Origin of the sequence: Pseudoalteromonas sp. CuT4-3, from assembly GCF_035666335.1 — a bacterium.
Classification (GTDB): Bacteria; Pseudomonadota; Gammaproteobacteria; order Enterobacterales; family Alteromonadaceae; genus Pseudoalteromonas; species Pseudoalteromonas atlantica.
Window position 1 is genome coordinate 2,131,489 of sequence record NZ_CP142030.1, and the last position, 57,671, is coordinate 2,189,159.

45 protein-coding genes (2 of these 45 only partly in view) are annotated in these 57,671 nt (G+C 41.0%); 12 read left to right on the forward strand and 33 right to left on the reverse strand.

Annotated features, from left to right (window positions below; genetic code table 11):
* From VOI46_RS09745 to VOI46_RS09760, 4 genes are all read right to left on the reverse strand, one after another.
* A protein-coding gene (locus VOI46_RS09745) for a GGDEF domain-containing protein (RefSeq protein ID WP_324737989.1) crosses the window boundary here: on the reverse strand, positions 1–768 show its 5' portion. It extends 252 nt beyond the left edge of the window; only the first 768 of its 1,020 coding nucleotides appear in the window; its start codon is at positions 766–768; its stop codon lies off the left edge, out of view.
* Positions 769–987: 219 nt separating this feature from the next.
* Positions 988–2,403 carry an FAD-dependent oxidoreductase gene (locus VOI46_RS09750; protein WP_004588108.1) on the reverse strand — a complete coding sequence of 472 codons (1,416 nt, stop codon included), beginning with the start codon at positions 2,401–2,403 and terminating at the stop codon, positions 988–990.
* Positions 2,404–2,412: 9 nt separating this feature from the next.
* Entirely contained in the window at positions 2,413–6,870 is a 4,458-nt protein-coding gene (gltB, locus tag VOI46_RS09755; RefSeq protein ID WP_004588109.1) for a glutamate synthase large subunit, read from the reverse strand.
* A gap of 844 nt (positions 6,871–7,714) precedes the next feature.
* Positions 7,715–8,053, reverse strand: a complete 339-nt coding sequence (locus VOI46_RS09760) for a Grx4 family monothiol glutaredoxin (RefSeq protein ID WP_004588110.1) — start codon at positions 8,051–8,053, stop codon at positions 7,715–7,717.
* A gap of 267 nt (positions 8,054–8,320) precedes the next feature.
* On the opposite strand from VOI46_RS09760, the gene VOI46_RS09765 reads away from it, so the two are divergent.
* The 4 genes from VOI46_RS09765 to VOI46_RS09780 all read left to right on the forward strand — a co-directional run bounded on the left by VOI46_RS09765 (position 8,321) and on the right by VOI46_RS09780 (position 13,876).
* Positions 8,321–8,902 (forward strand): Fe-Mn family superoxide dismutase, encoded by a 582-nt coding sequence (locus VOI46_RS09765; RefSeq protein ID WP_004588111.1) that lies wholly within the window; start codon positions 8,321–8,323, stop codon positions 8,900–8,902.
* 209 nt (positions 8,903–9,111) lie between these two features.
* A complete protein-coding gene (locus VOI46_RS09770) occupies positions 9,112–11,034 on the forward strand; it encodes a PrkA family serine protein kinase (RefSeq protein ID WP_004588112.1) in 1,923 nt (640 codons plus the stop codon).
* Positions 11,035–11,060: 26 nt separating this feature from the next.
* Positions 11,061–12,344, forward strand: coding sequence for a YeaH/YhbH family protein (locus VOI46_RS09775; protein WP_004588113.1), 1,284 nt, complete (start codon positions 11,061–11,063; stop codon positions 12,342–12,344).
* Positions 12,345–12,361: 17 nt separating this feature from the next.
* Complete coding sequence (locus tag VOI46_RS09780; protein ID WP_004588114.1) at positions 12,362–13,876, forward strand: SpoVR family protein; 1,515 nt, start codon at positions 12,362–12,364, stop codon at positions 13,874–13,876.
* A 151-nt stretch (positions 13,877–14,027) separates the two neighbouring features.
* On the opposite strand, the gene VOI46_RS09785 is transcribed toward VOI46_RS09780, so the two are convergent.
* Positions 14,028–14,999, reverse strand: a complete 972-nt coding sequence (locus tag VOI46_RS09785) for a diguanylate cyclase (RefSeq protein WP_004588115.1) — start codon at positions 14,997–14,999, stop codon at positions 14,028–14,030.
* A gap of 3 nt (positions 15,000–15,002) precedes the next feature.
* The gene (locus VOI46_RS09790) at positions 15,003–16,007 is read right to left on the reverse strand and encodes a response regulator (protein WP_004588116.1); all 1,005 of its coding nucleotides are present in this window, start codon (positions 16,005–16,007) and stop codon (positions 15,003–15,005) included.
* Between the two features lie 216 nt (positions 16,008–16,223).
* On the opposite strand from VOI46_RS09790, the gene tpx reads away from it, so the two are divergent.
* Complete coding sequence (tpx, locus tag VOI46_RS09795; RefSeq protein WP_004588117.1) at positions 16,224–16,811, forward strand: thiol peroxidase; 588 nt, start codon at positions 16,224–16,226, stop codon at positions 16,809–16,811.
* 113 nt (positions 16,812–16,924) lie between these two features.
* Here tpx and adk read toward each other — a convergent pair whose 3' ends face one another.
* The 11 genes from adk to VOI46_RS09850 all read right to left on the reverse strand — a co-directional run bounded on the left by adk (position 16,925) and on the right by VOI46_RS09850 (position 28,553).
* Positions 16,925–17,569, reverse strand: coding sequence for an adenylate kinase (gene adk / locus VOI46_RS09800; RefSeq protein WP_004588118.1), 645 nt, complete (start codon positions 17,567–17,569; stop codon positions 16,925–16,927).
* A 182-nt stretch (positions 17,570–17,751) separates the two neighbouring features.
* Positions 17,752–19,665: a molecular chaperone HtpG gene (htpG, locus tag VOI46_RS09805; protein ID WP_004588119.1), complete on the reverse strand. Its 1,914-nt coding sequence runs from the start codon at positions 19,663–19,665 to the stop codon at positions 17,752–17,754.
* Between the two features lie 144 nt (positions 19,666–19,809).
* A complete protein-coding gene (locus VOI46_RS09810; RefSeq protein ID WP_004588120.1) occupies positions 19,810–21,714 on the reverse strand; it encodes an MFS transporter in 1,905 nt (634 codons plus the stop codon).
* Between the two features lie 263 nt (positions 21,715–21,977).
* Positions 21,978–22,586, reverse strand: a complete 609-nt coding sequence (recR, locus tag VOI46_RS09815; RefSeq protein ID WP_004588121.1) for a recombination mediator RecR — start codon at positions 22,584–22,586, stop codon at positions 21,978–21,980.
* A 6-nt stretch (positions 22,587–22,592) separates the two neighbouring features.
* Positions 22,593–22,919 (reverse strand): YbaB/EbfC family nucleoid-associated protein, encoded by a 327-nt coding sequence (locus tag VOI46_RS09820; protein WP_004588122.1) that lies wholly within the window; start codon positions 22,917–22,919, stop codon positions 22,593–22,595.
* A gap of 59 nt (positions 22,920–22,978) precedes the next feature.
* Positions 22,979–25,447: a DNA polymerase III subunit gamma/tau gene (gene dnaX, locus VOI46_RS09825; RefSeq protein ID WP_004588123.1), complete on the reverse strand. Its 2,469-nt coding sequence runs from the start codon at positions 25,445–25,447 to the stop codon at positions 22,979–22,981.
* Positions 25,448–25,450: 3 nt separating this feature from the next.
* Entirely contained in the window at positions 25,451–25,996 is a 546-nt protein-coding gene (gene apt / locus VOI46_RS09830) for an adenine phosphoribosyltransferase (protein WP_004588124.1), read from the reverse strand.
* A gap of 172 nt (positions 25,997–26,168) precedes the next feature.
* Positions 26,169–26,291, reverse strand: coding sequence for a hypothetical protein (locus VOI46_RS09835; protein ID WP_004588125.1), 123 nt, complete (start codon positions 26,289–26,291; stop codon positions 26,169–26,171).
* A 72-nt stretch (positions 26,292–26,363) separates the two neighbouring features.
* Positions 26,364–27,116: a putative DNA-binding domain-containing protein gene (locus tag VOI46_RS09840; RefSeq protein ID WP_004588126.1), complete on the reverse strand. Its 753-nt coding sequence runs from the start codon at positions 27,114–27,116 to the stop codon at positions 26,364–26,366.
* 10 nt (positions 27,117–27,126) lie between these two features.
* Positions 27,127–27,954: a DUF692 domain-containing protein gene (locus tag VOI46_RS09845; RefSeq protein ID WP_086004333.1), complete on the reverse strand. Its 828-nt coding sequence runs from the start codon at positions 27,952–27,954 to the stop codon at positions 27,127–27,129.
* Positions 27,955–28,067: 113 nt separating this feature from the next.
* Complete coding sequence (locus tag VOI46_RS09850; RefSeq protein ID WP_324737990.1) at positions 28,068–28,553, reverse strand: hypothetical protein; 486 nt, start codon at positions 28,551–28,553, stop codon at positions 28,068–28,070.
* A gap of 227 nt (positions 28,554–28,780) precedes the next feature.
* Between VOI46_RS09850 and VOI46_RS09855 the strand changes: the two genes are divergently transcribed.
* Both VOI46_RS09855 and VOI46_RS09860 read left to right on the forward strand, forming a co-directional pair.
* Positions 28,781–29,761 carry a tRNA-dihydrouridine synthase gene (locus VOI46_RS09855; protein ID WP_282337870.1) on the forward strand — a complete coding sequence of 327 codons (981 nt, stop codon included), beginning with the start codon at positions 28,781–28,783 and terminating at the stop codon, positions 29,759–29,761.
* Between the two features lie 57 nt (positions 29,762–29,818).
* Complete coding sequence (locus tag VOI46_RS09860; protein WP_004588130.1) at positions 29,819–30,151, forward strand: hypothetical protein; 333 nt, start codon at positions 29,819–29,821, stop codon at positions 30,149–30,151.
* 4 nt (positions 30,152–30,155) lie between these two features.
* Here VOI46_RS09860 and VOI46_RS09865 read toward each other — a convergent pair whose 3' ends face one another.
* The 9 genes from VOI46_RS09865 to pyrC form a co-directional block, all read right to left on the reverse strand.
* On the reverse strand, positions 30,156–31,199 hold the full coding sequence (locus VOI46_RS09865; RefSeq protein WP_004588131.1) for a hypothetical protein: 1,044 nt from the start codon (positions 31,197–31,199) through the stop codon (positions 30,156–30,158).
* Positions 31,200–31,262: 63 nt separating this feature from the next.
* A complete protein-coding gene (locus tag VOI46_RS09870; RefSeq protein WP_004588132.1) occupies positions 31,263–32,522 on the reverse strand; it encodes a hypothetical protein in 1,260 nt (419 codons plus the stop codon).
* 11 nt (positions 32,523–32,533) lie between these two features.
* The gene (locus VOI46_RS09875) at positions 32,534–33,148 is read right to left on the reverse strand and encodes an energy transducer TonB (protein WP_004588133.1); all 615 of its coding nucleotides are present in this window, start codon (positions 33,146–33,148) and stop codon (positions 32,534–32,536) included.
* Positions 33,148–33,552, reverse strand: a complete 405-nt coding sequence (locus tag VOI46_RS09880; protein WP_004588134.1) for a biopolymer transporter ExbD — start codon at positions 33,550–33,552, stop codon at positions 33,148–33,150. Before VOI46_RS09880 ends, VOI46_RS09875 begins: the two co-directional genes overlap by 1 nt.
* A gap of 14 nt (positions 33,553–33,566) precedes the next feature.
* On the reverse strand, positions 33,567–34,091 hold the full coding sequence (locus tag VOI46_RS09885) for a MotA/TolQ/ExbB proton channel family protein (RefSeq protein WP_004588135.1): 525 nt from the start codon (positions 34,089–34,091) through the stop codon (positions 33,567–33,569).
* Positions 34,091–35,455 (reverse strand): MotA/TolQ/ExbB proton channel family protein, encoded by a 1,365-nt coding sequence (locus VOI46_RS09890; protein ID WP_004588136.1) that lies wholly within the window; start codon positions 35,453–35,455, stop codon positions 34,091–34,093. Before VOI46_RS09890 ends, VOI46_RS09885 begins: the two co-directional genes overlap by 1 nt.
* 7 nt (positions 35,456–35,462) lie before the next feature.
* Positions 35,463–36,233, reverse strand: coding sequence for a DUF3450 domain-containing protein (locus VOI46_RS09895; protein WP_004588137.1), 771 nt, complete (start codon positions 36,231–36,233; stop codon positions 35,463–35,465).
* An 888-nt stretch (positions 36,234–37,121) separates the two neighbouring features.
* Positions 37,122–37,325 (reverse strand): cold-shock protein, encoded by a 204-nt coding sequence (locus VOI46_RS09900; RefSeq protein WP_004588138.1) that lies wholly within the window; start codon positions 37,323–37,325, stop codon positions 37,122–37,124.
* A gap of 465 nt (positions 37,326–37,790) precedes the next feature.
* A complete protein-coding gene (gene pyrC, locus VOI46_RS09905; RefSeq protein ID WP_004588139.1) occupies positions 37,791–38,840 on the reverse strand; it encodes a dihydroorotase in 1,050 nt (349 codons plus the stop codon).
* Positions 38,841–39,054: 214 nt separating this feature from the next.
* Between pyrC and VOI46_RS09910 the strand changes: the two genes are divergently transcribed.
* The 3 genes from VOI46_RS09910 (at position 39,055) to VOI46_RS09920 (ending at position 43,581) form a co-directional block, all read left to right on the forward strand.
* Entirely contained in the window at positions 39,055–41,424 is a 2,370-nt protein-coding gene (locus VOI46_RS09910) for a GGDEF domain-containing protein (RefSeq protein WP_282337869.1), read from the forward strand.
* Positions 41,425–41,877: 453 nt separating this feature from the next.
* Positions 41,878–42,765, forward strand: a complete 888-nt coding sequence (locus VOI46_RS09915) for a LysR substrate-binding domain-containing protein (RefSeq protein ID WP_004588141.1) — start codon at positions 41,878–41,880, stop codon at positions 42,763–42,765.
* A 51-nt stretch (positions 42,766–42,816) separates the two neighbouring features.
* On the forward strand, positions 42,817–43,581 hold the full coding sequence (locus VOI46_RS09920) for a YdcF family protein (protein ID WP_171046490.1): 765 nt from the start codon (positions 42,817–42,819) through the stop codon (positions 43,579–43,581).
* A 13-nt stretch (positions 43,582–43,594) separates the two neighbouring features.
* Here the strand turns inward: VOI46_RS09920 and VOI46_RS09925 are convergent, their stop codons facing one another.
* Positions 43,595–44,347 carry a Nif3-like dinuclear metal center hexameric protein gene (locus tag VOI46_RS09925; RefSeq protein ID WP_004588143.1) on the reverse strand — a complete coding sequence of 251 codons (753 nt, stop codon included), beginning with the start codon at positions 44,345–44,347 and terminating at the stop codon, positions 43,595–43,597.
* A gap of 150 nt (positions 44,348–44,497) precedes the next feature.
* Between VOI46_RS09925 and VOI46_RS09930 the strand changes: the two genes are divergently transcribed.
* Positions 44,498–44,866, forward strand: coding sequence for a hypothetical protein (locus VOI46_RS09930; protein ID WP_004588144.1), 369 nt, complete (start codon positions 44,498–44,500; stop codon positions 44,864–44,866).
* A 141-nt stretch (positions 44,867–45,007) separates the two neighbouring features.
* On the opposite strand, the gene VOI46_RS09935 is transcribed toward VOI46_RS09930, so the two are convergent.
* The 6 genes from VOI46_RS09935 to VOI46_RS09960 all read right to left on the reverse strand — a co-directional run bounded on the left by VOI46_RS09935 (position 45,008) and on the right by VOI46_RS09960 (position 56,219).
* Entirely contained in the window at positions 45,008–48,184 is a 3,177-nt protein-coding gene (locus VOI46_RS09935) for an amidohydrolase family protein (RefSeq protein ID WP_324737991.1), read from the reverse strand.
* A gap of 97 nt (positions 48,185–48,281) precedes the next feature.
* A complete protein-coding gene (locus tag VOI46_RS09940; protein ID WP_004588146.1) occupies positions 48,282–49,106 on the reverse strand; it encodes a M90 family metallopeptidase in 825 nt (274 codons plus the stop codon).
* Between the two features lie 58 nt (positions 49,107–49,164).
* Positions 49,165–52,053, reverse strand: a complete 2,889-nt coding sequence (locus VOI46_RS09945) for a diguanylate cyclase (protein ID WP_324737992.1) — start codon at positions 52,051–52,053, stop codon at positions 49,165–49,167.
* A 354-nt stretch (positions 52,054–52,407) separates the two neighbouring features.
* Positions 52,408–53,046: a CatA-like O-acetyltransferase gene (locus VOI46_RS09950; RefSeq protein ID WP_324738257.1), complete on the reverse strand. Its 639-nt coding sequence runs from the start codon at positions 53,044–53,046 to the stop codon at positions 52,408–52,410.
* 155 nt (positions 53,047–53,201) lie between these two features.
* Positions 53,202–54,242: a Glu/Leu/Phe/Val dehydrogenase gene (locus VOI46_RS09955; RefSeq protein WP_024033350.1), complete on the reverse strand. Its 1,041-nt coding sequence runs from the start codon at positions 54,240–54,242 to the stop codon at positions 53,202–53,204.
* 450 nt (positions 54,243–54,692) lie between these two features.
* Complete coding sequence (locus VOI46_RS09960) at positions 54,693–56,219, reverse strand: fumarate hydratase (protein WP_324737993.1); 1,527 nt, start codon at positions 56,217–56,219, stop codon at positions 54,693–54,695.
* A gap of 169 nt (positions 56,220–56,388) precedes the next feature.
* Here VOI46_RS09960 and pabB point away from each other — a divergent pair, with 169 nt between their 5' ends.
* A protein-coding gene (gene pabB / locus VOI46_RS09965) for an aminodeoxychorismate synthase component I (protein WP_282337919.1) crosses the window boundary here: on the forward strand, positions 56,389–57,671 show its 5' portion. It continues 64 nt past the right edge of the window; only the first 1,283 of its 1,347 coding nucleotides appear in the window; it begins with the start codon at positions 56,389–56,391; the stop codon falls past the right edge of the window.

Below are 57,671 nucleotides of genomic sequence, written 5' to 3' on the forward strand. Positions count from 1 at the left end.
AGAAGCAATACCTTGCTTTGGCATGCTCTTTTTTAAAATATTGGCAAGTTGGGTTAACGCTTCATCACCAAAGTCGTGGCCGTAGTTATCATTAATGTTTTTGAAATTATCAACATCAGCTAGCAAAATTACATACGGCTGCTTATTTTTTTTATGAAGATGTTTAAGCTCAGCAAGTTCTTTCATCATAAAACGTCTGTTAGGTAAATCAGTTAAGTGATCTATTGTGGCAAGGCGCTCATTTTTTTGACTCAGCGCGACTATTTTTTCATTGTATTTTTCGCGTGAGCGCTCATAAAAACCACTTAATAAAGCAACAATAATAAAAGAAATGACCACCCTTAGTGGAAGTGCTTCAGGCTGATAATCATAAATATTAAAGTTATCTGTAATAATAAAGCCGGCGATCACGGCAAATAAAAAAACAACAATATCAAATGTTTCTTTTTTTAGGCCTCTAATAGAGTAAGTCACCGGTGATACAATAAATATCCAAATTGGCCCAGTACCTTCAGCTCCGCCCGAGATCACTAAGTACAGCATTAAACAGTAAAGGTTATATAAAATGGTGGTCGCTGATTTTTCGACTGCGCGGTAAAGACTAAAAGCCCACGCATAAAAACCAGCTGAAACTAGCAGCATAATACCAAGCACTACATCAGCATTAGACAATGCATTACACGCCATAGCGAAGGTAGCTATAAATCCGATGGTCGAAAAAAAGCGAACAATTAGCTTTCTTTCTCTGTTGTCTGAGTATGCATTCATATTATTATTTTTTATTTGCAAGCGAGCTTTAAAAGCTCATTTTCCGAGGATTTAAAAAAAGAAGTTAGCAGCAAGTTTGTACTGAAATAGTACTTTAAGCAAGATTTACACGTTAATTATTGGTTAATGACAATTTTTTAATACTTTTTCATTTGAAAAAAAGCAAAAAAAGCAAGCCAGTTGGCTTGCCTTTATTATATTTAAAACTTAACGAGATAATTAAACCTCTAAATAATCCATAATACCTTCAGCAGCGTTACGCCCTTCAAAAATAGCCGTTACCACTAAATCAGAGCCTCGCACTATATCGCCACCTGCAAATATTTTCGGATTAGTTGTTTGATGAGTAAATTCACCTTGCTCTGGTGCGTTAATGCCGCCCCAGTGGTTAATTTCTACATCATACTTTTCTAACCAGTCCATTTTGTGTGGTTTAAAGCCAAACGCCATAATAACCTGGTCTGCCTCAAGTACGTGCTCAGAGCCTGGTACAACTTCTGCTCGGCTACGGCCGTTTTCATCAGGCTCACCCAGTTGCGTTTTAACCATTTTAACGCCTGCAACATGACCATTATCGTCAAGTACAATACCCGTTGGCTGTACATTAAAGGTAAAGTTTACACCTTCTTCTTTAGCGTTTTTAACTTCACGCTTAGAGCCAGGCATATTTTCTTCATCACGGCGATAAGCACAAGTTACTTTAGCTGCATTTTGGCGAATAGACGTTCGCACACAGTCCATCGCGGTATCACCACCGCCAAGTACCACAACCTTTTGATTGGCCATATCAATGCACGCTTGGTTTTTTTCATCGTAACCCATAACGCGATTTGTGTTACCAATTAAAAATGGCAGTGCGTCGTGTACGCCTGGCGCGTCTTCGTTTTCAAGACCAGCACGCATACTCTGATACGTACCTACACCTAAAAATACCGCGTCGTAGTCAGCTAAAATTTCGTCCATAGTGATATCTACACCCACTTCAACGTTTAGCTTAAATTCCACACCCATTTCGGTGAAAATTTCACGGCGCTTTTGCATTACTTCTTTTTCAAGTTTGAAAGAAGGGATACCAAAAGTAAGTAATCCGCCAATTTCTGGGTGACGGTCAAAAACCACTGGCTTTACACCGTTACGCACTAAAATATCTGCACACCCTAAACCAGCCGGACCCGCACCAATAATAGCTACTTTTTTATCCGTCCATGTCACGTATGACATGTCTGGTTTCCAGCCCATTTTAAATGCGGTATCGGTAATGTATTTTTCAATATTACCTATCGTTACTGCGCCAAACTCTTCATCAAGCGTACATGAACCTTCACACAGTCTGTCTTGTGGACAAACGCGTCCACACACTTCAGGTAAACTGTTTGTACGATGAGAAAGCTCAGCCGCTTCTAAAATACGGCCAGTTCTAATTAGTTTTAACCATTGTGGAATGTAGTTATGCACTGGGCATTTCCATTCACAGTAAGGGTTACCACAATCTAAACAACGGTCAGCTTGTGAATTTACCTGATTCTCAGAAAAGGGTTCGTAAATTTCCACGAAAGATTTTTTACGCGACGAGATTGGTTTTTTGCGCGGATCAACACGCTGCACGTCTATAAATTGATATACATTTTCGCTCATACTGCCCCCTTATTGCGCTTGAACACGAAGTTCTGCGCTACTGCGAGCGCGGTGCCCGAGTAAACTTTTTACATCACTTGATTTTGGTTTAACTAGTTTGAACATAGGTAAGTACAGTTCAAAATTAGCTAAAATGGTTTCTGCTCGACATGAACCCGTTAGCTCTAAATGCTCGGCAATTAGGCCACGCAGATGCTCTTGGTGCGAACTTAAATCATCAAGTGTTACTACTTCTACAAGCTCTGGATTAATGCGTTTTTCAAAGTCACTTCGCTCATCTAAAATATAAGCAAAACCACCTGTCATACCCGCACCAAAGTTAACGCCTACATTACCTAGCACACATACAACGCCGCCAGTCATGTATTCACAGCCGTTATCACCTACGCCTTCAACAACGGCTTGCACGCCAGAGTTACGCACTGCAAAACGCTCACCAGCACAGCCTGCGGCAAATAACTTACCACCCGTAGCACCGTACAAACATGTGTTACCAGCAATGGTTGCTTTATGACTTTCAAACGATGATCCCAGTGGTGGGCGTATAACAAGCTTACCACCAGCCATGCCTTTACCCACGTAGTCGTTTGCATCGCCAATAAGGGTCATTTCAAGGCCACCGGCATTCCAAACACCAAATGATTGCCCTGCTGTACCATGTAGTTCAATAGATACTGGATCTGCAGCCATACCTTGATTGCCGTGCTTAGAGGCTATGTAACCCGACAGCATTGCGCCCACTGAACGGTCTGTATTACATATGCGGCTCACGAGCGAAATACCCGATGAGGTATCAATCGCTTGTTGCGCTTTACCTAGTAACGTTTCGTTAAGTTCACCTAAATAATGCGAGCTATTTGGTGCGCTGCAAAATAAGGTTTCGCCCGTTGGGTTATTTGGCTGAGCAATTACAGACGATAAATCTATTTTCTTTTGCTTCGCTGTTTTACCTTCAATCGCTTCTAATAAGTCTAAACGACCAATTAAGTCAGTTAGATTAGCAACACCTAAGCTTGCCATAATTTCACGTGCTTCTTGGGCTATAAACTTAAAGTAGTTCATCGCCATTTCTGGTAAGCCGTGGTAATGCTTTTGACGAAGTGTTTCATCTTGCGTTGCAACACCGGTCGCACAGTTATTTAAATGACAAATACGTAAGTATTTACAACCTAGCGCCACCATTGGGCCTGTACCAAAGCCAAAGCTCTCTGCACCTAAAATAGCGGCTTTAATGATATCTAAACCTGTTTTTAAACCACCATCTGTTTGCAGGCGAATACGGTGACGAAGACCATTTTCAACAAGCGCTTGCTGGGTTTCTGCAAGGCCAAGCTCCCACGGGCTACCCGCGTATTTAACTGACGTTAATGGGCTTGCCCCGGTACCACCATCGTAACCTGAGATGGTAATTAAGTCGGCGTACGCTTTAGCTACACCTGTGGCAATTGTGCCTACACCCGGCTCAGATACTAACTTCACCGATATCATCGCTTCTGGGTTTACTTGTTTTAAATCGAATATTAGCTGGGCTAAATCTTCAATTGAGTAAATATCGTGATGCGGTGGTGGTGAAATTAATGTTACACCGGGTACCGAATAACGAAGCTTTGCAATATACGGCGTTACTTTTTCGCCTGGTAACTGCCCGCCTTCGCCAGGTTTAGCACCCTGCGCCACTTTAATTTGAATTACATCCGCATTACGAAGGTAGTGCGGCGTTACACCGAAACGACCCGAGGCAACTTGTTTAATACGTGAGTTTTTCTCGGTGTTGTAGCGCAGCTTATCTTCGCCACCTTCACCTGAATTTGAACACCCGCCTAAGCGGTTCATTGCAATGGCAAGCGCTTCATGCGCCTCTGGCGAAAGTGCACCAATACTCATAGCTGCAGAGTCAAAGCGCTGGTATAAAAATTCAGCCGGCTCAACATCATCAATGCTAATGCCTTTTTCGGGTAATTTAAGCGCTAACATATCGCGCAGCGTTGCAATAGGACGGTTATTAACTAAATCAGCATAGGCTGCGTAGTCTTTATAATCGCCTGAACGTACGGCTTTTTGTAGCGTTTGAATAACATCTGGGTTGTAAGCGTGGTATTCACCACCGTGAACGTATTTTAATAAACCGCCATGGCTCAGTAACTTACGCTTACTAAAAGCAAGTTTATGTAGCTTTTGCTGATCAATATCAAAATCGCTAAAACAGGCGCCTTTAATACGACTTGCCACACCTTTAAAGCACATGTCTACCATAGCATCAGATAGACCAACCGCTTCAAAAAGCATTGAACAACGGTACGATGCAATTGTGCTTATGCCCATCTTAGACATAATTTTGTACAAGCCTTTATTAATGGCTTTTCGGTACGAAAGCGTCACTTCGCAGTACGATTTATCAATCACTTTACTGTCGCTCATCGCAACCAGTGACTCGTATGCAAGGTATGGGTAAATTGCGGTTGCACCAAAACCAAGTAATACGGCAAATTGGTGTGCATCGCGTACGCTACCCGTTTCAATAATAATATTAGACTCACAACGTAAGTTATTATCTACTAAACGTTTTTGTACAGCACCTACCGCCATAGCAGCAGGAATTGGTAATTGGGTTTCGCTAAAGTTACGGTCAGATAAAATAAGCATTACACAGCCGGCTGCTGCTTTTTCTTGTGCAGCGTCGCAAATACGTGCAACCGCTTTTTCTAAACCTTCCTCTGCTGTGTATGTAATATCAATTTTACAGTAGCTGTAATGCTCGTCATCGGCATTTAGTAGCTGCTGCATGTCTGCATACATTAAAATTGGCGTATCAAACTGTAGGCGCTTAGCGTGGCCTGTGGTTTCATTAAATACGTTTTGCTCACTACCAATACACGTTGCCAGTGACATTACGTGGTTTTCACGCAGCGGGTCGATTGGCGGGTTAGTCACTTGTGCAAACTTTTGGCGGAAGTAATCGTACAATGAACGATGCCCTTCGCTTAGTACTGCAAATGGCGTGTCATCACCCATAGAGCCAGTTGCTTCTTGGCCGTTTTCACCCATTACGCGAATAACACTATCGAGCTCTTCGTTAGTGTAACCAAACATTTTTTGGTATTTAGCAAGTGTTTCGTCATCAAATGAGCGATTACCCGCATCTTGCTCGGTAAGCTCTTCAAACGGGGTTAAACGTTTAACGTTTTCTTCAAGCCATGACTTATAAGGATGACGCGATTTTAGATCTTGGTCGATTTCGTCTGAGTGCCAAATCTTGCCTAATTTAGTATCAATTACTAACAGCTCACCTGGTCCTACACGGCCTTTTTCGACCACTTCATCTGCAGTGTAATCCCAAATCCCTACCTCAGAGGCAAGTGTAATAAAGCCATCTTGAGTAATAACATAGCGCGCTGGACGCAGGCCATTTCTATCAAGGTTACAGGCTGCAAAACGCCCATCAGACATAACAATGCCCGCAGGGCCATCCCACGGTTCCATGTGCATAGAGTTAAAGTCGTAAAATGCACGTAAGTCATCATCCATAGCACGGTTTTTCTGCCATGCAGGTGGCACAAGCATACGCATAGCACGGAATAAATCCATGCCACCTGCTAAAAACAGCTCCAGCATGTTATCTAAGCTTGAAGAGTCAGAGCCGGTTTCGTTTACAAACGGCGCTGCACTTTGTAAATCAGGAATAAGTGGCGATGAAAACTTATACGAACGTGCACGAGCCCATTGGCGGTTACCTTCAATGGTATTAATTTCACCATTATGCGCTAAATACCTAAATGGTTGTGCTAAAGGCCAACGCGGCTGAGTATTAGTAGAAAAACGCTGATGGAATACACAAATAGCGCTGGTCATACGAATATCAGCTAAGTCTAAATAAAAGTTAGGCAAATCTGCAGGCATCATAAGGCCTTTATAGATAGTCACTAACCCCGATAAACTCGCAATATAAAACGACTCATCCTCTGCTAAACGCTTTTCTGCACGGCGACGTGCTACATATAAACGTCGCTCTAAATCTTTAGAACGCCAACCTTCAGGCGCACTAACAAAAATTTGCTCAAAACCAGGTAATTGCTGTGTAGCAATTGGCCCTAGCATTGAAGGGTCAGTAGGCACTTCACGCCAACCGAGTATTTTAAGTGTTTCTTGTTCTAATTCTTCACATAAAACCTGTTTTGCAGCTTGTGCTAAAACGGGATCTGAATTTAAGAAAACCATGCCTACGGCGTAATTTTTACCTAAGTGCCAATTATGCTCACTCGCAATAGCACGGAAAAAACTGTCAGGTTTTTGTAGTAATAAACCACAGCCGTCACCTGTTTTACCATCGGCAGAAATACCACCGCGGTGCTGCATGCGATCAAGTCCAGTAATAGCTGTACGAATAAGCCGATGACTAGCTTGACCATTTACTTGGGCTATTAAGCCAAAGCCACAATTATCTTTTTCTAATGTTGAGTCGTATAACATAGACCCCTCCCTTGCTGCACTGTTAACGTGAATGAACTGCTCGACGATTTGCTAACAGACGCACAAAACTAGCCTCTATAGTAAATAGAGTCAATATTATTTTGAATACATATTCACATTCTTGAATATTTCTCACTTCATGGCAAGATTTCTTTTTTACCCATAAGTTTTAACAATTAGCGCTTATTTGCGCGTTATTTTTTCATGACACTGGTGTCAATTTTAACATTTTGTAAAAACAAAGGCGCCAAAGCAATACCCTTTACGTAAACGTAAAGAACCAAGTCCATGAATAAATATTCACTAATTTCCCGCAGGTTCAGTTAACATTTAGATAGTTTAATGCGTTTTAAATAAATTAGAGGCTTAGGATCACGCTTTTTTAGCGTTCATTAGTATAGTTATTAATTGTTGTGACGTTTTTAGTGCAGATGTAGTGAATTTTTATTTATTACCAATTCGCTTGATTGAGCGAACTATTGTAAGGCTGGAAAAGCGTGTTGATCGCAGGGCAAAAAACTCGCTATTTGGTTGTTCGAAAAAGAATTCTTTAACGCAAATAGCGACACATTTAGCCCCGTAAATTGATTACGTCTTATTGCGCATTGATATAAAACTCATATTTTAATTAAAATTCGCGCTTATATAAGTAGCTTTGTTGCTTACTTATCCTGACTAGGTGCACCTAAACGAGGAGCAAGGGCTGAGTTTGCTAACTATTGAGCACAGATTAATGGTTATAATCACCCACTGATGGGCTGTTCAAGAGATTAAGACGTAAGAAAGTTAATAGGCACAAAAAAGCCACGTAAAACGTGGCTTTAATAATCTAGCAAAGTAGCAATTACTCTGCGTCAGCTTCTTTATACTTAGCTGCAGTTTCAGTGATCAGTGGCTGTAATTCACCACGTTGAAACATTTCAATGATAATGTCACAACCACCTACTAATTCGCCCTCAACCCAAAGCTGTGGGAAAGTAGGCCAATTTGCGTATGCTGGTAACTCAGCGCGAATATCTGGATTAAGTAAAATATCAACATAGGCAAATGGTTCGCCACATGACATTAGAGCTTGTGACGCTTGTGAAGAAAAACCACAATTTGGTAATTTAGGCGACCCTTTCATGTAAAGGATAATTGGGTTTTCTGAAATCTGCTGTTTAATTTTATCAATGGTTTCCATCTACAACCTCAAAATGACGATAGCTTGATATACCTAGGGCTTGAAAATAAATCATTGTGGCCACAGATATATAACTTAAAATGGGCAAATAAAGCCGCAATTGAAATAGTCTTTAGCAATAGCATTGCTGTTTGCTTAAACTTGAGTAAAATACTCAACAATTATAGTAACACTATATTTTCGTTTGGTATAGGTAAGTGGTCTGTTCTATCAGGCATTACGTACTATCAAGCGAGTTATCAACCAAAAGAAGATGGAGATAAAAAAATGGCATTTGAACTACCGTCACTACCATATGCAATTGATGCACTTGAGCCTCATATTTCACAAGAAACTCTTGAGTATCACCACGGTAAGCACCACAACACTTACGTTGTTAAATTAAACGGTTTAATTCCAGGTACTGAATTTGAAAATAAATCTTTAGAAGAGATTGTTTGTTCATCTGAAGGTGGCGTATTTAACAACGCTGCACAAATTTGGAACCACACTTTCTACTGGAACTGTCTATCTCCAAATGGCGGCGGCGAGCCAACAGGTGCTATCGCTGACGCTATTAACGCTAAATGGGGCTCTTTTGACGCGTTTAAAGATGCATTAAACGACAAAGCGGTTAATAACTTTGGTTCTAGCTGGACATGGTTAGTTAAACTAGCTGACGGTTCATTAGATATCGTAAACACGTCTAACGCAGCAACGCCGCTTACAGACGAAGGTGTTACACCAATCCTAACTGTGGATTTATGGGAACACGCTTACTACATAGATTACCGTAACGTTCGTCCTGATTACCTTAAAGGTTTTTGGGCGCTTGTTAACTGGGAATTCGCGAACGCTAACTTCGCTTAATTAGCTATTATACGCTGATTTAAAAAGACGCCTCGGCGTCTTTTTTTATGCCTTTATAAAATTAAAACCGCCTTTATACGCGCTAAATTGCTAATTTAGCCACATGATCTTTTTTCACTTAAATTTTTAATTTTATTGCACAAAAATATCAATCTCTGACTAAACTTTAAAAAGTAAGCACCTTTTTAAAGCGGGTTTCGGAGGTTATTATGACTATTTTTGAGCACTACCAAGCACGATACGAAGCAGCACAAGAAGAAGAATACAGCATTAGCGAATTTCTAGAAATTTGTAAAAATGACAAATCAGCTTATGCCAGCGCCCCTGAGCGTTTACTTATGGCAATAGGCGAGCCGCAAATGGTTGATACCGCAACCGATGCACGTTTAAGCCGGTTATTTTCTAATAGAGTGGTTGCACGCTACCCTGCCTTTGCAGACTTTTACGGCATGGAAGATGCCATAGAACAAATTGTCTCCTACCTAAAGCATGCGGCTCAAGGCCTAGAAGAATGCAAACAAGTCCTTTATTTACTCGGCCCTGTTGGGGGAGGAAAATCTTCAATTGCAGAAAAACTAAAATATTTAATGCAACAAGTGCCTATCTATTCAATTAAAGGCTCTCCGGTAAACGATCACCCTCTCAGTTTGTTTGACCCAGTAGAAGATGCCAACGTTCTCGAAAAAGAATACGGTATTAAACCACGTTATTTAAAAACGATTATGTCGCCATGGGCTGGTAAACGATTAAAAGAATTTAACGGCGATATTAGCCAATTTAGAGTCGTCAAACGCTACCCCTCTATTTTAAATCAAATAGGTATAGCCAAAACCGAACCCGGTGATGAAAATAATCAAGATATTTCTGCATTGGTAGGCAAAGTAGATATTCGCCAGCTTGAGCACTTTGCTCAAAACGACCCCGATGCCTACGCCTACTCAGGCTCTTTATGTTTAGCAAACCAAGGTTTAATGGAGTTTGTAGAAATGTTTAAAGCCCCTATCAAGGTGCTGCATCCACTCCTTACCGCAACGCAAGAGGGTAACTACAACGGTACTGAAGGTATTAGCGCTCTGCCCTTTAACGGCATGATTTTAGCCCACTCAAATGAGTCAGAATGGCAAACATTCAAAAATAATAAAAACAATGAAGCGTTTTTAGATCGTGTTTATATTGTAAAGGTCCCTTATTGTCTGCGCGTGACCGAAGAAATAAAAATCTACGACAAACTTATTCAACATAGTGAACTTGCCAGTGCACCGTGTGCACCAGGTACGCTTAAAGCGTTAGCGCAATTTACTACCCTATCTCGATTAAAAGAACCTGAAAACTCTAGTATTTACTCAAAAATGCGGGTCTATGATGGTGAAACCCTAAAAGATACCGACCCTAAAGCAAAGTCTTATCAGGAGTATCGTGATTACGCAGGGGTAGATGAAGGCATGACCGGCCTTTCCACTCGTTTTGCTTTTAAGATTTTGTCGCGCGTATTTAATTTTGATACTACCGAGGTTGCAGCTAATCCGGTGCATTTATTTTATGTTTTGGAGCAACAAATAGAGCGTGAACAATTTAGCGCCGAAGTGGAAGAGCGCTATTTAAGTTTTTTAAAAGGCTATTTAATTCCGCAATATGTTGAGTTTATTGGTAAAGAACTACAAACCGCATATTTAGAGTCATACTCTGAATATGGCCAAAATATTTTTGACCGCTATGTGATTTATGCTGATTTTTGGATACAAGATCAAGAATACAGAGACCCAGATACAGGACAGTTATTTGACCGCGCCTCGTTAAATGCAGAACTTGAAAAAATAGAAAAGCCCGCCGGCATTTCTAATCCCAAAGATTTTAGGAACGAAATAGTTAACTTTGTATTACGTGCACGCGCTCACAATAATGGTAAAAACCCGTTATGGACAAGCTACGAAAAACTACGCACTGTGATTGAGAAAAAAATGTTCTCAAATACCGAAGATCTACTGCCTGTTATTTCCTTTAATACAAAAACCTCCGCTGAGGATCAACAAAAACACGAGGACTTTGTTAACCGCATGGTTGAAAAAGGCTACACGCAAAAACAAGTGCGTTTACTTTCTGAGTGGTATTTACGGGTTAGAAAATCGCAGTAACCTTCATGTAGTTTAGGGGGAACAGTATGGCGCATTTTATAGATAGACGCTTAAATGGTAAAAACAAAAGCACGCTTAATCGTCAGCGCTTTATTAGGCGCTATAAAAAGCAAATAAAAGAAGCAGTGTCTGATGCGGTTAATAAACGCAGCGTTACCGACTCAAGTTCAGGGGAGAGTATATCTATCCCGCAACGAGATATTAGCGAGCCCATTTTTCACCAAGGCAAAGGGGGCGACAGAGAACAAGTTCACCCTGGCAACGATCAATTTTCAACAGGTGACAAAATTGAGCGCCCTAAAGGCGGCCAAGGTGGTGGCGCAGGCGATGGCGATGCAAGTGATTCAGGCGAAGGCCAAGATGACTTTGTGTTTTCTATTTCTAAAGATGAATACCTTGATTTACTCTTTGAAGACCTAGAGCTGCCCAACTTACAAGAAAACCAGCTAGATAAGCTTGTACAAATGAAAACTCATCGGGCTGGTTTTTGTAGCGATGGTATGCCCAGTAATATTGATATAGTACGCTCATTACAGGGCTCACTCGCCAGAAGAGTCGCCATGAGCGCGGGTAAAAAAAGGCGCCTAGCAGAGCTTGAAGGCCAACTTGCGATGGAGCGTGAGCAAGCCGACAGCGACCAAGCCATCATTGCGTTATTACAAGAGGAAATTGAACAACTTAAACAGCAAATAAAAGCCGTACCATTTATTGATAATTACGACTTACGTTTTCGTAATTATGAAAAACGCCCCCACCCCACCAGCAAAGCCGTTATGTTTTGTATTATGGATGTATCAGGCTCAATGGATCAGGCCACAAAAGACATGGCAAAGCGTTTTTATATTTTGCTGTATCAATTTTTGACCCGAAGTTATAAAGACATTGAGGTGGTGTATATACGCCACCACACACAAGCTAAAGAGGTCGACGAACAAGAGTTTTTTTATTCTCAAGAAACTGGCGGCACTATTGTCTCCAGTGCCCTTAAATTAATGAACGAAATAATAAAAGAGCGCTATGATTCAGAGCAATGGAATATATACGCAGCGCAAGCATCTGATGGCGATAACTGGGCAGACGACACCCCACACTGCGGTGAAATATTACGCAATAAGCTACTTAATGCGGTACGCTACTTTGCCTATATAGAAATTACCACGCGTGCGCACCAAAGCTTATGGCGCGAATATCAAAACATCACCCAAACCCATAGCAACTTTGCAATACAACATATTCAAAGTGTTGAAGACATTTACCCTATGTTTAGGGAGCTATTTAAAAAAAATCGTCAACAACAAGGGGCTGCTTAGCCTAAGCGAGGTTTACTATGAGCACTGAACGAATTAGCGATGGCCCAGATTGGACCTTTGAGCTGCTTGAGCAATATCAAACTGAAATAGCCCGTGTTGCAGCGCATTACCGCTTAGACACTTACCCTAACCAAATTGAAGTAATAACAGCTGAGCAAATGATGGATGCTTATTCAAGCGTAGGCATGCCTATAGGCTACAGCCATTGGTCATATGGTAAAAAATTTATACAAACCGAACAAAATTATAAGCGTGGGCAAATGGGGCTGGCTTACGAAATTGTGATTAATTCAAACCCCTGTATTGCTTATTTAATGGAAGAAAACACACTCCCTATGCAGGCACTGGTTATGGCGCATGCCTGTTATGGCCATAACTCATTTTTTAAAGGAAACTACTTATTTAAAACATGGACTGACGCAGACTCCATCATAGATTACTTAGTGTTTGCTAAAAATTACATTAGCCGCTGCGAAGAAAAATACGGTATTACACAAGTAGAAAGCTTAATTGATTCATGTCACGCATTGATGAATTACGGCGTAGATAGATATAAACGCCCGCAGCAAATTTCCCTTTTTGAAGAACAAAAACGCCAAAAAGAGCGTGAAGACTACATGCAATCTCAAGTAAACGAGCTATGGCGCACTATCCCCGCTCAACAGCAAGAAGCTAAAAAGCAAGAGAGGCATTTTCCGCAAGAGCCGCAAGAAAACATTTTATACTTTATTGAGAAAAACGCGCCTTTATTAGAGTCTTGGCAGCGAGAAATAATACGTATTGTGCGAAAGATATCGCAATATTTTTATCCGCAAAAACAAACCCAAGTGATGAACGAAGGCTGGGCTACCTTTTGGCACTACACCATTTTGAACCATTTATATGATGAAGGTAAATTAACCGACTCCTTTATGATGGAGTTTTTGCAAAGCCATACCAACGTGGTTTATCAGCCACCTTATAACAGCAATTACTATTCAGGTATAAACCCGTATGCATTGGGTTTTAATATGATGGTGGATATTCGCCGTATTTGCGAAAACCCAACAGATGAGGATAGACGCTGGTTTCCTGAATATGCAGGCACTAATTGGCTAGACACACTGCATTTTGCGATGGAAAACTTTAAAGATGAAAGCTTCATAAGCCAATTTTTATCACCTAAGTTAATTCGTGATTTTAAGCTATTTACTATTGTCGATCACAGCCGTAACCCACATCTAGAGGTAGGCGCAATACATGATGATAGCGGTTATCAGGCTGTACGCGAAGCGCTTTCAGCACAATATAACTTGAGTAATCACGAACCTAACATTCAAGTATATAATGTTGATGTTAGAGGCGATCGTTCTTTAACGTTGCGTTATGTTCCTCACAATAACATCCCCCTTGCTGACTCGCATAAAGAAGTGCTAAAACACCTGTATAGGTTATGGGGGTTCAAGGTTCAATTAGAGCAAGAGACCAGTACAGGCGATGTGTCTACTCTTGGCCAATGCCCAGCAGATGATACTCGCCATACTACAGAGTAAATAAAACGGCTGATAAAAACGGCACTTTAACCAAGCCCTTGTTAAGTATTTACTGCCAAAGCTTGCAGCGTAATTAGATGCATCCTTGGTTACTTTAATTTAGCAGTAATATTACCGCTGCCTTAATTTTAGCAGCGCATAAAAATGACGCTTATGCGTCATTTTTTATATCCTCAAAATCGGTTACTCTGTTACGGCCATGCTCTTTTGAGTGATACAGGGCTTTGTCAGCGGCTTCAATCCACCGCTCATGTTTTGCAAAGTCAGGGCTATTTCCTGCAAAACCAACACTCACAGTCATCTCTATTTTTGTGTTTTTATAAACAAAAGGGTTGGCTTCTATTAACGCTCTTATGCGCTCGGCAAATGTTGCTGCGCCTTGCTTGTCGGTATCGAGTAAAGTAACAACAAACTCCTCCCCACCATAACGCCCTGCTATATCGGTTTCGCGAAGCGTCGTTCGTAGCAGTTCTGAAAGGTGGCGTAGCGCTTCATCGCCACAACTATGGCCATGCTCATCATTAATTTTTTTAAAATGATCGATATCAAACATCAATAATGTGCTGCTGCCACCGCTGCGCTTAACACGCAAAAACTCTTGGTGCAGTGTGCTTTCCCAATGCCCACGGTTAAACAGCTGCGTTAAGCTGTCGGTTTGGCTTACTTGCTCTAAACGCTTATTTAAATCTTCTAATTCTTTTTTATTGACTGCCACATCGGTAACATCATAAATAATGATACAAATATGACTGACCTCACCCAGAGTGTTGGTAAGTGGAATAAAGGTCGCATTTTGGTACATGTAATCCGCTTTACCGGTAATGGGGCGGTAGTTTTTAAAACGAAAGATGTAAGGTTGCTGCTCCCAGATAGTAAAAGAGCGGTTTTTAAGTACAAATACAGACTCTGACTTGCTTCTAAACCATTTCTCATCAATCGAAGGAAATAAATCAAATAGGTCTTTGTCTTTTACAGCACTTGGTAATAGCCCAGAATGGTTTTCCATAAAGCCATTCCACACACACACTTTATAATTTCTATCCAGTACAACCAGGCCCACATCAACCGTGTTAAACATATCCATTAACCAATGGATCTCATTCATTTCTAAATCAGCGGCCATAACTTAGTCTTCTAATAGGTAAGCAACTTTGTATTTCAAAGTTTTAAGTGAATCTTCGGTAAATAACAGCATAAGATCGCAGTTAATATCGTGGTTTTCGATGCCGTAGCTTATTTCTATCGCTAAGGTTCTTTGCCAACGAGATTTATTTGATTTAACCAATTCAGATACATCGCGATGTTGGCCAAGTACAATGGGATGACCTTGGCTAAAAGACATATCTAGCTGTTTAGAAAGCCCCGTTAAAATTGAGCCTATTAAAATATTACTAATATCCATAAGTAGCTCAAGCTCAACTTTGTCGTTCAGCTCACCGTCGTAATTCATCAGTGACGCAATTTCTTTAAAGCTTGAGTCGTTTAATAAAAGTAATGCCTCGCCCGATACGCCACCGCCAATAAAGCCTTGGCACACCCCTGATGTGGCAGCATTATTGTCAATTGACTGCAGCGCCATATCCAGTTCATTAACTTCAAGCACATTCACATTCGGAATTGGCAGCTCTACAAACACATTCAAAAGCCGTGCAAGCAAATCGCCTGCTTGGCCCATAGCGACATTTGTAAGCTCTTGGTATATATCGCGCACATCTGGGTCTACTTGTTCACCTAAAGAATGAGCAAGACGCTCGCGCATGGCTTTATCTTTAATGCCATGATGCTCGATAATATCGGCAAGTTTTTCAGGTGAGCAAGGTTTTTGGATAAAATCAATGGCGCCTAATTCAAGTACGCGTTGGTGCGCATTTGGCTGAATATCGCCAGATACAACCACGGTTAGAATATTAAGGCCTTGCTCTTTCATGGCCATAAGGACTTCGTAACCGTCCATTTCAGGCATGTTTAAATCAAGAAAAAGGATTTCAGGCTCGATTATTTTTAGTTTTTTGATGCAATCAACACCATCTTGAGCAAACTCTACTTTAATATCCCAGTCATCTGGTAAAGAGCGGGCTAGCTGGCGCCTCGCTAATTTTGAGTCGTCACATATTAATACGGATGTTGACATACTATCTCTCTATTATTTAACCCAATGTTGTCAATAGGCCTTATGACTTTATTAAAGATACATTTTGTAACTACATGTTAATAAAAGTTCATGCAGTTTACAATTTATATATCACAGAACTTATTATTACTTTTACAGTGATATTTAATCGCTTGGTCAGTGATATTGAGTATAATACACTCAAACCTATTGCGTTAATTTAAAAGGAAATAACCTATGGTACGCTCTCTTATTTTTGCACTAAGCACACTGGCTTTAAGCTCAGTTGGGCACGCATCACAGTACCCAGAAAACACGCTTGATGCAGGTAAGGTCTCTGCTCAGGGTAAGCCTGTCACTTTGTTAGGTAAAGGTGTAAGTGTAGGTGATAATGCGCCAAATTTTAAAGTGGTTGATGGTGGTTTTGCCCCTGTAAATCTTAATGATTATAAAGGGCAAGCTGTATTAATCAGCGTAGTGCCAAGTTTAGATACTGGCATTTGTAGCTTACAAACCAAACATTTTAATGAAAAAGTAGCGACGCAATTTCCTGCTATCGCAATACTGACCATCAGTGCCGATTTACCTTTTGCTCAAAAACGCTTTTGTAATGCTGAAAACATCGACAAAGTAACAGCTCTTTCTGACTCTGTATGGCGAGACTTTGGCCAAAAATATGGCTTAATTATAAAAGATATGGGGCTACTAACTCGCGCTGTGCTTATTTTAGATAAAAGCCATACAGTGATATACAAACAGCTCGTGTCTAATTTATCTACCGAGCCAAACTACGACCCAGTAATAGAAAAGCTAAAAACGTTATAGGTAACAGGGCGTGTTGACCTTTGGTGGTTTAATTTTAAATTGTTAAAAGCTACTAAATACAAAAAAACCGCCCAAGGGCGGTTTTTTAATACCTAAGCTGTGTTTAGATTATATTAACCTAAAAGCTCTGCTAGTTGCTGGCTTACTGTTTCAACAGCTTGCGTACCATCAATTTTATGGTACTGCGTGTTACCTGCTTGCGCTTCAGCTTGGTAGTAATCAACCAATGGCATAGTTTGCTCATGGTAAATAGCTAAACGTTTACGAACTGTTTCTTCCGTGTCATCTGCACGAATAATAAGCTCTTCGCCTGTTTCATCGTCTTTACCTTCCACTTTTGGTGGGTTGTAAACAACGTGATAAACACGGCCAGAGCCAGGATGTACGCGACGTCCACCCATACGCTCAACAATTACTTCATCAGCAACGTCAAACTCAATAACGTGATCAACCACAACGCCATTTTCTTTCATAGCATCTGCTTGTGGAATAGTACGTGGGAAGCCATCAAGTAAAAAGCCTTGTTCGCAGTCTGGTTTAGCAATACGCTCTTTCACTAAACCAATGATGATATCGTCAGAAATTAACTGACCTGCATCCATTACTTTTTTCGCTTCTAAGCCAAGTGGTGTACCTTCTTTAATGGCTGCACGAAGCATATCACCGGTAGAAATTTGTGGAATACCGTATTTGTCCATTAAAAACTGAGCTTGAGTACCTTTACCAGCACCTGGCGCGCCCAAAAGAATAATGCGCATATCATTGTCCCCTAGTATGGATATTTATTTTAAAGCCTGAATTCTTCCACAAGCGCTGCAGATACTCAAGCAACTTATACTAATTGCCTACTTTAGAGCGCATAAAAAAAGGAAGCATACGCTTCCTTTATAATTATGGTTATATTTTAGGCTCTTTTAGCAATTAAAAGAGCCTGTTAGCCTTACTTATTTAAATCAAGCATTAACTTGTTTAAACGTGTTACGAACCCGGTAGGATCTTTTAATGTACCGCGTTCAGCAAGTAAAGCTTGGTCTAGTAATACATGAGACCACTGTGCAAACTTATCTTCGTCTTGCTCATCGTTTAAGTGCTTAACTAACTGATGCTCAGGGTTAAGCTCAAACACTGGCTTAGCCTCTGGTACAGGTTGCCCTACTGACTCCATAAGCTTTTGCATTTGCGAGCTCATGTCGTTCTCATCGCTAACCACACAGGCAGGAGAGTCTGTTAAGCGATGCGTAAAGCGTACTTCTTTAACTTCTTCGCCTAGCGCTGTTTTAATGCGCTCAATTAAGCCTTCTACTTCTTTTTCAGACTCTTCTTGTGCTTTTTTCGTTTCTTCGTCGTCAAGCTTACCTAAATCAAGGTCGCCACGGGTAATTGACTGGAATGATTTTTCGTTAAACTCAGTTAAGTGGCTCATCATCCACTCATCAACACGGTCACTTAGTAATAATACTTCGATGCCTTTTTTGCGGAAGATTTCTAAGTGCGGCGAGTTTTTAGCCGCTGTAAACGAATCAGCAACCACGTAGTAAATTTTATCTTGCTCATCGTTCATACGCTCAATGTATTGCTCAAGCGATACATCTTGTGTTTCTGAGTCGGTATGCGTAGATGAGAAGCGTAACAATTTAGCAATGGCTTCTTTATTCGCTGTATCTTCTGCTGGGCCTTCTTTGATTACTTGGCCAAACTCGTTCCAAAATGTTTGGTAGTCTTCGGCTTTGTTTTTAGCCATACGCTCTAGCATTTTTAAGATACGAGACGTACACCCTTTACGAATCGCTTGCGTTACTTTGTTATCTTGTAAAATTTCGCGCGATACATTTAGTGGTAAATCGTTTGAATCAAGCAAGCCTTTTACAAAGCGCAGGTAGCTTGGCATAAACTGCTCAGCGTCATCCATAATAAAGACACGTTGAACATACAGTTTTAAGCCACTTTGGCGCTCACGGTTCCATAAATCGAACGGCGCTTTTTTAGGGATATACAATAAGCTTGTGTACTCAGTTTTACCTTCTACTTTATTGTGCGCCCAGTTTAGCGGCTCTTCCCAATCATGGCTTACATGCTTGTAAAACTCTTTGTATTCTTCATCAGAAACCTCTGACTTATCACGTGTCCATAAAGCGGTTGCACGGTTAATGCTTTCCCATTCACCTGGAACTGCTGGGATTTTTTCGCCGTCTTCGCCTTCAGACTCAGGCACTTCTGCTTTATACATTTGTACAGGCGTAGAAATATGATCTGAGTATTTAGTAACGATGCTACGTAAACGGTATTCATCCGCGTATTCTTTTTCTTCTTCACGCAGGTGTAAAATGATATCCGTACCACGGCCTTCTTTTTCAATTTCTTGTAACGTGTACTCACCTTCACCTTGTGATTGCCACTCGTACGCTTGTGTTTCACCCGCTTTACGCGTGCGCACTGTCACTTCATCAGCCACAATAAATGCCGAGTAAAAACCAACACCAAATTGACCAATTAATTGCGAGTCTTTACTTTGGTCACCGGTTAAGTTTTTGAAAAACTCAGCAGTACCCGACTTAGCAATAGTTCCTAAAGAGCTAATCACTTCTTCACGCGTCATACCAATACCATTGTCAGAAATGGTAATTGTGTTCGCTTCTTTATCTGCGCTAATACGTACACGTAAATCGGCATCACCTTGGTAAAGGTCGCCATCAGAAAGCGCTAAAAAGCGTAGCTTATCGGCGGCATCTGATGCATTTGATACAAGTTCACGTAAAAATATTTCTTTATTCGAATATAACGAATGAATCATTAAGTTTAATAGTTGTTTTACTTCTGTTTGAAAGCCTAATGTTTCTTTTTGTGCTGCAGTCATTTATGTATCTCCAATTAGCAAAGTGTCTGCGTTATGCACTTAATATGGGGTGAGGTGGAGTAACTTCAAGGGAAAAATTTAAAAAAGCAGCTTTTGCGCTGACATAAATAAAAAGCCACATAAAAATGTGGCTTTTAGAGTTAATTACGGTGTATTTTTAGCGTGCTGGGCTTTTAAAGCGCTGACTTGTTCGTGCAAATAATTAGCACTTACCTGCTCAGCTTCAATCGGCTCTCCCACACTCACCGAGACTAAAGACCATTTAAGGCGTGGTAGTTGCCACTTGGCTTTACGGCTAAACATACTGCCCCACAAGCCATCTAAGTGAACGGGCACAACAGGCACAGGTGTGCGCGCTATAATCCGCTCAATGCCCCGCCTAAACATGTCCATTTCACCATTGCTTGTTAGTTTTCCTTCAGGAAAAATACCAACTAACTCACCGCGTTCAAGCGCTGCGGCAACCTCATCAAATGCTTTTGCAAACGCCTTTGGGTTGGCTTTTTCGCTATCAATTGGAATAGCTTTTGCCATTTTAAATAGCCAATGCAGCGCTTTTGAGTAATAAATGGGAGCAAACACCATAAAGCGTATAGGCCTAGGCGAAGTGGCTAAAATAAACATCCAATCTACAAAGCTTACATGATTAGCTACAATAACGGCTGCACCTTCGCTTGGAATATTTTCATGCCTTTTTGTGCGCACGCGATACATGCATATGGCTAAAATATAGATAACAAAGCGCAAGAAAAATTCCGGCACCTTAGTGTAAATATAAATAGAGATAAGCAAATTAAGCCCCGCCAAAAGCAATAGTAACGACGAAATATGCCACTCTAAAACAAAGAGCGTTACAATACTTAATATGGCACTGCCAACCATAAAGAGCGCATTAAGCACATTATTAGCAGCAATCACCCGTGAACGACTTGCCTCCTCGGTACGCTGTTGAATAAGCGCATACAGCGGCACAGTATAAAAACCGGATGCAATACCAATACCTGCCATCCAAACAAAATGCCATACCATGTCGCCTGTATTGAGCACTTGCTTTAGGGTTAATAAGTTTTCAGAGGGCGCGATATATTCACTAATAGCCGGCTCTTGGCTTAGTAAATACAAAAATAGCGTAATTAAAATAGCGCCAAAAGGTACAATGCCCAGCTCAATACGTGAGCGCGAAAGCTTTTCGCACAACAAAGACCCCACGGCAATGCTTAGCGAAAACACCACCAGCGCACTGGTTACCACGAGTTCATCGCCACCCATTACATGCTTAACGTAATTAGGTAATGCCGTTAAAATAACCGCGCCTATTAGCCAAAACCAGCTTATACCCAACACCGATTTACCAACCGATTCTGTTTGAGCATTAAGCGCTTTAAATACATTTTTAGTGGATGAAAAAATATTATAGGTAAAGTGCAAATTAGGATTATTGGCTTGGCTTATAGGAATAAAGCGGCTGCTGAAAAAGCCAAGTACCGCAAGTATCAACACGGCAATACTAATAATTGTTGGACCTGTTGTTTGAGTAATGTAATAGGTGCCAAAAATAGTACCAATTAAAATAGCGACAAAAGTGGCAGACTCAACCAAGCCATTGGCTTTTGTTAATTCGTTAGGTGCCACATGTTGCGGTAATATTGAATACTTAAGCGGGCCAAAAAAAGTACTTTGCAAGCCCATAAAAAACACGGTGGTCAGCATTAGCCACACATATTGCGTAAAAATAGAGGCTGCGCCAATAACCATAACCGGTATTTCGCAAAATTTAACAAGCCGGATCAGCTTTGATTTTTCTGTTTTTTCGGCTAATTGACCCGCCATTCCTGAGAATAAAAAAAACGGTAATATAAATAAGCCCGCTGCAAGGTTTGAATACAGCGCACCATCGCCAAGGGTTGCAGCTTGAAACACTAACAATATAAGCACGGATTGCTTATACACATTATCATTCATAGCCGACAAAAACTGCGTTAGAAATAGCGGTAAAAAGCGCTTACTGCTGAGTAAGCCGCCTTTATTGTCGTGTTTATTATTTTGCATAGTACTCCTTACTAATCAGATAAATTCCTGATGTTTTTATAGCAACTTGAGCGATATTTTTAAGGCGCGTGAGCCGTGCAACTATCACGTTATCTTGTTGTTAGTCAATAATTTATAACACAACGTTGCCAAGTTTAACTCATTTATTAATTTAATATGATTACCGGCAAACTCACACACGTTATACGGTAATTAAATAGCAAACACAAAAAAGCCCACATATTTTACTATGTAGGCTTTTAAAACGATTTCAGATAGTTGTGTTAGTCCTGCATAACCGCTCGGCGGCCACTAAATGCATGCATTAACGTTGTGCCATCTACTAAATCAAGCTCGCCACCAACAGGTATACCATGCGCTATACGCGAGGCCCCTACTTTATATTTATGGCAAAGCTGGGCAATATAATGTGCAGTGGTTTCGCCCTCAACCGTAGGGTTGGTAGCTAAAATCACTTCGTTAATACCGCCGTGCGAGAGCTTTTGTTCAAGTATATCAAGGCCTATTTCTTTAGGGCCAATACCGTCAATTGGCGATAAATGCCCCATAAGTACAAAATATAAACCAAGGTATTGGCCTGTTTGCTCTATTGCCAACACATCGGTAGGCGATTCAACAACACACAGCACACCACTGTCTTGGCGTTTTGTACTTAAGCAAATATCACACTGCGCTTGCTCAGTAAAAGTGCGGCACGACTGACAATGCCCAACCGCGCCCATGGCTTTGGTCAATGCGTTACCAAGTTGAGTACCGCCTTTACGATCGCGCTCTAATAAATGAAACGCAATGCGCTGAGCCGACTTAGGACCAATACCCGGTTGGCAACGTAGCGCTTCTATAAGCTGCGTTAAACTATCTGAAAGTTGCATATTTGCTTAAAACGGCATTTTCATACCTGGTGGTAATTGCATACCGCCAGTTACTTTGCCCATACGCTCTTGCGTTTCGTCAGCAACGCGGCGAACAGCATCGTTACATGCTGCAGCAAGTAAATCTTCAATCATGTCTTTGTCGTCTTCCATAAGGCTTTCATCAAGCTCAACACGACGCACGTTATGATTACCAAGCATGGTTACTTTTACAAGGCCTGCGCCGGCTTCGCCAACAACTTCCATTGTCGCGATTTCGTCTTGGGCTTTTTGCATGCGCTCTTGCATTTGCTGCGCTTGCTTCATCATGTTACCCATTCCACCTTTAAACATAATTTTCTCTCTTTCTTTTAAACTCTAGTTGTCATGAAGATAAGGGCGATTGTATTTAATTACAATGCCTGAATACTGTTTTCGTCAATTTCGGCGCTAAATAGCTGCTGAAATTGTACTATGTTTTCATCAGATGTGATCACATCAATTGCTTGCTGGTGTCGCCCTGCATCTATTTTTTGCTGAATTAAATAAGGCGAGTCAATCACCCCTTTTGCAAAGTTAATACTCAGCGATACGTTATGCCCGTAAATGCTTGATAACGCCGCATCGAGCTTTTGCCTAAGCATGGGCGTATCTAAGTGTTTTTGCGATTCATCCACGTCAATATGTAAACTGTCGCCTTGCTTGGTAAAAATCGAGTGTAATGCAAATTGGCGCATTCGCCCACCAAGCCCCATACGCTTAATTAAATAAGCCCACTCATCTTGCTGATGCGCAAATTTAATCTCGCTAATTGGGCTTTGAAAATCATCTGGGACCGGTATAGCGGGCTCTTGCTCTATTACCTCAGGCTTTTTTTGCGGATTAATTTGCTCCAGCAGCTCAGGCGCTAAGTTTTCAGTAATTGTTTGATGCTTTTCTTTAAAATCAACCTTACGCGCTGGCTGGCTTTGCGTTACTGGCTCAGCTGGCGTTTGGCTCCCTGTTACAGGGAGCGTTGGCTTTTTTTCGCTATCGCCTTGCGCATGGTCATGCCATGGCGGTGAATCGTTTTGTGACTCACTCGCTTGCGGGCTTGTATTGTGTGGCTTTGCTTCGCTGTTAGGCGTAGCTTGGGCAGGTGTTTTTGGTGTTTGCGCTTGCTCAGGGGTATTTACACTCCCCCCAGAAAGCCTGCCTGCCCCCGATATATTTCTATCCCGTAAAATTCGCGCAATTGCTGATTGTGCTTGAGCTTCTTGTTCACGCACACTGCTATCTTTAGCATCGGCGTTTTCAGGCGCGGGTTGTGTGTGTTGCGCTACAGGTGCTGGGTTATAACCTTGATCCACCGCACTGCTCATAACATCATCAAATTGTGCGGCTAAGCTTTGCTCCATATTACTGTGTTGCAGATAAGCATCGTCTTCACTTTGGCGCTCAGCAGCATCGTCACTCTTAGCAATGTGCTCACTTTGCCGCACAGGGCTCGGTATATCGTTTTGCGGGCTTTGAGCCGCAGATGATACGCTGTTGCTGTGTTGCTCACTTGGCGAGCGTGTTAGCTGCTCTGTGGGCGGTTGCTCTCCTGGTTCATCAATTGTTTGGCTTTGCGCATTACTTTGGTTTTGGCTTTTCTCAACCATTGCTTGCGAAGCAGGGGTTTCGTCTTGCGATGGTGTTTTATTTTTATTTAATATATCACGCAGCGCATCGGCACGGCCTTTACTACTGGTAGGCGCAGACGTGGCTGCACTTGGTGTGACACTAGGCTCATGAAGCGATTGAGCAAGCGTTGTACCTGCAGATTCAAATGCTAATAAGCGCAGCATTATCATTTCAAAGCCTAAACGAGGCTCTGGCGCCCATTGTAAGTCTTTTTTACCGTTTAATAGTAACTGGTAATAAACCTGTATTTGTTGAGCCTGGGTGTGCTGTGCAACATGGCTAATATAATCGGCATTTTTATCATCAAGTTGCGCTGCTTGCGGGACAAGCTGAGTTAATTGAATAAGATGAGTTAATGCAATTAAATCATCAAGTAGTGCAATATAGTTAGGATTACGGCTCGCAACTTGGGCTATTTCGTCCATCAGTGCGCCACCATCTTGTGCTAACAAAGCAGCAAGCAAACTTTGGCTGTAATGGGTGTCCATTAAACCAAGCATAGCTTGTACGGCTTGATTGTTTATGTCGCCGTTGGTTTGCGCAATAGCTTGATCTGTTAAGCTCAACGCGTCACGCATACTGCCATCGGCGGCTTTTGCTATAATACTTAGCGCATCTTTATCAAAGTTTAACTCCTCTTGAGTAAGTACATGCTCAAGCTGAGTTTTAATTTCGCTTTGCGAAAGTGCATTTAAGTTAAACTGTAAACAGCGTGATAAAATGGTAACAGGTAACTTTTGCGGATCAGTGGTTGCTAGTAAAAACTTCACATGCTCTGGCGGCTCTTCCAACGTTTTTAATAACGCGTTAAAGCTATGCTTAGAGAGCATGTGTACTTCATCTATTAGGTATACTTTGTAACGTCCACGCGTGGGTGCATATTGAACGTTATCAAGAATTTCACGAGTATCTTCTACTTTGGTGCGAGAAGCGGCATCGATTTCAAGTAAGTCAATGTATCGCCCTGCTTCTATGTCAGTACAACTGCTACATTGCCCACAAGGAGATGCCGATATACCCTCATCACAATTTAAGCTTTTAGCAAAAATACGCGCAATGGTCGTTTTACCCACACCACGGGTTCCAGTGAATAAATAAGCGTGATGCAGTCTATTTTGCGTTAGCGCATTAACAAGCGCTTGCTTTACATGAGACTGGCCAACCAATTCATGAAAGGTTTGCGGACGCCATTTTCTCGCTAGAACCTGATAACTCATCAATTACTCGCCTTCAAACTCAACCAGTTTTAAGATTTTAATACCCATTTTTTCTATACGCTGCTCACCACCAAGCTCTGGTAATGAAACAACAAACGCTGCATCAGTGGCTGTGCCGCCTAATTTTGCAACTAGCTTTGCTGTGGCTTCAATTGTGCCACCGGTAGCTAATAAATCGTCAACTAATAATACTTTGTCGCCTGGGACAATAGCATCAACATGAAGCTCTAATGTGTCTTCACCGTATTCAAGTAGGTAATCTTGGCGAATCACTTCGCGTGGTAGCTTGCCTGGCTTACGAACAGGAATAAAAGGGATCCCTAACGCGTAAGATAGCGGTGCACCAAAAATAAAGCCGCGAGATTCTGTACCAATAATTTTTGTAAAGCCTTGGTTTTTATATTCGTTTATAAAAGCATCGATTGTTGCTTTAAAGGCTTCTGGATTTGCCATTAGTGTTGTTACATCACGAAACATAATGCCTGGTTTAGGATAGTCGGCAATGGTTGCGATACTGTTTTTAATAATAGCGGGTGTTACTTGAGTCATAAGTTTAATTGCTCAATAGTTTATATTTCAAAGCAGCTGATTATAACCTTAACTGACGTTAAAATGCGAGTTTGCTGTTATTAATACCGAGGTGGTATGAAAATTATAAGGGTGGAGGAAGAAAAGAAGCTTAAGGCTGATAAAAACAACAGCCTTAATAGAGCAAGGAGCTTTAAGTTAGGCTTGTGATCCAGCCTAAAATCGCATTTAAACAGCCAATACCCACAAAAACTGCTAAAAAAGCAATAAAGTAAGTAGCGTTAAACGGATCTTTAAAGTCTTTATCATCTGACATTGGTATAACCTTTTTTTAAGCACGACAAATAAGGCTGCCATGATAGACGAAGTAAAAACATCTATAAAGACCTTAATGTTGATTTTTTGTCACGATAATACCGCGCTCGCACATTGCATTAAGCGTACTTAACGCACCATGCGCAATTTGTTGTTCGCTAAAATTAGGCGCATGCACTAAAACCTGCTGGCATACACTCTCAAAGTCAATGCCCGCATTAGATTCTATTATTGAAAGTAGCAAGGCGGTCATTGCATTTGTAGCTAAAAACTGTACGTCGTCGTTATCATCTCTGTATACAACAAAGTAATTAGGCTCCTCAGATGGCGTGCTGGGTTTATACTCTGTGCTGATATTTTGCACCGCATATTGGTAGCTTAAATTACGCGCTACACTCGATAAGTAAAGTGCAGAACTGGTTAGTTCAGTGCTTTTTAAGCGTTGCTCATTGGTATCTTCATTAGCCACGGAAACATCAAGCTCTATCCACTCATAATGTGCCAGCTCCAGCATAAATGCATAATCGTACTCTTGCAGGGTATAGCTGCTCGATAAGTAATTAATAAACTCCCCTGCTATGTCTAAAAAGTAAGGCGACTTACAGTCATGCTCACTAAAAAAAGCCCGTATTAATTTTTGCCATTGCTGCTGTGTATATAAAGTTTTAAGCACCGGAAAACCAGATGAGATAAACCCTGCAATATTACTAAAAAATAAGTCACGGTAAATCGCCATGCGTCTATCTTCAATATCGTTAGGCTTTGGATTATGCTCAGGCTCACGTATGTGCGCCATAAACTCATTTTGGCTGTCAATAAAGCTCATATTTCTTCCTTTATGCTAATTGCTGAGAAGGCGATGCGCATAACTGCTTATTTTGTAAATCGTGAATAATATCAAGCTCTTTTGTTAGTGTATTTATACTTGGAATATTAAAGTCACGCTCCAATAAGGTAGGAAACACCCCATGCGCTTGGTACGCTTTATCAAGCAAGTCCCATACGGGGCCAATAACATCAGCGCCGTGGGTATCAACAATTAAATCATCGGCTTCATTGTAGTGCCCAGCTACGTGCCCATATGCAATGCGTTTTGAAGGTAACCCTAATATAAACGCTTCGGCGTTGTAACCATGATTAATTGAATTTACATAAATATTATTTACATCAAGCAGTAGTTTACAATCGGCTTGCTCTAAAATCGTGTTTGTAAATTCAAGCTCAGATAACTGCTGGCCAGGCGCCGCATAATAAGAGACATTTTCGATGGCTATTTGGCGCTCTAAAATATCTTGCACTTGTTTGATGCGAGGTACAACGTGTGCAATGGCATCTTCAGTAAAAGGGATTGGCATTAAATCGTACATATGCCCTTTTCCAGAGCAGTAACTTAGGTGCTCACTGAATAGTTTAATGTTGTGCTGATCAAAAAACGTTTTTAGCGATTTAACAAATTCAATATCAAGAGGTTCAGGCGAGCCGATAGAAAGCGATAAACCATGGCAAACAAAATTATTGGCGTCAGTTAAGGTTTTAAATTGTTTTTTAAAGCGCCCTCCGAGCTTAAGCCAGTTTTCAGGCGCTACTTCCATAAAATCAATTTGCTTTGGTGTATGCGCTAGTAGTTCATCAAGCATCTCTCGACGAAGACCTAAGCCCACCATCCCAAATGCTGAGTTTTGTGTTGCTCTCATCATTATCTCCTAAAACAAAAAGGGCCTTTTGGCCCTTTTAGCATAACGTATATCTGAGTAAATCAGGTACTTAAATCAGCCTGTTATTGGCCGCCACATTTGCCTTCGCCGCATTTACCTTCTTTTTTACCTTTTGCGTCGCCGCCACATTTACCTTCGCCGCACTTACCTTCTTTTTTGCCTTTTGCGTCGCCACCACATTTGCCTTCGCCGCATTTACCTTCTATTTTACCTTTTGCGTCGCCGCCACATTTGCCTTCGCCGCACTTACCTTCTTTTTTACCTTTTGCGTCGCCGCCACATTTGCCTTCGCCGCACTTACCTTCTTTTTTACCTTTTGCCTCACCGCCACATTTGCCTTCGCCGCACTTACCTTCTTTTTTACCTTTTGCGTCGCCGCCACATTTGCCTTCACCGCACTTACCTTCTGCCGCATCAAGCTGGTATCCGGTTACTAGCTGTTGAAATTCAAATGGGTTTGCTTGTGCATCTGCAGAGGCAAAACTTGCAGAGCCAACAACTACTGCACCTAAGGTTAACGCGATTGAGTTTTTCTTTACTGTATTCATTGTATGACTCTCTTATATAAGTGTGTATTAAGATAACGCAAACTAATTATTGTCAATTATGCGTTGCTTGTATAATTAAATAGACCCGCTATCAAATAAAAACTTTCATTTATTTTCATTTTTTTTACTTTTAAATTTATACAAACAAATATGGACAGTAATTTAAGTTTTATCAAACCATACTTTGCAGGTACACTACGCACCCGTTTTTTCAATAAAAATACTCTATGAAACTTGTTTTAGCGCCTATGGAAGGTGTTGTTGATTTTAAAATGCGCCAACTTCTTACCAATATTGGTGGCTTTGACCTATGCGTAACAGAATTTGTTAGAGTAATTGATAAATGTTTACCGGCTAAAGTGTTTCATCGCTATTGCCCTGAGCTCGATAATAACGGTTTAACCAAAGCCGGTACTCCTGTGCGCGTACAGTTATTAGGGCAAGTGGCCGACGTATTAGCAGAAAATGCGGTTAGAGCTATCGAATTAGGCTCTCACGGTATAGATCTTAATTTTGGCTGCCCTGCAAAAACGGTAAATAAAAGCCGCGGGGGTGCTGTTCTGCTAAAAGACCCTGATCATATGTATGACATAATCAAAGCGGTAAGGGATGCGGTAGATAGTAAACATCAAGTAAGTGCAAAAATACGATTAGGCTTTGACGATGATAGTAAAAGCCAGGAAATTGTAGATGCCGTTGTGAGTGCTGGAGCAGATAGTATTGCTATACATGCACGTACCAAGCGCGATGGTTATAACCCACCTGCATACTGGGGAAAAATCCCCCCGCTAATAAAAGATAAAAACATCGCCGTGGTTGCCAACGGTGAAATTTGGCAAGTGGAAGATGCCCTACTTTGTCAAACACGAAGCCAGTGTAGCGATTTAATGCTAGGGCGCGGTGCGCTTTCTCACCCTGATTTAGCGAAAAAAATTAAAGCTCATGTTAATAATGAACAATATACAGGCCTAGAGTGGGAACATATAATTTATCATTTGATTCACTCTGCTATTCATCAAGACCCCACACAAGATGAAAAATATTTTGCCTCTCGTACTAAGCAATGGCTGGGTTATCTAAAACGCCAATACCCACAAGCCAATGCACTATTTGATGAAATAAGACGTCTTAAAGTAAAAGGTGATGTAGCACAGGTTTTAAAAAAATACGCTAAGTCTCCGCAACTTGATTCAAATCATAGCGTATAAGCAGCGCAGCTCAGATAATACCGGTATAACGAAACGCTAAATGAAGGTTATACCAATATGCTTTATCAGCAACAACTGCACAGTGAAATAGCACACGTTAAATCAGTAATATTAGCGATGCTGAGCCAATCTGCACACCCTGCCCATCTTAAGCTACGTGACGTTATATTAACTAGCCAGCATAACGAATGGCTTGACACTGCCACCTACCACTTAGGCCCTGAATATCAAACTTTAGTTAATAGGCTGACAGAATTAGAAGCGGCAATAAGCCAAATTGATATTGGTCAATACGGCTATTGCTGCGATTGTGAAGAAGCAATTTCTGAGCGGTTACTTAAAAAAGACCCTGCAACACAGCGCTGTGAAATGTGCGCTAAGCGCACATAAGCGTTTAAAGTGTTAATAGTTGCTCGGCAAAACTAAAAGCGTGGCCTGGGTACAGCACACTATCTTCAACTAAATACTGCGCATCGCGCTGTGAAATAGCTAATCGTTTTACTAAATTCACTTTTGCCTGAGATAAAGTCCATGCATGGTAGTGTATGCCCACATCGGTTTCCATTAGCGCAAGCATTAGCCTTTTATCTTCTGGGCTTAGCTGGCTGTTTTTAGCCATAGCGGGCAACAGCATGTAATCTGTTTGCCAATCAATCCCTTTTACTTTTGGCGCCTTGCTTAAATATTGGCTAATAAACGAAGTACTATGATGCTCGTTATAGCTCAAATTAGGTGCAGTATGCGAGTCAATTTGAAGATGCTGATTGATAGTATCAACCCATTGCAAAGGCGACTTAACTGCCCCACTAAAGTAATTTAGTTTACTTTGATACCATTCACTGCCATTAGCAAGTCCACGTAAGCCAATGCTTCCCCTTGGTTTGTACTGGGCCAAGTAATCATTAAACTCTGCAATCTGGGCTTTTAAATCGTTTGCGCTAGATTGTTTTAATAGTGGCGTTTGTAAGTAACCCTGCAGGAGGTTTAATTCAACCTTGTTTAATCTCAAATTGCTTTGCAGCGCACTGTCTAATTGATCTTGAGTGAACTTAAGCCACTCAATTACCTCGTTAGCCTTAGTACTTTGAATTTGCGCTGATAATAAGTTGTCTAACACATTGACCTGTGAAGGCCAGCTGAAAAAGCGCTCAGGAAAACGCTCAGCAATAATTAAGTAATTTAGCTGCTGTGTTTGCGCGTTTGAAAGTGTCATTGTTTGTAGCCGCTGATACATCTGATGACGAAGCGATAAATACGCTGAGGAAAAAGGCAATACTTGTTCAGTGGATACACTTGCAGTGCCCGCAGGCTTTAGCGCTGTGTTTAAATTTTTAATACTCTGCTGCGCAGCATCATAAGATTCAAAAGGCGGTGGTTGTTTTGAACAAGCAACCAAAAACAGACTAAATAGGACAGACAAAAGATGCGTTTTATTCATTATAAATTCCAATAAAAAAAGCCCCAAAGGGGCTTTTTATATAATTGCTAAAACAAATTAAAGTTAAATTTTAACACCGTTGCGAGCGGCTTTATCTTTAATAAATGTAGACCAACCTTTAGCAAACTTACGTGTGCGTGGGTCGTCCATTGCTTTAGTAATAGCAGCATAAGCTTGCTTGTATTTAGCTTGGTAGTAATACGCTTCAGCTAAATCTGAATAAATGGTGCCTTTTTTGTCAGAGCCAAGCTCTAACGCTTTGTTCAAACGAACAACAGCAGCACTAAAGTTCTCAGATTGTAAAAGTAACGATCCTGCTTTGCGGTAAAGCTCTGCATCGTCGTCAAATTTAGCAGCTTCTTCGTAGTACTTAGCAGCTTTTTCGATGTCTTTAGAACGGTGGTAGTTACTAGCAATTGCGTTAACATTTTGCTTAGTACGCTTAACTTTATCTTCTTTAATCGCATTTTCAAGGGTTTTAGCCGCTTTAAATGGAATTTCGTTTAAAGAATAAAAGTTAGAAAGTACTTTGTAATCTACTTCCGCTTCAAAATAGCCATTTTTGAATGCTACTTCCATGGTCGCTAGACCTTTAGAGTAGTCTTCGGTTTGTAGGTAGTATTTACCTAAACTAACCCAGGCTTTTTTGTCATCTGGCCAAACTCGTACAATCTCTTCACCAATTTTCACCATGTTGGCGTAGTCTTTAAGTTCAAAGTAAGAACCTAATTTTAATTGGTAAGGGGCCTTGTTAGGCTCCTTTTGTAAAGAGATTGCCTTGTCGGCAGGTTTAAAAACATCACGAAACTGACCTAACTGATAGTTAGCTTGCGCAATACGAGTATAAACTTTAGGGTCTTCTTCGCCGGTGAAGTCCATCCAAGCTGTATAAGCTTTTTTGGCTTCTTGGAACTTTTCTGTACCAGCGTATAAATCACCTAATAGCTTTAAAGTTTGCTCGTGATCTGCGAAGTTTAAAATATCAGGGGCAACAGCTTGTCTAGAGTATTTAATCGCTTCATCGTACTTCTCTTTTTGCGCGTACATGCTACCTAAGTAACGATTTACAGTCGCTTTATCGAAGTCGTTAGATGCGTCAATCTCTTTTAACAAGGCAATTGCTTCATCAATTTTGTCTTCATTGTACAAGTCAAACGCTTTAATTACCTTTTTACCAGTACGCTCGCCCATGATTTTAGTCTTGGCTTTTTTACGCTCTTCAATTTTAGCGTAATCCGGCGCTGCTAATACAGGTGCAGTTATAGCTGCACCTGACACAGACATAAGAATTGCAAGAGCAGTTACTTTAGATAAATTTCTCATTACTCGCCTCCTTAGCCTTGGTTAAGTTTAAAGTCTAGTTGAACTTGTAAACCAACTTGTTTCTGTGGTTTACCGTCAATAATTTTAGGACGGTATTTCCACTTGCGTAATGCACGTTTAGCTTCACGGTCAAAGATACGTTTTGGTTCTGCGTCAATAACTTGAACGTCAGTCACGCCACCTAACTCATCAATTGTGAACGAAAGTTGTACCCAACCTTCTTTACCATCACGCGCTGCTTGCGTTGGATATTTTGGTTCAATACGAACGATAGGTGTCGCATCACCATCTCGTCCAAATGCACCTGGACCACTTAGTCCACCAGCCGAACTTCCTACATCAATGCTACCCATGTTAAATGACATAGCACCAGGGTTAGGATTGTTATTCTCCGGCTGTGGCGGCTGCGGTTTAGGCGGCTGCTTTGGCGGTGGCGGAGGCGGAGGCGGAACACGCTTCCTCTCCTGCACCTTAGATTCAGGCGGATTCGTCATTATTTCGACTATGATCTGCTCTTTTTGTTCAGTATTACGGTCAGCCCCACCAGAGATGAGGTAAGCCATGAAGTAGAACAAGCCGAAAGTAACTGCCCCACCTGCAATCAGTGAAAACAGAAAACGAATCATTACTGATCTCCAGCTATTGAAATTCTCAGGTTGTCACCTGTCGCTTTGATCTGGTCCATAACTTTAACCACTACGCCGTGCTTTGCTTCTTTATCAGCTTGCAAAATCACAACATCAGTAGGTTGTTCTGCTAATAAACTTTCGATTTTTGCTGAAACACGTTCAACATCAACTTGCTGTTTATCAATCCAGATAGCACCATCACTGCGAATAGCAACAAAAATGTTAGCATTTTTTTGCTTCGTAGCTTGGGCCGCTTTAGGTTTATTGACCTCGATACCAGCCTCTTTAACGAACGATGTAGTTACGATAAAGAAAATAAGCATGATAAATACGATGTCAAGCATTGGCGTCATATCTACCGCTGCTTCTTCTTCTTCACGAAAACGTTGTTTACGTGCCATATTTAATTCTCTCTCTAGTGATGAGGCATGCTATCTACAAGTTTGGCTTTCACCATTCTCGCTCTTGCCTCAAGGCGTGAGCTAAAGAAAACTCCAGATAGTGCCGCAACCATTCCAGCCATTGTTGGGATTGTTGCCATTGAAATACCTGATGCCATTAAACGTGCATTACCAGTACCCTGGGTTGCCATGGTTTCGAAAACCGCGATCATACCCGTTACAGTTCCAAGTAAGCCTATTAAAGGACAAACAGCTACTAATGTTTTAATCAACAACATACGCTGATCTAATTTTTCAGACGCTTCAGAAATCCATGCTTCACGGATTCTGTGTGCGTACCAAGACGTAGTGTCTTGGCGGGCATCCCACTTTGCTACAATATCCTTCGTTAAACGAGGAAATTCAGCAAGTAGGAACCAATAGCGCTCAATCATTAAAACCCACATAAGAAAGAGTGCTATCGCGACCACGTATAATACCTGGCCGCCTGTGCCAACAAAATCCCTGATAGATTCCCATATCTCCATCAGGACTAGCATTAGGCTTTCTCCTTCTCCGCGTGAGTAGCAACGATACCCGCGCTTTGCTCATCAAGGATATGTAATACTGACTTACTACGACCTGCAACAATTGAATGAAGTAGGATAAGTGGTAGTGCAGCAATTAGACCTAGCGCTGTAGTTACAAGAGCTAGAGAGATGTTACCAGCCATGATCTTCGGATCGCCCGTACCGAACAATGTGATTGTTTGGAACGTTAAGATCATACCGATTACTGTACCTAGTAGACCAAGTAACGGTGCGATTGCAGCAAGAATCTTGATGATGTTAATACCAGCTTCAACACGTGGCGTTTCACGTAAGATAGCTTCATCAAGTTTAAGCTCAAGGTTTTCAACGTCTTGGCTCTTGTTGTCATGGTACACTTTAAGAATACGACCCAGTGGGTTGTTTGTATTCGGTGTAGACAAGTTTTTAAGCTGAGACTTGATCTTAGAAGTAGTAAGAGCTAAGTCAACGAAACGTACTAAGAAGATTAGTAGACCAACAGCTAATAAAACTGTGATGATGTAACCAACTTCAGCACCTTGCTCGTAGTATTCCATAAGCGTTTTCTTCTGCGTGTTGATACGTAAGATTGCACCACGAGTCGGGTCAATGTATACGCCAGCGTAATTGTCAGAAGAAGTACCTTCAAGAGCTGAGATACCATCTAAAATGTAGCTATCAGGTTGTTTACCTAAAGGCTGAATAGATTTTGTCTCTGGCGAGTAGATTAAGTAACCTTCGTCAGTAACTAAGTTAAAGTTACCAATACGTGTTACTTGCTTAACTGTAGAGTTGCCGTCAAGACCTGACACTTCAGTTTCAAAAGTAGAAACTTTTGCTGACTCAGTCATTTCTGTTTGAAGTGCAATCCAAAGTTCTTCAAGTTCACGAACTGTTGGAAGCTCTTTAGCAGCTGCTAATGAACGAAGTACTTCTGCACGGCCTGGCTTTTCAGCACTTACTAGTGAAGCTTCGATAGAACCGATAGCGTCTTGCGCTGCACGACGTACAACACCAAACATTTCACCAAGAGTACCTTGTGCGTTTTGAAGCGCTTGCTCTTTTTCAGCTAATGTATTTTCGTTTTGTGCATATTGCTTAGCTAAGCTGTCACCGCGTGCTTTTTCAGACGCTAATTGGCTTTTTGCTTTGTTAAGTAATGCTTGCTTGTCAGCACGTTCTGATAAGAACTCTTGCTCACGTTGCTTATTGATTTTACCTTCAGAGATACGTTCTTGCTTTACTTGCTCAAGAATTTTATCTAAAGCATCAGTATTTGCATGTGCATTAAGCGCGGTACCTGCAGAAACAGATAGTACTGCTGCAACAGCAAAACCTTTAAATAGTTTCTTCATTATTCGATTACTCCGCGCCAAAGATTGGTAGTTTAACAAGTTCTAGTGTCGCTTGCTTACGCGCCATACGAATCACTTCTTTAACTGGTTTTAGGTATTCTTCACCTAATTCTTTCCACTCTTTAGTGTTGTTGTCCCACACCCAAGCGTGTTTTAAGTCAAAAGATTGTGCTACGTAAGTGATACGACCTAAACGACCGATATCAACGTTAATGTTTTTACCATCAACTTCTAAAGTACCTTGAGAAGCAGTTACAGCCGAGCTGTAAGCAGTTTCAACTGTGTACGCTTCAAGAACTTGGCGGAATTTCTCAGACGTCGTTACAGACGCAGAAGCCATGATTTCACGAAGTCTTTCTACACGAGCTAGACGAGAATCAAGATTGAACGGAACGTCCGCTTTGATGAATTGCTCAAGCGTATCGATCATGCGATACATCAAAGGCACAACGTTTTGTTTAGTGTTGTCGATAGTAGCGATTTGACGGTCAAACGATTCGATTGACGCATTTTGGTCAGCGACCAAACGTGCTACGTGATCGTTGTACACTTTCATAAGTTCAGTCTCATCAACAATACTACGGTACTCAGCGATTAGCTCTTGAGTTTGACCGTATACGTTGTCAATTTTAGTTTGAGACTTAACAGCAGCCTTTTGAATTTGCTGACCTGCTTTTTGCACGTCATTCAAAGGATCTGCAATCACATTGCTGCTTGCAAATGCAAAAGCGCCAACCAACGCAGATGCTACAAGACTCTTTCTGATTTTAACAGACATAGTTCCCAACCAATTAAGTAATGTTACTTTTATAATTTAATTATCAACCTTATTAAGGATGACAACCCTGATATCTTTTAATAGATATCAACCCTCCAATAATGCTAAATGCAGTACGCCCTGTCAACTTGATGTTAGCTATTCTAAGTAAATAAATACCTTGAAAAAGCTAAAACTAAAGTATTACAAAAAATACTGTTAACATAAATGCAACCAGCATTAAGCCGTTTTAGCATTATATAGCCCCTTTAAAATTAAACACTAGTTAAAAATTAGACACTTACATGAAACAAAAATGCAACATCTAAACAAAACTGAATTGCACCTTAAAAAAAAACAAAAATAATAAAAATGTGACAATTTGATGAACTAGATTTGGTTAATTTAGGCTAATAACACATCTTAACTTGCAAATCCTGCGCTTCATCGTATAAAAATACAACAATCCGAAAGTGGTTTTGAGATGATGTATAAATATTACTGCATTTAAGTTAATGGCTTTAACTTTGCTAAACCCAAGTTAAGCCTTATTAAAGTTAGTAAAAGACTCAGTTAATTACACGGTTTTTTGATACACACTATGCGTGTGGTAAATGTATTGTTTAAGCTTGGTGAAAGTATGCAGATTATGAGCTGTTAATGTATTAAAGCGGCGTTGCTATTAAATAGGGCTAATTAACTATTTAAATGGGAAATATGTTAAACGTGTTTGAAGCTATAGCAAGAAGTTAAATTTAAACGTTTGACTGTATTAAGGAGTGTAGAAACAATATTAAGGAGTGTAGAGACAATATTAGGGAATGTATAAACAATGGGGAAGATTTTGAGGAATTATGGTGAAACAGAAAACTGCTTCACCAAGATGAACTAAGGTTCACATAATTAAAATTATGCTACTTCTACGTTCTCAGCTTCAGGGCCTTTTTGACCTTGTTTGATGCTGAAAGTCACTGCTTGACCTTCGCTAAGAGTGCGAAAACCAGAACCAGTGATTGCGCTGAAATGTACAAACACGTCAGGACCATTTTCTTGTTCAATGAAACCAAAGCCTTTAGCTTCGTTGAAAAATTTTACTTTACCAGTAACCGACATACTAAATTTTCCTGTAAGTCAATAATTAAAATTCAGCCATATTATTATGGCTATATCCTCCCTGAGTCAGTGCCCAAAATTCTGGAGGTATAGTACAGGAACAAGTTTTAACCTAACCGGTAACCTTAAACGCAGCACAATATCCGTAAATTCAATACGCAAAAACTCAAAGCAAGTTAAGGTTAACACATTAATTTTTTTTTGGCTCTATTAATTAAGATTTATTTACTCAGAACAAAAATAAATAAAGCATTATGTGTAAGTGGTTATTTTTAAAGCTAAAATTGAACAAAAAACGGCAGCTTTGTTGCTCCTAATTGTAACAAATCATGTATAACAGCTTAGCTTTACAAATAAAGCCCCTCGTAAAGAGCGTTAAAAACTCGCGTAAAGATTGAATTTCAAGCAAATAAAAAGCCGTACAGCAAGCTATACGGCTTTAATACAATGCTAATTTAATGCACTTTACTTAACCTGCCAGTCAATCGTAGCTTCTGCTTTAATAGGCACAACTTGTGAGTCACCAAGTGTGTAACTTGCGGGAACTTGCCAAGGGCTTTTCTCTAGGGTAATTGTATCGGTGTTACGGGCAAGTCCGTAAAAGTCAGGCCCAAAATGGCTTGCAAAGCCCTCTAGTTTGTCCAGCTCGCCCGCCTCTTCAAAGGCTTCGGCGTAGAGTTCAATCGCGGCATGTGCTGTATAGGCGCCGGCACAACCACATACTGCTTCCTTTTTATCTTTATAATGTGGTGCTGAGTCAGTCCCTAAAAAGAACTTTTTATTTCCACTTATAGCTGCCGCCATTAATGCTTGTTGGTGAATATTGCGCTTTAAAATAGGTAAACAGTAATAATGCGGACGTATGCCACCAGCTAACATGTGGTTACGGTTGTACAATAAGTGATGCGCGGTAATCGTTGCCGCCACATTTTGCGGCGCGGCTGTTACAAAATCAACGGCGTCTTTTGTGGTAATGTGTTCTAGCACTATTTTCAGCTTTGGAAAATCAGCTACCACTTCGCCTAAAATCGTCTCTAAAAATACTTTTTCACGGTCAAAAATATCTATTGATGAATCAGTCACCTCACCATGCACTAATAACAGCATGCCCACGTCTTGCATCGCTTCTAATACAGGGTAAATATTCTTTACTGATGTAACCCCAGAGTCTGAGTTAGTGGTTGCCCCAGCTGGGTACAACTTGGCAGCAACAATTTTGCCCGTTGCTTTGGCTTTTTTAATTTCTTCAGGTGTGGTTTTATCTGTTAGGTAAAGCACCATTAAGGGTTCAAAGTTGCCCTGCGGCCCCGCTGCCATAATTCGCTCTCGATAAGCTAGCGCTAAATCAGTGCTCGTTGCTGGCGGTACAAGGTTTGGCATTATGATGGCGCGGCCCATGTAGCGGCTAATATCGCGTACTGTATCTTTAAGTTGCTCACCATCACGTAAATGGACATGCCAATCATCAGGACGAGTTATGGTTAATGTGTTTTTTGAATCGGTATTAATGCTCATTACTTTTTTCCACGGCTGAATTTATCCGATCATAGGCATATGGAAAGACCTAGTAAAGTGTTATCTAAACTATTCCCCTTTACGGGTGCTGCAAAATACTATTGGGTTTAAGTTTAACGACGATTACACTCGTTTAAGCGTTTTATTTTGAACATGCTTTAAATTTGGGTTAACTTATCAGTGCTAATACAAATAAAAAGAATAAAATTACCCTATGTCAAATCATATCGATACCTATAAAGCGCTCGAAGTTAAAACTGAACAGCTGAGCATAATAAATCAGTTTTCCTCAAGCTTATTACAGCTCGATACCCTAGAAGAGTTATTTGAGTACGTAACCACTCAAGTAGTAAACCGCCTAGGGTTTGTTGATTGTGTTATTTACCTGGCTGATGAAACACGTTTACAGCTAAATCAAGTCGCTTCTATGGGCATAGCCCACGCCAGAGACGAATACCAAGCAGAGCGTAAAATTATTGGCTTTAACGAAGGTATAACCGGTTATGTTGCCCGCACAGGCACAGCTATTATTATTGGCGATGTAACGCAAGACCCTCGCTACATTGCTGATGAGCGCCCTGCTCAATCAGAGTTATGTGTGCCACTTATATACAAGGATCATGTTTTAGGGGTTATTGATTGTGAACATCCAATAAAAAACTACTTCACAAACGCCCATTTAGAAATATTAACCACGGTTGCGCATTTATTAAGTGCTAAGCTAAACCAAGTAAACACGGTCAATAGCTTAACGCACACAGTAAAACAGTTAAATGATGCGCAAAAGCTTGAAAACAGCTTACTGCAAATCGCTAATTTAACGTATAAAGCCAGTAATCTAGATACCTTTTTTGAAGCTCTTCACAGCATAATAAATAGCTTACTTCCTGCAGATAACTTTTTTATTGCCCTTTACGATAAGCAAGTAGACATACTCGATTTGGTTTACATCGTTGAAGAAGGCATTCAAACACACGCCCACAAAAAAATATCAAAAGAGCAATTAAAAGACACAGCTTCGTATTACTTACTAAAATCAGACCGTGTACTGCTATTAAATCAAAACGATTATCAGCAACATATAAATAACGGCGACTTTAAACTTGTTGGCCGTCTTTCTGAATCCTGGCTAGGTGTGCCTTTTAAAGCAAATGATAGAATAAGCGGTGTAATTGTTGTTCAAAGTTACGATAAAAAGCTGCATTACAACGAACACGACAGCGCCCTTTTAACCTACGTAAGTAGGCAAATTAGTATGGCCATAGATAGGCAGCTTGCAAGGCAAGAGCTTGAACACAAAGCATTGCATGATGAGCTAACAGGCCTCGCTAATCGCTCGTTACTTATTGAGCGTATTAAACATGCAATTTTGCGTTTATCGCGTGTTAAAAAAGGCACGAGCCATGCCTTGCTTTATTTAGATTTTGATCGATTTAAAAGTATCAATGATTCGCTTGGGCATGAGGTTGGCGATCACTTTTTAATTAAAATTTGTGAGCTCATAAAAGGCACCGTCAGAAACACCGACACGTTTGCACGCCTTGGTGGCGACGAATTTGCTATTTTTATGGAAAACATCACACACCGAAACCAAGTTAGCGAAGCGCTAAAACGAATAAACACAGCCCTTGCTAAGCCACTTAATGTGGATAGTCATTTATTGCAAGCATCAACCAGCATTGGCATCGCCTTTAGTGAAAGCAGCGACGATAAAGCCTATTTGCTATTACAGCAAGCCGATGCCGCCATGTACGAAGCTAAATCAAGCGGGCGTGGCCAAGTTAAGTTTTTTAATAACACCATGCGTAAAAAGCTCAAAACACATGCCGATATAGAAAACGACCTACAACACGGCATTGAACACAACGAATTTGAGCTTTATTTTCAACCTATTTTTACTATAGCGACAAGCGAAGTTGTCGGCTTTGAAGCATTAGTGAGGTGGCACCATCCTAAAAAAGGGTTTGTGCCACCAAATGAGTTTATTCCGATAGCCGAAACCACTGGGCAAATTATTAACCTCGATTTGCACTTGCTTGACCTCGCAGCCCAACATATTGCGCACTGGCACACATTAGGGCATCGCTTTTTAAAAGTAACGGTCAATGTGTCATCGCGTCATTTTGCCAGCCTCGACTTTGTTGCCCAAGTTCACGCATTGTATAATAAATACCAACTGCCTTTAGGGTCGTTGTGTTTAGAAATCACTGAATCAGGGCTTATTGCTAACCTTGATTTAGCAACCCAAATAATAGAAGGGCTTGCCCCACTTAAAGTGAAGTTATGCTTGGATGACTTTGGTACTGGATACTCAGCACTTGGTTACTTACACCAATTACCTATTCATATTTTAAAAATAGATAAAAGCTTTATCGATCACCTCAACAAAACCAATAACCCATTAGTAGAGGCCATTCTCTCATTAGCGCAATCACTAAACTTTGAAGTTGTGGCTGAGGGAATCGAAACCCAAGAGCAACTAAATATTTTACAAGCCACTCAATGTAATTACGGGCAAGGCTTTTTAAAGTCAAAACCAGTTACAGCACAACACGCCATTAAACTTATCCACAAACCCCTGTAGTAGCTGTTATCCAAAGGCTTACTTTTTCACAACCAAAAGATATAAAAAGTAAGCCCCGTAATACCCATTCGTTTATTTAAGCGCTCAGTTTTGAAGTAATAAAAACATGTTGTTGCTGTTTAAGCTTTAGCCCATTAAAAACAGACCTGTTATTGCGCGTTGTGATAATTACTTATCCCTCTTAAAAACCAGTGCCATTTATTAAGCCGCCCTGCCCATAACGCGCTTTTAACAGCCGCTGCATAACCCAACAAAACAACTTGAGCTAAACTCATGCCAAACTCATCAAACCAGTAGCAACCAAAGTACTCACATTAGTTAATTTAACTTTAAGGGGTTATTTTAGTAATTAATAGATTATTTTAGCCATCTAGACGTTGAAACGTTTTTTGTAAAGGCGTAGTATGTAGTCAATCTGAGCCAAACTCACTTTTCCCTTGAGAATTATTAAAGATGATTGATATAAAACACCTGAAAACTATTGCGACATTAAAAGACACTGGATCGTTAGTTAATACAGCCCGCGAATTATTTTTAACGCAATCAGCTTTATCTCATCAAATTAAAGACTTAGAAAACAAATTAGATTGCCAATTATTTGAAAGAAAAACGCAACCTGTGCGCTTTACGCCACAAGGAATGCTATTACTCGAACTTGCCAACGAAGTTTTACCTAAAGTAGAAGCCACTAAGTGCCGTTTAAAAGAAAGCCTTAACCAACCTATTTCCCAACTGCGCTTAAGTGTTGAATGCCATGCATGTTTTCATTGGCTGCTGCCTACTATTAAAGAATTTAATAATTTTTGGCCAGACATTAAAATTGACTACGAACGCGGCTTTAGCTACGACGCTATACCTGATTTACTCAACGATGAGCTCGACTTAGTATTGACCTCAGATATACGCGATCCTGATAAACTTGAATACGCTCACTTATTTGATTTTAAATTAAAGCTTATCGTCGCCCCTGATCACGACCTAGCTAAAAAAGCATATGTAACGGCGCTTGATTTAAAAAACGAAACCATTATTTCGTATCCTATTCCGCGCGAGCGACAAGATATATTTAAACACTTTATTCAAAATGCCCGCTTTGACGGCACCTTAAAAAATGTAGACCAAGGCTTATTAATTTTTCAGCTAGTGAGTGCAGGAATGGGTGTAGCAGCGCTGCCTGATTGGTTGGTAACACCTTACGAAAGCCAAGGTTTAATTAAATCTATCCCGCTTGGTGCACTAGGGCTAACCCGCCCTATGTACCTAGCAATGAAAAAAGACATGAAAGACAACCCCGTTTATCGCCATTTTTTAAATACCTGTAAGCAAAATAACGGTCGATAAATCACAAACGAATAAGTAACATAAGGCCTATTGTGTTTTATGTTGCTTGTTATGTTTGAATTAAAAAAATTATTAGGTGGCTTAATTATGCCGCTACCACTATTTGGTTTACTTGCGTTTGTAATGCTAGTTTTGGCGTTTCGTGCACGTAAGTCTGCTTTAGTGATCGCAAGCTTAAGTCTATTGGCGCTTTTAGTATTAAGTACGCCGTTTGCTGCGCATCAACTGATTAAAAACAATGAGCCCGCGTCATTGGCTTTTAATGCACTAAAACACCCAACCCTTGATAAAATTGTTGTACTGGGTTGCGACATAAACCCTAACCCCGCTTTAAGCGCTAATAATCAGCTAGGAAATTGTGCGCTTACTCGCTTGGTGGAAGGGGTTAAGCTTGCAAAAAAATACCCTAATGCAACGCTTATCGTATCTGGCGGTGGCTATAATAAAGTAACAAATAGCGCGTTAATGAACCAAACAGCAATAAATTTAGGGGTGAATAACAACCGTATAAAACAAAACCCACAGGCGATGGATACAGCCGCAGAAGCCAAACTACTCGCGCCTAAGCTCGTTGATTTTAAGGTTGCACTGGTTACGTCTGTGCTACATATGCCGCGCTCAATAAACCTGTTTAATGCCCAAGGCATTGAGGTAATTCCTGCCGCTACGGATTATCACAATTTTGCGGCTTTACCTTTGTATAAACAATTTATACCAAATGCTGAGGCATTACGTGTAGTAACGCAATATGCCCATGAAGTGATTGGGAATGCGTGGATAAGTATGCGCCGCTGGATAAACCCAGAGGCGCTGTAGAGTATATATAAATTTATACTGGGTTATCTATATCTATAAAGCTCACATCAAAACCATGTTCTTTGGCAAGTAGCTCACCAAGGGCTTTAATTCCGTAACGCTCGGTTGCATGATGCCCTGCTGCAAAAAAGTCTATATTTTGCTCTCGCGAGCTGTGAATAGTTTGCTCTGAGGCTTCACCCGTTAGGTATGCATCAATCCCCTGCTCTGCTGCTAAATCGATATAACCTTGCCCGCCTCCTGTACACAGGGCAATGGTGTTAATTTTTTCATCGCGTACAACACTACTTAAAGGTTCGCGGTTTAAAACTTTGGCTATTTTATTTGCAAACTCGCTACCTGTAAGCGGAGTTTTTAACCGTCCTTTCATAGCAACGCTATTAGTAACGGGTTCAAGCCCTGTCTCTATTTCAATATCGAGCAAATTAGCAAGCTTGGCGTTGTTACCTATAACAGGGTGAATATCAAGCGGTAAATGATAGGCAAATAAATTAATATCGTGCGCTAACAAAGTCCCAATACGGCGTTTTTTCATGCCTGTAATAGGTTGCGATTCACCTTTCCAAAAATAACCGTGGTGAACCAAAACAGCATCGGCTTTTTTTTCTATTGCTGCATCAATGAGTGCTTGGCTTGCAGTCACCCCCGTAACAATCGTTCTGATTTCATTTTTACCTTCGACTTGCAGCCCATTTGGACAAAAATCTTTAATTGTGTGAGGCTTTAAAATGTCGTTTAACAGTTGGTTAAATTCTCTACGTTGCATACTTATTACCTTACTCGGCACTGAATTTTGTGCAAATTTTGGCGTTTATGGGGCTAAAATGGAAGGAAAATCGCAAAAAATTGAAAAACAGTTAGAAAATAGGTATAAATACGGCTTCTTTATCTGTGTTCACAACGTATAGGGTCTCTGATGAGCAAACTAGACAAAACAGAAGTTTTATCTGCCTTTGAAGCTGCATATGAAGCTGCCAATGGTAAAAAACCTGAAATTACTACAAAACCTGGCTGGTACAGCATCGATGGTGGCAAAAACTTACGCCTAGCTGATGTAGCAGAGCTAACGAAAGAATTAAGCTCTGGCAAATCGCCTGCACAAGCTGAGCAAAAAGCGCCTGCGAAAAAAACTAAAACTAAAGCTGCTGCGCCTGTTAAAGCACAAAAAACAGCGCCGTTTACTGTTGTAACACAAAGCGAAGACGGCTACACAGCTGAAGAGCTTTGGATTGTTGAGCTTGCAAGTAAAGATCACGACTGTCGCTTACCGCGCGGTGTTGTTTAAACAACATGTGATTAATAAAAAAGCCGCGTTAAGCGGTTTTTTTGTGCCTGTTTATCACCTTCTATCAATTCGCTTTATTAAATAATTTATTTTGAGCTAAAAAAAAGCGGCTAATAGCCGCTTTTTAAACGTGTATTACAATTATAGCTTTTCAAAATAAAGTGGTTTTCGCTGCTTTTTACCCACTTCGTTCATTGTGCTTGCATCAAATAAGCGCCCATTGATCATGGTGTAATCGACTTTATCTGAATCGCGAATATTTTTCAGCGGATCGCCATCAATAACAATTAAATCGGCAAGCTTACCTACTTCTAGCGAGCCTATATTTTTATCAAGCCCCAAGTATTTAGCAGGGTCAAGCGTAGAGGCTCTAATTGCTTCAAGTGAACTCATACCGCCTTGAGCAAACATCCACATTTCCCAATGTGCACCTAAGCCCTCGCGTTGTCCGTGAGCACCTAAATTTACCAGTACACCTAAATCTTGCAGCTCTTTAGCAACGCGGGCGTTATTAAAGTGGTTATAGTGATGATCGGGCGCTTTTACTCGGCGCATAGCACGTGGCAACAGCTGATTTTTAGGCACAAACTTACTTAAACGCGGGTGATTCCACACATCTGTTTTATCGTACCAGTAATTTTCTCCCCAAATTCCGCCATAGGCGACAACAAGCGTTGGGGTATAACCAACATCACTTTGCGACCATAATTGTTTTATATCATCGTAAATATGCTCAACCGGAATTGAGTGTTCAATTCCCGTATGCCCATCAACAACCATACTTAAGTTATGTTGTAGCAGTGAGCCGCCCTCTGGCACAACCATCATCTCAAGCTCACGCCCTGCTTCAATAACTTGTTGGCGCTGCTCACGGCGTGGCTGGTTATACGATTTAACACTAAACGCGCCAACCTTTTTAAGACGCTCTAAATGAAATTTAGCATCATCTAGCGAATCAATATGCGAGGTGTAACCAGGCATATTTGCTCCATATAAAATGGTGCCGGTAGAAAAAATACGTGGCCCGACAATCATGCCGGCTTTTTGCATTTCACTGGCGGTAAATATTTCAGAGGTATCGTTTGATGGATCATGAATTGTTGTGACACCTAACGCTAAACCAGCATAGTTTTTCCAGTTTTGCTGAGGAATAATTTCATCGCTGGCTTGTGAGCCATGGGCATGCGCATCAACAATCCCAGGCATAATTGTTTTACCTGCTACATCGATAATTTCAGCCCCTTTAGGGATCGTTATCTCATCAGCAGTACCAATCGCTTTTATACGTTTACCGTCTGTGATGATGACACCATTTTCTATGACTTGCTCACCCTTCATGGTAATAATGTTAGCGCCCTTTAGTGCAATCATGCCCTTTGGTGCAGCTATTTTTTTACTAAAGCTAATATTCTCACCGCTTTTTACTTTAAAGTCAGCATCATCGGCTTTATCAATAGCAAACATACCATCAAGGCTTGCATGGTATAGCTCGGGCCCTAAGCTCCAGTAGAGAGTGTTACTTTGAGCACTCCAACTTATATTTTCACCCGCACGCACAGATAACTGCTCAATAGGAAACTGGTTATCTTTAGGGCTTATTGTGATAGGTGAGCCGCTTTCTACCAGCGGGGTAACAAATACTTTAAAGCGCTCAGCAAACGCTAAGTATTTACCATCTGGTGAGACTCGAAATTCAGTCGCATGCTCTGATTCGTAAAGTTTACGAACGTTTTTAGTTTCAAGCTCCACAACACTTAAGGTAGGCTTAGGCCAAGGGCTCATGATAAATACACGGTCATTGGCGCTACCAAACTGAGGTTGATAACCACTTTTAGAAATAAGCTCGCTCTCTCCCCCTTTTGCGCTTACTTTATAAATACCTGGGTTAAGTGACCACTTAGGATTTAAAATACTTCCGCCGGTGGCTTTACGATAAACGATTGTTTTGCCGTCAGGACTAAAAGTAGGCTCAACGTATTTACCCGGCTCACGGGTTATCGCCTCGCCGCGCCCGTTTCGAGCAGAGACAACGCGCACAGTACCTTGCTTAGTATCACTCCAGGTGGTGTAAACAATCTTTTTACCATCGCGGGAGTACTGCGGGAACAACTCATAATGATCAGTTTGTTTGGTTAAGCGCTTAATTTTACCAGAGTCTAAATCGCGTTTATAAATATAACCTAATGCTTCAAAAATCGCAGTTTCACCATCGGGGCTAACCTGCACGTTGCGCAACATTTTTACATCAAACTCATCGGTATCTAAATTTTGAGTAAAGCGTACCGCGGTTTGTATTTTTTTACTGGTGTTTACTTTAAAGGGAACACGCGCAACAGCTTTATCATCAACAGCAATTTTATGTATTGAACCGGAAGCCCAAAACACCAGCTCTTCGTTATCTGGGGTCCACGCAATGGTCGGATACACACCATGAATAGCCCAAGTTTCTTGCATATCGCGTTCAAGCTTGTCATAAAGCTTGGTGTGCTCGCCACTGGTTAGGTCGTATAAGTACAAGCTTGTTTGAAAGTCATCACGTCTTATATAGGCAAGCTTTTTACCATCAGGTGAAGGTGTGGGTCTTATCGCACCGCCCATGCCTTGTATTATGGTTTCTATTTCGCCTGTTTCTCTATCGTAGCGCTTAATTTTATAAATACCGGCAACAGAATCTTTAGAGTAGTGAAAGGTTTTACCTGGTGTCGCGTCATGAGAAAAATAAACATAGCGCCCATCTGGTGAGAACATTGGCTCACCTAAGTCTTTTTGGTCGTTCTCACGTTTAGTAAGCTGAACACCTTTACCACCCGCTTTGTGGTAAAGCCACACTTCTCCAGCCCCTAGTGAGCGACTAGCGGTAAAGTGTTTGCGTGCGACAAGGTAGTCGCCATCAGGGCTCCATGCGGGGCTGTTTAAAAGTCTAAAGGTTTCGTCAGTCACAGCGTGTTGATTGCTACCATCAACATCCATAACCCAAATATTATCACCACCGCCTTGATCTGAGGTAAACGCAATGTGTTTACCATCGGGGCTAAAGCGAGGCTGCATTTGCCAAGCAATATCTGAGGTGAGTTTAGTTGCTTCACCTCCGCTTATAGGCATAGTGTAAATGTCGCCAAGTAAGTCAAACACTAGCGTGTTGCCATCAGGACTAACATCAATGTTCATCCATGTGCCTTGCTCTGTGCTAATGGTTGCATCTACAAACTCACCTTTTGGTGAGTCTACCTGCCACTTTTCTTGCTCTTCGTTTGCGTGCGGCTGACCTATTGCAAGGGCGACTGATAAAGCCAGTGCAGTGTGAAGCATTTTTTTCATGCATTTCTCGCTTGTTATTATTGCAGTTAAACTCTCTAACACGATTGCAACAAAAACAACGCTAACTTGCCAGCGTTATCAGACCAAGTACCAAAAATTAATGCCAAACTATGGGGTCAAATTGGTAGTAATCCACCAGCATTCTATAAATTTCAGGGTCGTGCTGCCTAAGCTGCGCCGGCTTTTCTAAAAAGGTCTCTGTGAGTACTGCAAAAAACTCAGCCTCGTTGGTGGCCCCATAACTATGAATAACGTGAGGCATGTTATAAGCAACATGACTTTTTAACTGCACAAAGGCACGGCTAAACACTCGGGCCCACTCTTTATAAGCATTGGGGGTTTTTAATAATGGAGTGCCAGTGGTTTTTCCGGTTTCTTGGTCTAACTGGTGGGCAAATTCATGAAACACTAAATTATGGCCATCGCTTGGTAAACGATTCCCTTCAAGTACATCGTGCCAACTTAGCACTAACGTGCCACCAGGCCACGACTCACCTAAGCGTACCGCGTTGTGGTAACTAACCAGCCCAGCACTATCTCGTGTAGATTGCGGCGCATAATACGCACTGGGGTAGAGCAAAATTTCTTTTACGTTTTTATAAAGTGGCCAAGGTTTATTAAGCACTAACACACAGGCATCGGCAGCAACTATCAGCTTCATGGCGGGGGTTAGCTTTAGTCCGTCTCGGCCTAAAAAGCGCTTTTCATTTAAAAACCATATTATGTGGCGCTCAAGCTTGGCTCTGTCGTTATCCGTCATCTTTTTATAGATAGGCATGCAACGAAGGAGTATTTCTTTTTGTTGGGAGTTTAAAACCGCGTTTTTATATTTTTTATTCCAAAGCCAGTTTTGTAGTGCCTGCCAGCGCCAATAAATTACAACAAAAATAGCCAAAGCAAAAATGAGTAGCCCGTTTATCATGGGGACATCCAAAATAAGTTAGTCTCTTATTAATATGTGCGCATGCACTCATTTTCAATCAGATAATTTCTGTGCAATTTCGTCCGCTATTTTTAGCTTTGTATAAAGCTTGATCTGCCCGCGATAAAAGGCGGTCGTAATCACCGACGTTGGTTGAGTCAGACAAGCCAAAACTGGCTGTTACACTTAACCCCTCACCAATGGCCGAAAAGTCATGCTGTGCAATGCTCTCGCGCAGTGCTTCGCATATGATTTTTGCTTCGCTGGCGGTTTTATCTGCAAAAACAATTGTAAACTCTTCACCGCCCCAACGTGCTATATGCTGGTTTTCTTGGCAGCCATTTTTAAGCAGCTCTGCAATAGTACAAATCACTTTGTCACCAATAATATGCGACCAGTTATCGTTAATCCGCTTAAAGTGATCAATATCCAGTATAGCTATGGCTAGCGGCCGGTTTTGCTGTTTGTAAGTGGCAAAGTTATGGGCAAGCCAGCTATCAAAAGCACGCCTGTTAGGCATGTCGGTAAGTTGGTCGTGCGTTGCTTGGTACGCAAACGCATTGGCTTGCGTTTGTAGGTCTTGGGTTTGTTTTTCTACGCGATTAGTCAACTCTATTTCTATTTTTTTGTAGTGGTATAAACGGTATTTGTATATAGCAAAAATAACCATTAAAAATAATACAAATACTGCAAACTTAAATTGCGGTTTTTGCCAAAAAAATGACTGAATTACAATATTTACAGCTTGCTGATTATCTTGCCACTGTGCGTTAGGGTAACTTGCTCGTACCATAAAGGTATATTCCCCAGGCGGTAAGTTAGTGTACTCAGCACCGGTCATATGTTGGCGATTAACCCATTTATCGTTAAAGCCCTTTAATTGGGTTTGAAAATTTAATCGCTGCGGCATAATAAAGCTCAGCCCTGCATAATGAAACGATAAACGAGAAACCCCCGGAGGCAAAAATACCGACTCCCCTTCAAGCGGAAGCGCAATAGGCTTACCATCTACAAAAATATTTTCAATAATGGTCGGCAGCGCAATTTGCGTTGATGCTTGTAAGCGCGCTGGTTTTACGGTACTCACCCCCTTTGCGGTTGCAAACCAAATACTCCCATCGTTATGCGTTACAGCCGAAGGGGTTGAACCTCCGTTGGCCTGCGCACTTAACATCCCATCGCCTTCATCATAAAGTTGATAGTTAAGCACGGGTGCTTTAGCGCTCGCGGGAGCGTCGAGGATTTGCTGTATATGATTTTTATCGATTTGAATAATCCCGCGGTTGCTTGAGAGCCAAAATGAGCCATTGTGCGGCACCACTTGAAATAGTTTATCGATAGGTAAACCTTGCTCTAAGCCAAGCATGGCCATTTTTCCGCTTGTTAGCTCATAGCGTACTAAGCCTCTATCTGTGGCCATCCAGGTATAGGTATCATCAATATAAAACCCAAACGCATATTGCGCAGAAAACTCACGAGGGAATTCAACCGTTGTAAATTGCTCACTAACAATATCAAATACCACCACCCCATTGCCGGTACCTACCCAAATATTGCCTGCGTTATCTTCACTAAGTGCAAGTACAAACCCACTTGGTAAGTCTTTTTTATTTGTAAATTGATTTAAGCTGCCATCTTCATTGATGCGCGTCAGCCCCATGGCAGAGCCTATCCACAAACGGTTTTTAGAATCAAATAATAAAGCCCTTACTTCGTTACTTCCAAGGCCAGTGCTACGATTAATAAACGGCGTAAAGGTATTATTAACTATTTTTAAAACACCTGAGGTATACGTACCTGCCCACACACTACCATCGGGTGCTTCGTGTAAACTGAGCACAGAATAAGGACTGCTTTGTTTAGAGCCTGAAACCAAGGTAGCGCGATTATTTTTTATTATATTTAAGCCAGAGCTTCCCCCCACCCATAAACTGCCATCGGAGTGAGAAAGCACTGTGCGGGTATAATCCCCCGCTAAACCTCTTTTTTGGGTCCACGATGAAAACGGCGACTCACGCAGGCGAAACAACCCGGCGTTAGTGCCAATCCAAATACTGTTTTCTCTATCTTGTAACAAAGATAAAATACGATTGGCGGGTAATCCGTTATTGGCATCTAACTGCTCTACGCCATCAGGCGATAGCCTAAATACCCCTTTATTAATTGTGCCAAACCATAAATCTCCATGGTTATCCTCTAATAAGCTAGAAATAGATTCATTGCTAAGCTTTTCATGTATCGGCTGAAACTGCGCCTTGGTTTTGATCCACGCGCCTTTTTCGCTTCCCACAATAAGCGAGCCACCACGGGTAATTAATAAGTTATAGACAGGTGCATTTGGTAAACCAAAGTGTGGTGTCATTAAGGTCGGTATTTTGTTGTGTATTTTATAAAGGCCTGCACTGGTTGCTGCCCAAATAACCCCATCGTGATCTTCTATAACCCGATAAGCACTTACATTTTTAATAATTGCAAGGTCGGTATCGCTGTTATGTTCACGATAAAACACGCCGTCGTTTTCAAGGGCTAACCATAGGCTTTGATCAGCACTTTCAATTAAATGATTAACCATGGTTGATGCTGATCGCTTGGTATCCCACTGCCTATGTTGATATAAGCTAATTCCTCCGCGCGACCCCGCTATGTATAACCCACCACTATTTGTGGGAGTGAGTGCCCTTAAACCCGAGTCGGGTAAGTTATTAATATGAGCACGGGTTAATATTGTAAACTCTTGGCCATTAAAACGTGCCAAACCTTCCCATGTAGCAACCCATAAGTAGCCATCTTGGGTTTGCGTAACGCTATTAATACTGTTGTGTGGCAATCCAGAGCGGGTATTCCATGTTTCAGAAAAATAATCACTTAACGGTAAACGGGTTTGCTCTTGGGCTTCACATAAAAACATGACGAAAAAAGAACATATAATGCTTAATTGTCTCATCATCAACTGCCTTAGTTATTCTTTTACTTGTGTGTAAGCGTTTTATCGTTATTTAAAAGGAGTAGGAAAGAATTTACTTGGCACTGAGCACACCAAAATTGTGCGCTCCAACAAAGCGTTAAAATCCCTATACGCATTGGGTGAATACACTAGGGTTTGTTTAAGCGCTAAAAGCGGATATTTAAAACTAAACAATAGCGTAAACAACTAATAATACGTGCTAAAAAGCACCTTAAATAAGTCGCTAAAACTTAATGTCGTAAACGTATCAGCTAATCGTTACAAATTAACTTATATCGCCTATCTAACTAAAAATACTACCATAGCAAATAAATACATTGCATTAACTAAATTCAATTAATCTTTACAAAAGTCGTCAATATTGTTTTGTAATACGTTTATAAACGCTGCGACGTGTAAACCGTCCATTAGCGAATGATGCACATCAATCGAAAACGGCATTAGGCCCGTGGTTTTATCGTATTGACCAAACACAAATTTAGGAATACCTAAGCTTTTCCCTTCACCAAAGGCATGCGAAAAACTACTAAAGTTCAGCCAAGGTAAAACCGATATATGTATCAAATCGGCCTGCCCTTCGGTTTGATTAAACGCCTGAGAAAATAACGGTTGAGATTTAGCATTGGCGCTTATAGCTGTGGCGTGCTGAGCAAATTCTTCAAGGCAAGGCGAATAATTAAAGTAACTAAATATAAACGAATCATCACTAGCAAGCTCGACCACACTGGCTCTTACTTGCTTTAAGCGCCATGGGCATTCATTTATAATTCTTAGCATAATCGGGTTATAAGCGTGGCAGGCTTTTAATGTGGCATGCACATATGCTTGAAAAAAAGACAATTTATTTTGTTTACAATATTCAAATAAAGGCTTGGCGTTAAGTGTTACGCACACATTAAAATATGGCTGAGTAAAGTTTTTAAATAATTCAAAGTGTTGTTGGCGAGGCCATGTAACAAGGTCGATGGGCTCCATTAAGGCGTTTGTATCAGTCATAATATCCATAAGCTTGTCGTTAACGATTAGGCCGCATTGCCTTGAGGGTCTTGGCCACAAAAATTACCACGCCACAGAGTATAAACAAAAAAGGCGTACCACTGTACGCCTTAGTTTAAATAAACGGGGTAAATTTACAGGCCGTTTTGAATTATCTCTTGCGCTAACTCATCGGCAATCAAGTGCGTTGATTTTTGCTCTTTTTCACTACGGGTGAATATTTCGGTTAAGGTATCAAAAATACCTTCGACATGTTTATTAGACGCCGCCTCACTGTAGCCTTGTGGCGCAGTTTCGTAATACACATTAATAATGCCACCAGCGTTAATAACGTAATCGGGTGCATACAAAATACCTTTTTCACGAAGTACTTCACCGTGACGAGACTGCGCTAGCTGATTATTAGCACACCCAGCAATAATGGTTGCCTTAATACGTGCAATGGTTTCATCATTAATGGTGGCACCTAATGCACAAGGTGCGTATACATCAACATCAAGGTCGTAAATTTCATCAATACCCACCGCCGTAGCACCAAAGTCATTTACTACGCGCTCTACAGCATCTTGATTGATATCTGTTACAAATAATTTTGCACCAGCTTGGGCTAAATGCTTACATAAACCATAGGCGACTGCACCTAAACCTTGTACAGCCACTTTAATGCCCGCAAAATCTTGATGTCCGCGTTGGTGCTGTAATGCCGCTTTAATTCCTAAAAACGTACCGTAAGCTGTAAAAGGTGACGGGTTACCGCTTTTTCCTTCCAAGCCCAGCACATAATTTGTTTCTTTATTCATTAAAGCAACGTCATCACATGTAATGTTTACATCTTCGGCAGAATAGTAACGGCCATTTAATCGCTCTAATTGACGACCAAAAGCTCGAAATAACTGCTCTGATTTAATCTCTTTTGCATTGCCAATAATAACTGATTTACCACCACCAAACGGTAGGCGAGCAACCGCATTTTTATAGGTCATCCCTTTTGAGAGACGTAAAACATCGTAAACGGCATCTTCATCGTTGGCATAGTCCCACATTCTACAACCCCCAACAGCAGGGCCAAGGTTAGTATTATGTACGGCAATAATTGCTTTTAAACCTGACGCTTCGTCAGAACAAAAAACCACTTGTTCGTGGTTATCAAATTCAGCTTGATTAAACACAGCCACTGTAATTACTCCAAAATAGTTTACCCGTGAGAGGGATGAGCGCTGGAAATTGAAGAAACTTTACCACTTCATTTTTAAGGGTGCCACATAATGAGAAGTTAAACCCGTAAAAAGCGAGCCTTGTGAATTAATAAATCTAAATAGCAATAAAATATGGATATAAAATTCAACAAAAAGCATATAAATTAAATTTAAAGCTAACTACACCGTTAAAAAGCGCCCCCACATTTACGTAAACGTAAAGGTAATGCTAAGTGTAAACCTTGTATTACACAGCTCCCCTCCCAGCAAAGGCGCACAGTGTATAGGTTTATGAAGAAAAAAGCAGATTTACTGTAACTGGTCTGAGGTGTTTATTTGAAGGGGCAATTTGCGCTTTTTTAATATTTCATAAAACAAACACAAAAAAAGCGAGCCTAAGCTCGCTTTTTTATTAAATTACATAAACCTTTATTTAAGCTTACCGTCTAGCTCTTCAATTTTAGCTTTCCAAATTGCAGGGCCTTGCGTGTGTGCGTTAGCACCTTCGCTGTCTACAGCAACCGTAACTGGCATATCTTCTACTTCAAATTCGTAGATTGCTTCCATACCTAAATCTTCAAAGGCAACCACGCGTGCTTTTTTAATTGCTTTAGATACTAAGTATGCCGCACCACCTACAGCCATTAAATAAACCGATTTATGCTCTTTAATCGACTCAACTGTAGCAGGACCACGCTCAGCTTTGCCTATCATGCCTACAATGCCGGTTTTTTCTAGCATCATATCGGTAAATTTATCCATACGTGTTGCGGTTGTAGGGCCTGCAGGGCCTACAGCTTCATCACCTACAGCATCAACTGGACCAACGTAATAAATAAACTTATTATTAAAATCAACGCCCTCAGGTAAACCTTCACCTGAATTGATCATATCTTGTAAGCGTTTATGAGCAGCATCACGGCCGGTTAAAATAGTGCCTGAGAGTAAAACAGTTTCTCCCATTTTCCACTCGCGGGTGTCTTCTTTAGTTAACGTATCTAAATTAACACGGCGAGTTCCTTCACCTACTTCAAATGTCACTTCTGGCCAGTCTTCTAGCTTAGGCGCTTTTAAATCTGCAGGGCCTGAGCCGTCTAGTGTAAAGTGTACGTGGCGCGTAGCTGCACAGTTAGGGATCATCACAACAGGTTTTGATGCCGCATGCGTAGGCGCTGTTTTTACTTTAATATCAACAACCGTTGTTAAACCACCTAAACCTTGCGCGCCAATACCTAGCTTGTTAGCACGTTCAAAAATTTCTAAACGCAGTTTTTCTTCCGTTGTTTCTGCACCGCGCTCCATAAGCTCATGAATATCAACCGGGTCCATTAACGACTCTTTTGCCATTACCGCTGCTTTTTCGGCGGTTCCACCAATGCCTATACCTAGCATGCCTGGCGGGCACCAACCAGCGCCCATTGTTGGTAGCGTTTTTTCTACCCATGCAGCTACATCGTCAGATGGGTTTAGCATAACCATTTTACTTTTGTTCTCTGAGCCGCCGCCTTTCGCTGCAACCATTACTTCTACTTCGCCGCCCGCCACTAAATCAATGTGTACAACTGAAGGGGTATTATCTTTAGTGTTTTTACGTGTGCCAGCAGGGTCAGCTACAATAGAAGCGCGTAGTGGATTATCTGGATTTAAATATGCGCGACGTGTGCCTTCATCAACCATTTGTTGTACGGTTAAATCTGTTTTATCCCACTTAACATCCATCCCTACTTTTACAAAACAGGTAATAATACCCGTGTCTTGACACAATGGACGCTTGCCTTCAGCCGACATACGCGAGTTAATTAAAATTTGCGCGATTGCATCTTTTGCAGCCTTGCTTTGTTCTTTGTTGTAGGCTTTTTCTAGCGCTTGAACAAAATCAAGAGGATGATAAAAAGAGATATATTGCAACGCATCTTCAATGCTATCAATAAAGTCTTGCTGACGGATTGTACTCATAGTGGTTCCTTAAGTTAGCGTTACGCTTAAGCGTAATCTATACCAAACCGGTGACGGTGGTTTGCACTGTTTTAATTACAACGTAGATTTGATACTAAACGCTGCCAAAAAAATTTGACTTATGATACCCTCCCAGCCCGTTTCGAGCCAGTTCTTAAAGGGGCAGTAAATGCTAAACAATGAAAAAAATTGTGTAAAATTAACCATAACACAAAACTGCATTGATGTTTTCGCGCATTTTGCGCATTTACCCTATGCCGTATTACTAGACTCAGCCAATAGCGAGCACATAAATAGTCGCTTTGATATTATTGCGATAGAGCCTCACGCTATTTTAGAAGTAAACAATAATCAAAGCGTATTTAATCAGCAGCTTGACTCGCGTAGCCCCTTTACAATAATGAACGAAGAACTAAGTAAACTTAGCCCGCAAAAAGCCGCTAATAACCTGCCTTTTAACGGCGGCTGGCTTGGTTATTTTGGTTACGATTTAGGGCGTATTATTGAGCACATGCCACGCACGGCAAAACACGATATAACAATGCCACAAATGGCCATTGGCCTTTATTTAGATGCGCTGATATTTGATAAACACCAGCAAAGCTGGTTTTACGTTTCTCAGCCTAACGTGAACCGTTTAGCGCTTTACCAGCAATTTTTAGCAAACGATGTAGCGCCTGCACAGTTTTCGCTAACCAGCGATTGGCGCTCAAATATGAGTGAACATGAATACGCTGATAAATTTGCGCAAATACAAGATTATTTAAAAAGTGGTGATTGCTATCAAATCAACCTAGCACAGCGCTTTAGTGCCGGTTTTAAAGGCGACCCTTTCCAAGCCTACAAAGTATTGCGTGAGGCTAATAAAGCGCCATTTTCTAGCTTTATTAATCACCCACGTGGCGCCATTTTATCAATATCGCCAGAGCGCTTTATTGCAGTTCACGACAATATAGTTGAAACAAAACCTATCAAAGGCACTTTGCCACGCATGGCAGATGCAATCGCCGACCAACAGCAAGCCAGAGCCCTTGAAAACTCAACCAAAGACCGCGCAGAAAACGTAATGATTGTTGATTTACTGCGTAACGATTTAGGTAAGGTTGCAAAACCTGGCTCTGTAAAGGTGCCCTCACTTTTTGCTATTGAGAGCTTTCCGGCAGTGCATCACTTAGTGAGTACCGTAACGGCAGAACTGGATGAGAGCAAAACGTGTGTTGATCAACTTGAAGCAGCATTCCCCGGAGGGTCAATCACTGGCGCGCCTAAGATTAGAGCTATGGAGATAATTGAAGAGCTAGAGCCTCATAGGCGTAGTATTTACTGTGGCTCTATAGGGTATTTAAGCGCCTGCGGTAATATGGACACCAGTATTACAATCCGTACATTGGTTTGTCATAACGAACACATTTATTGCTGGGCCGGTGGTGGTATTGTCGCTGATTCTAAAGT

Excerpts from the sequence above, each read along its gene's own strand:
- VOI46_RS09750 (WP_004588108.1), bottom strand. The coding sequence starts at position 2,403 with ATGAGCGAAAATGTATATCAATTTATAGACGTGCAGCGTGTTGATCCG.
- gltB (WP_004588109.1), bottom strand. The coding sequence starts at position 6,870 with ATGTTATACGACTCAACATTAGAAAAAGATAATTGTGGCTTTGGCTTA.
- VOI46_RS09760 (WP_004588110.1), bottom strand. The coding sequence starts at position 8,053 with ATGGAAACCATTGATAAAATTAAACAGCAGATTTCAGAAAACCCAATT.
- VOI46_RS09765 (WP_004588111.1), top strand. The coding sequence starts at position 8,321 with ATGGCATTTGAACTACCGTCACTACCATATGCAATTGATGCACTTGAG.
- VOI46_RS09770 (WP_004588112.1), top strand. The coding sequence starts at position 9,112 with ATGACTATTTTTGAGCACTACCAAGCACGATACGAAGCAGCACAAGAA.
- VOI46_RS09775 (WP_004588113.1), top strand. The coding sequence starts at position 11,061 with ATGGCGCATTTTATAGATAGACGCTTAAATGGTAAAAACAAAAGCACG.
- VOI46_RS09780 (WP_004588114.1), top strand. The coding sequence starts at position 12,362 with ATGAGCACTGAACGAATTAGCGATGGCCCAGATTGGACCTTTGAGCTG.
- VOI46_RS09785 (WP_004588115.1), bottom strand. The coding sequence starts at position 14,999 with ATGGCCGCTGATTTAGAAATGAATGAGATCCATTGGTTAATGGATATG.
- VOI46_RS09790 (WP_004588116.1), bottom strand. The coding sequence starts at position 16,007 with ATGTCAACATCCGTATTAATATGTGACGACTCAAAATTAGCGAGGCGC.
- tpx (WP_004588117.1), top strand. The coding sequence starts at position 16,224 with ATGGTACGCTCTCTTATTTTTGCACTAAGCACACTGGCTTTAAGCTCA.
- adk (WP_004588118.1), bottom strand. The coding sequence starts at position 17,569 with ATGCGCATTATTCTTTTGGGCGCGCCAGGTGCTGGTAAAGGTACTCAA.
- htpG (WP_004588119.1), bottom strand. The coding sequence starts at position 19,665 with ATGACTGCAGCACAAAAAGAAACATTAGGCTTTCAAACAGAAGTAAAA.
- VOI46_RS09810 (WP_004588120.1), bottom strand. The coding sequence starts at position 21,714 with ATGCAAAATAATAAACACGACAATAAAGGCGGCTTACTCAGCAGTAAG.
- recR (WP_004588121.1), bottom strand. The coding sequence starts at position 22,586 with ATGCAACTTTCAGATAGTTTAACGCAGCTTATAGAAGCGCTACGTTGC.
- VOI46_RS09820 (WP_004588122.1), bottom strand. The coding sequence starts at position 22,919 with ATGTTTAAAGGTGGAATGGGTAACATGATGAAGCAAGCGCAGCAAATG.
- dnaX (WP_004588123.1), bottom strand. The coding sequence starts at position 25,447 with ATGAGTTATCAGGTTCTAGCGAGAAAATGGCGTCCGCAAACCTTTCAT.
- apt (WP_004588124.1), bottom strand. The coding sequence starts at position 25,996 with ATGACTCAAGTAACACCCGCTATTATTAAAAACAGTATCGCAACCATT.
- VOI46_RS09835 (WP_004588125.1), bottom strand. The coding sequence starts at position 26,291 with ATGTCAGATGATAAAGACTTTAAAGATCCGTTTAACGCTACTTACTTT.
- VOI46_RS09840 (WP_004588126.1), bottom strand. The coding sequence starts at position 27,116 with ATGAGCTTTATTGACAGCCAAAATGAGTTTATGGCGCACATACGTGAG.
- VOI46_RS09845 (WP_086004333.1), bottom strand. The coding sequence starts at position 27,954 with ATGGTGGGCTTAGGTCTTCGTCGAGAGATGCTTGATGAACTACTAGCG.
- VOI46_RS09850 (WP_324737990.1), bottom strand. The coding sequence starts at position 28,553 with ATGAATACAGTAAAGAAAAACTCAATCGCGTTAACCTTAGGTGCAGTA.
- VOI46_RS09855 (WP_282337870.1), top strand. The coding sequence starts at position 28,781 with ATGAAACTTGTTTTAGCGCCTATGGAAGGTGTTGTTGATTTTAAAATG.
- VOI46_RS09860 (WP_004588130.1), top strand. The coding sequence starts at position 29,819 with ATGCTTTATCAGCAACAACTGCACAGTGAAATAGCACACGTTAAATCA.
- VOI46_RS09865 (WP_004588131.1), bottom strand. The coding sequence starts at position 31,199 with ATGAATAAAACGCATCTTTTGTCTGTCCTATTTAGTCTGTTTTTGGTT.
- VOI46_RS09870 (WP_004588132.1), bottom strand. The coding sequence starts at position 32,522 with ATGAGAAATTTATCTAAAGTAACTGCTCTTGCAATTCTTATGTCTGTG.
- VOI46_RS09875 (WP_004588133.1), bottom strand. The coding sequence starts at position 33,148 with ATGATTCGTTTTCTGTTTTCACTGATTGCAGGTGGGGCAGTTACTTTC.
- VOI46_RS09880 (WP_004588134.1), bottom strand. The coding sequence starts at position 33,552 with ATGGCACGTAAACAACGTTTTCGTGAAGAAGAAGAAGCAGCGGTAGAT.
- VOI46_RS09885 (WP_004588135.1), bottom strand. The coding sequence starts at position 34,091 with ATGCTAGTCCTGATGGAGATATGGGAATCTATCAGGGATTTTGTTGGC.
- VOI46_RS09890 (WP_004588136.1), bottom strand. The coding sequence starts at position 35,455 with ATGAAGAAACTATTTAAAGGTTTTGCTGTTGCAGCAGTACTATCTGTT.
- VOI46_RS09895 (WP_004588137.1), bottom strand. The coding sequence starts at position 36,233 with ATGTCTGTTAAAATCAGAAAGAGTCTTGTAGCATCTGCGTTGGTTGGC.
- VOI46_RS09900 (WP_004588138.1), bottom strand. The coding sequence starts at position 37,325 with ATGTCGGTTACTGGTAAAGTAAAATTTTTCAACGAAGCTAAAGGCTTT.
- pyrC (WP_004588139.1), bottom strand. The coding sequence starts at position 38,840 with ATGAGCATTAATACCGATTCAAAAAACACATTAACCATAACTCGTCCT.
- VOI46_RS09910 (WP_282337869.1), top strand. The coding sequence starts at position 39,055 with ATGTCAAATCATATCGATACCTATAAAGCGCTCGAAGTTAAAACTGAA.
- VOI46_RS09915 (WP_004588141.1), top strand. The coding sequence starts at position 41,878 with ATGATTGATATAAAACACCTGAAAACTATTGCGACATTAAAAGACACT.
- VOI46_RS09920 (WP_171046490.1), top strand. The coding sequence starts at position 42,817 with ATGTTTGAATTAAAAAAATTATTAGGTGGCTTAATTATGCCGCTACCA.
- VOI46_RS09925 (WP_004588143.1), bottom strand. The coding sequence starts at position 44,347 with ATGCAACGTAGAGAATTTAACCAACTGTTAAACGACATTTTAAAGCCT.
- VOI46_RS09930 (WP_004588144.1), top strand. The coding sequence starts at position 44,498 with ATGAGCAAACTAGACAAAACAGAAGTTTTATCTGCCTTTGAAGCTGCA.
- VOI46_RS09935 (WP_324737991.1), bottom strand. The coding sequence starts at position 48,184 with ATGAAAAAAATGCTTCACACTGCACTGGCTTTATCAGTCGCCCTTGCA.
- VOI46_RS09940 (WP_004588146.1), bottom strand. The coding sequence starts at position 49,106 with ATGATAAACGGGCTACTCATTTTTGCTTTGGCTATTTTTGTTGTAATT.
- VOI46_RS09945 (WP_324737992.1), bottom strand. The coding sequence starts at position 52,053 with ATGATGAGACAATTAAGCATTATATGTTCTTTTTTCGTCATGTTTTTA.
- VOI46_RS09950 (WP_324738257.1), bottom strand. The coding sequence starts at position 53,046 with ATGGAGCCCATCGACCTTGTTACATGGCCTCGCCAACAACACTTTGAA.
- VOI46_RS09960 (WP_324737993.1), bottom strand. The coding sequence starts at position 56,219 with ATGAGTACAATCCGTCAGCAAGACTTTATTGATAGCATTGAAGATGCG.